At 56.5% G+C, this 57,671-nt stretch carries 42 protein-coding genes, 1 tRNA gene, 3 rRNA genes and 1 riboswitch (2 of these 47 only partly in view); of the genes, 31 read left to right on the top strand and 15 right to left on the bottom strand.

All coding sequences use genetic code 11. From position 1 onward, the window contains the following. The 10 genes from tuf to ACL2XG_RS15050 all read left to right on the top strand — a co-directional run. Positions 1-1,157, top strand: partial view of an elongation factor Tu gene (tuf, locus tag ACL2XG_RS15095; RefSeq protein ID WP_410012673.1) — the 3' portion only. Its footprint begins 28 nt before the window's first position; the window shows 1,157 of its 1,185 coding nt (coding positions 29-1,185); the start codon falls outside the window, past its left edge; its stop codon occupies positions 1,155-1,157. 267 nt (positions 1,158-1,424) lie between these two features. Beyond that, positions 1,425-1,808, top strand: a complete 384-nt coding sequence (gene secE / locus ACL2XG_RS15090; protein WP_410012672.1) for a preprotein translocase subunit SecE — start codon at positions 1,425-1,427, stop codon at positions 1,806-1,808. A 1-nt stretch (position 1,809) separates the two neighbouring features. Next, positions 1,810-2,355: a transcription termination/antitermination protein NusG gene (nusG, locus tag ACL2XG_RS15085; protein ID WP_410012671.1), complete on the top strand. Its 546-nt coding sequence runs from the start codon at positions 1,810-1,812 to the stop codon at positions 2,353-2,355. A 154-nt stretch (positions 2,356-2,509) separates the two neighbouring features. Continuing rightward, the gene (gene rplK, locus ACL2XG_RS15080; RefSeq protein WP_162368658.1) at positions 2,510-2,938 is read left to right on the top strand and encodes a 50S ribosomal protein L11; all 429 of its coding nucleotides are present in this window, start codon (positions 2,510-2,512) and stop codon (positions 2,936-2,938) included. Between the two features lie 3 nt (positions 2,939-2,941). Further along, a complete protein-coding gene (gene rplA / locus ACL2XG_RS15075; RefSeq protein ID WP_162368657.1) occupies positions 2,942-3,646 on the top strand; it encodes a 50S ribosomal protein L1 in 705 nt (234 codons plus the stop codon). Between the two features lie 428 nt (positions 3,647-4,074). Beyond that, positions 4,075-4,572: a 50S ribosomal protein L10 gene (gene rplJ / locus ACL2XG_RS15070; RefSeq protein WP_162368656.1), complete on the top strand. Its 498-nt coding sequence runs from the start codon at positions 4,075-4,077 to the stop codon at positions 4,570-4,572. Positions 4,573-4,638: 66 nt separating this feature from the next. Further along, positions 4,639-5,004: a 50S ribosomal protein L7/L12 gene (rplL, locus tag ACL2XG_RS15065; protein WP_410012670.1), complete on the top strand. Its 366-nt coding sequence runs from the start codon at positions 4,639-4,641 to the stop codon at positions 5,002-5,004. 323 nt (positions 5,005-5,327) lie between these two features. Then, the gene (gene rpoB / locus ACL2XG_RS15060) at positions 5,328-9,356 is read left to right on the top strand and encodes a DNA-directed RNA polymerase subunit beta (RefSeq protein WP_410012669.1); all 4,029 of its coding nucleotides are present in this window, start codon (positions 5,328-5,330) and stop codon (positions 9,354-9,356) included. A 140-nt stretch (positions 9,357-9,496) separates the two neighbouring features. Next, positions 9,497-13,720 (top strand): DNA-directed RNA polymerase subunit beta', encoded by a 4,224-nt coding sequence (gene rpoC / locus ACL2XG_RS15055; protein WP_410012668.1) that lies wholly within the window; start codon positions 9,497-9,499, stop codon positions 13,718-13,720. Between the two features lie 592 nt (positions 13,721-14,312). Next, complete coding sequence (locus tag ACL2XG_RS15050) at positions 14,313-17,765, top strand: inverse autotransporter beta domain-containing protein (RefSeq protein ID WP_413721818.1); 3,453 nt, start codon at positions 14,313-14,315, stop codon at positions 17,763-17,765. Between the two features lie 118 nt (positions 17,766-17,883). Here ACL2XG_RS15050 and thiH read toward each other — a convergent pair whose 3' ends face one another. The 7 genes from thiH to rsd all read right to left on the bottom strand — a co-directional run bounded on the left by thiH (position 17,884) and on the right by rsd (position 24,113). Beyond that, positions 17,884-19,020, bottom strand: a complete 1,137-nt coding sequence (thiH, locus tag ACL2XG_RS15045; protein ID WP_410012666.1) for a 2-iminoacetate synthase ThiH — start codon at positions 19,018-19,020, stop codon at positions 17,884-17,886. Continuing rightward, positions 19,020-19,805 carry a thiazole synthase gene (locus ACL2XG_RS15040; RefSeq protein WP_413721819.1) on the bottom strand — a complete coding sequence of 262 codons (786 nt, stop codon included), beginning with the start codon at positions 19,803-19,805 and terminating at the stop codon, positions 19,020-19,022. The genes thiH and ACL2XG_RS15040 overlap by 1 nt, the downstream gene beginning before the upstream one ends. 2 nt (positions 19,806-19,807) lie before the next feature. Further along, the gene (thiS, locus tag ACL2XG_RS15035) at positions 19,808-20,008 is read right to left on the bottom strand and encodes a sulfur carrier protein ThiS (protein WP_410012664.1); all 201 of its coding nucleotides are present in this window, start codon (positions 20,006-20,008) and stop codon (positions 19,808-19,810) included. Next, positions 20,005-20,772, bottom strand: a complete 768-nt coding sequence (locus ACL2XG_RS15030; protein ID WP_413721820.1) for a HesA/MoeB/ThiF family protein — start codon at positions 20,770-20,772, stop codon at positions 20,005-20,007. The genes thiS and ACL2XG_RS15030 overlap by 4 nt, the downstream gene beginning before the upstream one ends. Then, positions 20,765-21,415 (bottom strand): thiamine phosphate synthase, encoded by a 651-nt coding sequence (gene thiE, locus ACL2XG_RS15025; RefSeq protein ID WP_413721821.1) that lies wholly within the window; start codon positions 21,413-21,415, stop codon positions 20,765-20,767. Before thiE ends, ACL2XG_RS15030 begins: the two co-directional genes overlap by 8 nt. Next, positions 21,412-23,334 (bottom strand): phosphomethylpyrimidine synthase ThiC, encoded by a 1,923-nt coding sequence (gene thiC, locus ACL2XG_RS15020; protein ID WP_413721822.1) that lies wholly within the window; start codon positions 23,332-23,334, stop codon positions 21,412-21,414. Before thiC ends, thiE begins: the two co-directional genes overlap by 4 nt. Before the next feature lie 99 nt (positions 23,335-23,433). Beyond that, a riboswitch (TPP riboswitch) is annotated at positions 23,434-23,547 on the bottom strand. Positions 23,548-23,591: 44 nt separating this feature from the next. Further along, entirely contained in the window at positions 23,592-24,113 is a 522-nt protein-coding gene (rsd, locus tag ACL2XG_RS15015; RefSeq protein WP_410012660.1) for a sigma D regulator, read from the bottom strand. A gap of 92 nt (positions 24,114-24,205) precedes the next feature. Here rsd and nudC point away from each other — a divergent pair, with 92 nt between their 5' ends. From nudC to ACL2XG_RS14985, 6 genes are all read left to right on the top strand, one after another. After that, positions 24,206-25,009 (top strand): NAD(+) diphosphatase, encoded by an 804-nt coding sequence (nudC, locus tag ACL2XG_RS15010; protein ID WP_410012659.1) that lies wholly within the window; start codon positions 24,206-24,208, stop codon positions 25,007-25,009. Positions 25,010-25,026: 17 nt separating this feature from the next. Then, on the top strand, positions 25,027-26,091 hold the full coding sequence (gene hemE / locus ACL2XG_RS15005; RefSeq protein WP_410012658.1) for a uroporphyrinogen decarboxylase: 1,065 nt from the start codon (positions 25,027-25,029) through the stop codon (positions 26,089-26,091). A 26-nt stretch (positions 26,092-26,117) separates the two neighbouring features. Next, positions 26,118-26,813 carry a deoxyribonuclease V gene (gene nfi, locus ACL2XG_RS15000; RefSeq protein WP_413721823.1) on the top strand — a complete coding sequence of 232 codons (696 nt, stop codon included), beginning with the start codon at positions 26,118-26,120 and terminating at the stop codon, positions 26,811-26,813. Between the two features lie 58 nt (positions 26,814-26,871). Continuing rightward, a complete protein-coding gene (locus ACL2XG_RS14995) occupies positions 26,872-27,462 on the top strand; it encodes a YjaG family protein (protein ID WP_413721824.1) in 591 nt (196 codons plus the stop codon). Between the two features lie 190 nt (positions 27,463-27,652). Next, the gene (hupA, locus tag ACL2XG_RS14990; protein WP_162368642.1) at positions 27,653-27,925 is read left to right on the top strand and encodes a nucleoid-associated protein HU-alpha; all 273 of its coding nucleotides are present in this window, start codon (positions 27,653-27,655) and stop codon (positions 27,923-27,925) included. Positions 27,926-27,965: 40 nt separating this feature from the next. After that, positions 27,966-28,637 carry a DUF1481 domain-containing protein gene (locus tag ACL2XG_RS14985; protein ID WP_410012655.1) on the top strand — a complete coding sequence of 224 codons (672 nt, stop codon included), beginning with the start codon at positions 27,966-27,968 and terminating at the stop codon, positions 28,635-28,637. Between the two features lie 81 nt (positions 28,638-28,718). Here the strand turns inward: ACL2XG_RS14985 and purD are convergent, their stop codons facing one another. Further along, positions 28,719-30,002, bottom strand: a complete 1,284-nt coding sequence (gene purD, locus ACL2XG_RS14980; protein WP_410012654.1) for a phosphoribosylamine--glycine ligase — start codon at positions 30,000-30,002, stop codon at positions 28,719-28,721. 15 nt (positions 30,003-30,017) lie between these two features. After that, on the bottom strand, positions 30,018-31,607 hold the full coding sequence (purH, locus tag ACL2XG_RS14975) for a bifunctional phosphoribosylaminoimidazolecarboxamide formyltransferase/IMP cyclohydrolase (RefSeq protein WP_410012653.1): 1,590 nt from the start codon (positions 31,605-31,607) through the stop codon (positions 30,018-30,020). A 560-nt stretch (positions 31,608-32,167) separates the two neighbouring features. Here purH and ACL2XG_RS14970 point away from each other — a divergent pair. From ACL2XG_RS14970 to rrf, 4 genes are all read left to right on the top strand, one after another. Next, positions 32,168-33,710 (top strand): 16S ribosomal RNA (locus tag ACL2XG_RS14970). A gap of 113 nt (positions 33,711-33,823) precedes the next feature. Further along, positions 33,824-33,899 (top strand) — tRNA-Glu (locus ACL2XG_RS14965). 346 nt (positions 33,900-34,245) lie between these two features. Then, positions 34,246-37,238: ribosomal RNA gene (locus tag ACL2XG_RS14960) — 23S ribosomal RNA — on the top strand. A gap of 126 nt (positions 37,239-37,364) precedes the next feature. Then, positions 37,365-37,480 (top strand): 5S ribosomal RNA (gene rrf, locus ACL2XG_RS14955). The 16S, 23S and 5S rRNA genes sit together here with 1 tRNA gene alongside, the layout of an rRNA operon. Positions 37,481-38,057: 577 nt before the next feature. Here rrf and ACL2XG_RS14950 read toward each other — a convergent pair. Genes ACL2XG_RS14950 through ACL2XG_RS14940 form a run of 3 tightly spaced genes read right to left on the bottom strand, consistent with a single transcriptional unit; the run spans position 38,058 to position 41,764 of the window. Beyond that, positions 38,058-39,767: a M28 family peptidase gene (locus ACL2XG_RS14950; protein WP_413721825.1), complete on the bottom strand. Its 1,710-nt coding sequence runs from the start codon at positions 39,765-39,767 to the stop codon at positions 38,058-38,060. Beyond that, positions 39,754-40,557 (bottom strand): transporter substrate-binding domain-containing protein, encoded by an 804-nt coding sequence (locus tag ACL2XG_RS14945; protein WP_413721826.1) that lies wholly within the window; start codon positions 40,555-40,557, stop codon positions 39,754-39,756. Before ACL2XG_RS14945 ends, ACL2XG_RS14950 begins: the two co-directional genes overlap by 14 nt. A 1-nt stretch (position 40,558) precedes the next feature. Further along, positions 40,559-41,764 carry a M20 family metallopeptidase gene (locus tag ACL2XG_RS14940; protein WP_413721827.1) on the bottom strand — a complete coding sequence of 402 codons (1,206 nt, stop codon included), beginning with the start codon at positions 41,762-41,764 and terminating at the stop codon, positions 40,559-40,561. Positions 41,765-41,925: 161 nt separating this feature from the next. Here ACL2XG_RS14940 and ACL2XG_RS14935 point away from each other — a divergent pair, with 161 nt between their 5' ends. Together ACL2XG_RS14935 and metA are read left to right on the top strand one after the other, a co-directional pair. Next, positions 41,926-42,795, top strand: a complete 870-nt coding sequence (locus ACL2XG_RS14935; protein WP_413721828.1) for a LysR family transcriptional regulator — start codon at positions 41,926-41,928, stop codon at positions 42,793-42,795. 161 nt (positions 42,796-42,956) lie between these two features. Then, positions 42,957-43,886, top strand: a complete 930-nt coding sequence (gene metA / locus ACL2XG_RS14930; RefSeq protein ID WP_410012646.1) for a homoserine O-acetyltransferase MetA — start codon at positions 42,957-42,959, stop codon at positions 43,884-43,886. Here metA and edd read toward each other — a convergent pair. Both edd and gntK read right to left on the bottom strand, forming a co-directional pair. Then, positions 43,883-45,694, bottom strand: coding sequence for a phosphogluconate dehydratase (gene edd, locus ACL2XG_RS14925; protein WP_413721829.1), 1,812 nt, complete (start codon positions 45,692-45,694; stop codon positions 43,883-43,885). The two genes, metA and edd, sit on opposite strands and share 4 nt — an antisense overlap. 293 nt (positions 45,695-45,987) lie before the next feature. Beyond that, positions 45,988-46,539 carry a gluconokinase gene (gntK, locus tag ACL2XG_RS14920; protein WP_413721830.1) on the bottom strand — a complete coding sequence of 184 codons (552 nt, stop codon included), beginning with the start codon at positions 46,537-46,539 and terminating at the stop codon, positions 45,988-45,990. A gap of 293 nt (positions 46,540-46,832) precedes the next feature. Between gntK and metH the strand changes: the two genes are divergently transcribed. Together metH and ACL2XG_RS14910 are read left to right on the top strand one after the other, a co-directional pair. Continuing rightward, positions 46,833-50,519 carry a methionine synthase gene (gene metH, locus ACL2XG_RS14915; protein WP_413721831.1) on the top strand — a complete coding sequence of 1,229 codons (3,687 nt, stop codon included), beginning with the start codon at positions 46,833-46,835 and terminating at the stop codon, positions 50,517-50,519. 641 nt (positions 50,520-51,160) lie between these two features. Next, positions 51,161-51,487, top strand: coding sequence for a Dabb family protein (locus ACL2XG_RS14910; protein ID WP_410012642.1), 327 nt, complete (start codon positions 51,161-51,163; stop codon positions 51,485-51,487). A gap of 13 nt (positions 51,488-51,500) precedes the next feature. Here the strand turns inward: ACL2XG_RS14910 and ACL2XG_RS14905 are convergent, their stop codons facing one another. Next, entirely contained in the window at positions 51,501-52,241 is a 741-nt protein-coding gene (locus ACL2XG_RS14905) for a UTRA domain-containing protein (protein ID WP_410012641.1), read from the bottom strand. 195 nt (positions 52,242-52,436) lie between these two features. Here ACL2XG_RS14905 and ACL2XG_RS14900 point away from each other — a divergent pair, with 195 nt between their 5' ends. The 7 genes in view from ACL2XG_RS14900 to ACL2XG_RS14870 are tightly spaced (at most 33 nt apart) and all read left to right on the top strand, a layout consistent with a single transcriptional unit that may run on beyond the window. Further along, entirely contained in the window at positions 52,437-53,498 is a 1,062-nt protein-coding gene (locus ACL2XG_RS14900) for an ABC transporter substrate-binding protein (RefSeq protein ID WP_413721832.1), read from the top strand. Between the two features lie 10 nt (positions 53,499-53,508). Further along, positions 53,509-54,306, top strand: a complete 798-nt coding sequence (locus tag ACL2XG_RS14895; protein WP_410012639.1) for an alkaline phosphatase family protein — start codon at positions 53,509-53,511, stop codon at positions 54,304-54,306. Beyond that, entirely contained in the window at positions 54,303-55,142 is an 840-nt protein-coding gene (locus ACL2XG_RS14890; protein ID WP_413721833.1) for an ABC transporter permease, read from the top strand. Before ACL2XG_RS14895 ends, ACL2XG_RS14890 begins: the two co-directional genes overlap by 4 nt. A gap of 33 nt (positions 55,143-55,175) precedes the next feature. Next, positions 55,176-55,961: an ABC transporter permease gene (locus tag ACL2XG_RS14885; protein ID WP_410012637.1), complete on the top strand. Its 786-nt coding sequence runs from the start codon at positions 55,176-55,178 to the stop codon at positions 55,959-55,961. A 2-nt stretch (positions 55,962-55,963) separates the two neighbouring features. Further along, positions 55,964-56,956, top strand: coding sequence for an ABC transporter ATP-binding protein (locus tag ACL2XG_RS14880; RefSeq protein WP_413721834.1), 993 nt, complete (start codon positions 55,964-55,966; stop codon positions 56,954-56,956). After that, a complete protein-coding gene (locus tag ACL2XG_RS14875) occupies positions 56,953-57,603 on the top strand; it encodes an HAD family hydrolase (RefSeq protein ID WP_410012635.1) in 651 nt (216 codons plus the stop codon). The genes ACL2XG_RS14880 and ACL2XG_RS14875 overlap by 4 nt, the downstream gene beginning before the upstream one ends. Before the next feature lie 30 nt (positions 57,604-57,633). Next, positions 57,634-57,671, top strand: the 5' end (the start) of a protein-coding gene (locus tag ACL2XG_RS14870) for a Na/Pi cotransporter family protein (protein ID WP_410012634.1). It continues 1,624 nt past the right edge of the window; only the first 38 of its 1,662 coding nucleotides appear in the window; it begins with the start codon at positions 57,634-57,636; its stop codon lies beyond the right edge, outside the window.

Genomic DNA, 57,671 nt, shown 5'->3' with positions numbered 1-57,671 from the left:
AACCACACGTTAACGTCGGTACTATCGGCCACGTTGACCATGGTAAAACGACCCTGACCGCCGCCATCACTACCGTGCTGGCCAAAGCTTACGGCGGCAGCGCCCGTGCTTTCGATCAGATTGACAACGCGCCGGAAGAAAAAGCCCGTGGTATCACCATCAACACGTCCCACGTTGAATACGACACCCCGGCCCGCCACTACGCGCACGTAGACTGCCCGGGACACGCCGACTATGTGAAAAACATGATCACCGGCGCCGCCCAGATGGATGGCGCCATCCTGGTGGTTGCCGCAACCGACGGCCCGATGCCGCAGACCCGCGAACACATCCTGCTGGGCCGCCAGGTAGGTGTTCCTTACATCATCGTCTTCATGAACAAATGCGACATGGTCGATGACGAAGAGCTGCTGGAACTGGTTGAAATGGAAGTGCGCGAACTGCTGTCCCAGTACGACTTCCCAGGCGACGACACCCCGGTAATCCGTGGTTCCGCGCTCAAAGCGCTGGAAGGCGACGAAGCCTGGACCTCTAAAATCCTGGAACTGGCCGAAGCCCTGGATTCCTACATCCCGGAACCGGAACGCGCAATCGACAAACCGTTCCTGCTGCCCATCGAAGACGTCTTCTCCATCTCCGGCCGCGGCACCGTGGTAACCGGTCGTGTGGAACGCGGCATCGTTAAAGTGGGCGAAGAAGTTGAAATCGTCGGCATCAAGGATACCGTCAAGACCACCTGTACCGGCGTTGAAATGTTCCGCAAACTGCTGGACGAAGGCCGTGCCGGTGAAAACGTCGGCGTCCTGCTGCGCGGCACCAAGCGTGACGACGTGGAACGCGGCCAGGTACTGGCTAAACCGGGCTCCATTAAACCGCATACCCAGTTCGAATCCGAAGTCTACATCCTGTCCAAGGATGAAGGCGGCCGTCATACGCCGTTCTTCAAAGGCTACCGTCCTCAGTTCTACTTCCGTACCACTGACGTGACCGGTACCATCGAACTGCCGGAAGGCGTGGAAATGGTTATGCCTGGCGACAACATCAAGATGATTGTTAACCTGATTGCCCCGATCGCCATGGACGACGGTCTGCGTTTCGCTATCCGCGAAGGCGGCCGTACCGTTGGCGCCGGCGTGGTTGCCAAGGTTATCGCGTAAGACTGGCGTATAAGTCTTCGAAAGATGTTGAATAACATTTGACGTAGCGCGCAGTAAAAGGGCATCATTTGATGCCTTTTTTCTACGCTGTGACAGAGAACCTATCTCATCAGCGATTTTACGTCATAATCATTGGTGAGATGGGCTCTTCATCAGCGGCGTGAAGCTTCGAAGTTTTGTTGCTTTTAAAGAGCACTCTTCGCTTGGTAGCCTCGCCCTCTGCGGGGCTAAGTTGTTTGTGTGAATCCTACGTGACAGGTTTTTTTTATGAGTGCGAATACCGAAGCTCAAGGAAGCGGGCGTAGCCTGGAAGTGGTAAAGTGGGCAGCGGTCGCTGTACTGCTGGTGGTTGCGATCGTCGGTAATTATTATTATCGTGATTTTAGCTTACCCCTGCGAGCGCTGGCTGTCGTACTGATTATCGCCATTGCAGGCGGTATTGCCCTGATGACAGTGAAAGGCAAATCGACCGTCGCGTTTGCCCGTGAAGCGCGTACCGAAGTACGCAAAGTGATATGGCCGACCCGCCAGGAAACGTTGCACACCACGTTAATCGTCGCCGCGGTGACCGCCGTGATGTCACTGATCCTGTGGGGACTGGATGGTATTCTGGTCCGTCTGGTATCGTTTATTACTGGCCTGAGGTTCTAAGATGTCCGAAGCTCCGAAGAAACGTTGGTACGTCGTCCAGGCGTTTTCCGGTTTTGAAGGTCGCGTATCGCAGTCTCTACGCGAACATATTAAATTGCACAATATGGAAGAGCTGTTTGGCGAAGTCATGGTGCCAACGGAAGAAGTCGTCGAAATCCGCGGCGGTCAGCGCCGCAAGAGCGAACGCAAATTCTTCCCGGGCTATGTGCTGGTACAAATGGTGATGAATGACGCCAGCTGGCATTTAGTGCGCAGCGTGCCCCGCGTGATGGGGTTTATCGGCGGCACTTCCGATCGCCCGGCGCCTATCAGCGATAAAGAAGTGGATGCGATCATGAATCGCCTCCAGCAAGTGGGTGACAAGCCGCGGCCGAAGACGCTGTTCGAACCCGGCGAACTGGTGCGCGTCAACGACGGTCCGTTTGCCGATTTCAACGGCGTGGTGGAAGAAGTCGACTACGAAAAAAGCCGCCTGAAAGTGTCGGTGTCGATTTTCGGTCGCGCCACTCCGGTCGAGCTGGACTTCGGCCAGGTTGAGAAGGGCTGATAGCCGACCCCCTATCGATAATGATTAATGCTTGCTCAAGGCGCGAAATTGAACTAGAATTTCGCGCCTTTCGTTTTTATGTGCCCACGGGCATGTAATAGCTTATACACTGGGGAGCCTTAACCGGCGCTATCACCCGCTAGAGGAAATTCAAATGGCCAAGAAAGTACAAGCCTATGTAAAACTGCAGGTTGCAGCAGGCATGGCGAATCCAAGTCCGCCGGTCGGCCCAGCGCTGGGTCAGCAGGGCGTTAACATCATGGAATTCTGTAAAGCCTTCAATGCCAAGACTGAAAGCATTGAAAAAGGTCTGCCAATCCCGGTTGTTATCACCGTTTACTCCGACCGCTCTTTCACCTTCGTTACCAAAACCCCGCCGGCTGCCGTGCTGCTCAAGAAAGCCGCAGGCGTGAAGTCTGGTTCTGGTAAGCCGAACAAAGAAAAAGTCGGTAAAGTAACGCACGCCCAGGTTCGCGAAATCGCGGAAACCAAAGCGGCGGATATGACGGGTGCCGATGTGGAAGCGATGTCCCGCTCCATTGAAGGTACTGCTCGTTCCATGGGCCTGGTAGTGGAGGATTAAGAAATGGCTAAACTGACCAAGCGCATGCGTGTAATCCGCGACAAAGTTGATTCCACTAAGCAATATGACATCAACGAAGCCGTTGCGTTGCTCAAGGAACTGGCTACCGCCAAGTTCGTTGAAAGCATCGACGTTGCCGTAAACCTCGGGATTGATGCCCGTAAGTCCGATCAAAACGTTCGTGGCGCCACCGTCCTGCCTAACGGCACCGGCCGTACCGTACGTGTAGCCGTCTTCACCCAGGGCGCCAACGTCGAAGCTGCCAAGGCAGCCGGCGCGGACCTGGTCGGTATGGATGACCTGGCCGATCAGATCAAAAAAGGCGAATTCAACTTTGACGTTGTTATCGCTTCCCCGGATGCCATGCGCGTCGTGGGCCAGCTGGGCCAGATCCTCGGGCCGCGCGGCCTGATGCCTAACCCGAAAGTGGGTACCGTTACCCCGAACGTCGCCGAAGCGGTTAAAAACGCCAAAGCCGGTCAGGTTCGTTATCGCAACGACAAAAACGGTATTATCCACACCACCATCGGTAAAGTGGACTTCGATACTGACAAATTGAGAGAAAACCTGGAATCCCTGCTGGTTGCGCTGAAAAAAGCCAAACCGACACAGGCCAAAGGCGTGTACATCAAGAAAATCAGCCTCTCCACCACCATGGGCGCAGGTCTGGCTATCGATCAAAGCGGTCTGGCAACGGTTGTTGCATAATTACCCCTTTGACTTGGGCGAAAGATTTGTCTAGAATCTAACGCCCATTGTTTCGTCATTGGCCGTTGTTTAGCCTGGACGAAAAAAAACAAGATTTTCGGTTGGAGCTTGGCCTTATCCAAGCCTCCGTCCAAGACCGCAGGTGCATATTACCTAAACTATTTCGAGGTGCAGGAAGGCGGCAACCAAGCGATCGCCAGTGGCTTACTTACGTAAGGGGCTGGAGTGAATGCGGGCAGCCAAGGCATTCGCAGTATGAAATAGAGCGGGTAAAATGCTTAATCGTCCTGCGTAGACGGTGACAGAAGCTGAATAACATATTCGTTTGCTGGATTCTGCTCACCGTGTTTAGCCGCTTATCGCCATTGTGGCGTTAAGCTAGTGAGTGTCGGGTGCTTTTCCCCGGCTAAATCCAGGAGCACAAGCTAATGGCATTAAACCTTCAAGACAAACAAGCGATTGTTGCTGAAGTCAGCGAAGTAGCCAAAGGCGCGCTGTCTGCTGTCGTTGCGGATTCTCGCGGCGTTACAGTAGGTAAAATGACTGAACTGCGTAAAGCAGGTCGTGAAGCCGGCGTATACATGCGTGTTGTTCGCAACACCTTGCTGCGTCGCGTCGTAGAAGGCACTCCTTTCGAATGCCTGAAAGACACGTTTGTCGGTCCGACCCTGATTGCATTTTCTCACGAACATCCGGGCGCTGCCGCTCGCCTGTTCAAGGCTTTTGCCAAGGAAAATGCCAAATTTGAGGTTAAAGCAGCAGCCTTTGAAGGCGAAGTTATCACGGCGGCCAATATCGATCGCCTGGCAACTCTGCCGACTTACGATGAAGCAATCTCACGCCTGATGTCGGCCATGAAAGAAGCCTCTGCAGGCAAATTGGTCCGTACACTGGCTGCACTGCGCGATCAGAAAGAAGCGGCTTAATTGGCCAACCCTTTCGGTTGTTATTGCGAACGTATAAACACTTTCTGAATTTTAGGAACTATTGTTATGTCTATCACTAAAGAACAAATTCTGGACGCAGTTGCAGAAATGTCCGTCATGGACGTCGTTGAACTGATCTCCATGATGGAAACCAAATTCGGCGTTTCCGCTGCTACCGCTGTTGCAGCTGCTGCCGGCCCGGCTGAAGTCGTTGAAGAAAAAACCGAGTTCGACGTTGTCCTGACCGCTATCGGCGGCAACAAGGTATCGGTTATCAAAGCCGTCCGTGCTGCTACCGGCCTGGGCCTGAAAGAAGCCAAGGATCTGGTTGAATCTGCTCCGGCAACCATGAAAGAAGGCGTGAACAAAGACGACGCCGAAGCACTGAAGAAAGCCCTGGAAGAAGCTGGTGCTTCTGTTGAGGTTAAGTAAGACCTCCCAGGTTGCAGCCTGAACCTAGGCTGATGGCTGGTGACTTTTTGGTCACCAGCCTTTTTGCGCTGTAGGGCGTCAGTGGGGTTTGACACGATTTAACCACTGGCCAACCCCAATATCTTTCTCTATCGACGACTTAATATATTGCACCTCCTGTCGAGCCTCCCTGGTTTAGCAAAGTGCGACGAAATGGTTTAAGAGTGATAGAAACAGGTATTGCGGAAGGGGAATTTTCTTTCCGAACGAGAGAAATTGTGTTGCATGACCTGTCCTTCTTGGGCGGACAGAGTGGGTCACTGATCAGCGAGCTGAGGAACCCTATGGTTTACTCCTATACCGAAAAAAAACGCATTCGTAAGGATTTTGGGAAACGTCCCCAAGTGTTGGACATCCCATATCTCCTTTCCATACAGCTTGACTCGTTCCAGAAGTTTATCGAGCAAGATCCGGAAGGGCAGTACGGACTAGAAGCAGCATTCCGTTCTGTGTTCCCCATCCAAAGCTACAGCGGCAATTCGGAACTGCAATACGTCAGTTACCGTCTGGGCGAGCCTGTATTTGATGTCAAAGAGTGCCAGATTCGTGGAGTCACCTTCTCCGCACCGCTGCGTGTAAAACTGCGCCTCGTGATTTACGAGCGTGAAGCACCGGAAGGCACGGTTAAAGATATCAAGGAACAGGAAGTCTACATGGGCGAAATTCCGCTCATGACCGATAACGGGACGTTTGTTATCAACGGGACCGAGCGTGTTATCGTCTCCCAGTTGCATCGTAGCCCCGGCGTATTCTTTGACAGCGATAAGGGCAAGACGCATTCGTCCGGTAAAGTGCTGTATAACGCACGTATCATCCCTTACCGCGGTTCCTGGCTGGATTTTGAATTCGACCCCAAAGACAACCTGTTCGTACGTATCGACCGTCGGCGCAAGCTGCCCGCGACTATCGTACTGCGCGCGCTTAACTTCACCACCGCGCAGATTCTCGATACGTTCTTTGACAAAGTCATTTATGAAATTCACGACAATAAACTGCAGATGGAACTGGTTCCTGAGCGTTTACGTGGTGAAACCGCTTCGTTTGATATCGAAGCCAACGGTACCGTCTATGTCGAAAAAGGCCGCCGTATTACCGCGCGTCATATTCGCCTGCTGGAAAAAGACGGCATCGATAAAATCCAGGTACCGGTTGAGTACATTATCGGTAAAGTGGTGGTCAAGGATTACATCGACGAAAATACCGGTGAAATCATTTGTCCGGCCAATATGGAACTGACGCTGGACCTGCTGGCGAAACTGAGCCAGGCGGGACATAAGCGTATCGAAACGCTGTTTACCAACGATCTGGACCATGGCTCGTATATCTCCGAGACCCTGCGCGTCGACCCGACCAGCGATCGCCTGAGCGCGCTGGTTGAAATCTACCGCATGATGCGTCCCGGCGAGCCGCCGACCCGCGAAGCGGCTGAAAACCTGTTCGAAAACCTGTTCTTCTCGGAAGATCGTTACGATCTGTCCGCGGTTGGCCGCATGAAGTTCAACCGGTCGCTGCTGCGTGAGGAAATCGAAGGCTCGGGCATCCTGAGCAAGCTCGACATCATTGAAGTGATGAAGAAGCTTATCGACATCCGTAACGGTAAAGGCGAAGTCGATGATATCGACCACCTGGGCAACCGTCGTATCCGTTCCGTGGGCGAAATGGCGGAAAACCAATTCCGCGTCGGACTGGTGCGCGTCGAGCGTGCGGTGAAAGAACGTCTGTCCCTGGGCGATCTGGATACGCTGATGCCGCAGGATATGATCAACGCCAAGCCGATTTCGGCCGCGGTGAAGGAGTTCTTTGGTTCCAGCCAACTGTCGCAATTTATGGACCAGAACAACCCGCTGTCGGAAATTACCCATAAACGCCGTATTTCCGCGTTGGGCCCAGGCGGCTTGACCCGTGAACGCGCCGGTTTCGAAGTACGTGACGTGCATCCGACCCATTACGGCCGGGTATGTCCCATCGAAACGCCGGAAGGCCCGAACATCGGTCTGATCAACTCCCTGTCCGTCTATGCGCAGACCAATGAATATGGCTTCCTTGAGACGCCGTACCGCCGGGTGCGTGAAGATGTGGTCACCGATGAGATCCACTACCTGTCCGCGATTGAAGAAGGCAACTTCGTTATTGCCCAGGCCAATACCAATCTCGACGAAGAAGGCCATTTCGTCGATGATTTGATCACGTGCCGCAGCAAAGGCGAATCGAGCCTGTTCACCCGCGACCAGGTCGACTATATGGACGTCTCGACCCAGCAGATCGTCTCGGTGGGCGCGTCGTTGATTCCCTTCCTGGAACACGATGACGCCAACCGCGCCCTGATGGGTGCGAACATGCAACGCCAGGCCGTGCCGACCCTGCGCGCCGACAAGCCACTGGTAGGCACCGGCATGGAACGCGCCGTGGCCGTTGACTCCGGCGTAACCGCCGTGGCCAAGCGTGGCGGGACCATCCAGTATGTTGATGCGTCGCGTATCGTGATTAACGTTAACCCGGACGAAATGGTGGCCGGCGAAGCGGGTATCGATATCTACAACCTGACTAAATATACCCGTTCCAACCAGAACACCTGCATCAGCCAGATGCCGTGCGTGTCCTTGGGCGAACCGGTAGAACGCGGCGATGTGCTGGCCGATGGCCCGTCCACCGATTTGGGTGAACTGGCATTGGGCCAGAATATGCGCGTGGCGTTCATGCCGTGGAACGGCTACAACTTCGAAGACTCCATTTTGGTCTCCGAACGCGTGGTGCAGGAAGATCGCTTTACCACCATCCATATTCAGGAATTGGCCTGCGTGTCGCGCGACACCAAGCTGGGGCCTGAGGAAATCACCGCCGACATCCCGAACGTGGGTGAAGCTGCGCTTTCCAAGCTGGATGAGTCCGGTATCGTGTATATCGGTGCCGAAGTGACCGGCGGCGATATCCTGGTGGGTAAGGTTACGCCGAAGGGCGAGACCCAGCTGACTCCGGAAGAAAAACTGCTGCGCGCCATCTTCGGCGAAAAAGCCTCCGACGTGAAAGATTCGTCGCTGCGCGTGCCTAACGGCGTTTCCGGTACGGTTATCGATGTGCAGGTGTTTACCCGCGACGGCGTGGAAAAAGACAAACGCGCGCTGGAAATCGAAGAAATGCAGCTTAAGCAGGTCAAGAAAGACCTGACCGAAGAGCTGCAGATTTTTGAAGCCGGCCTGTTTGCCCGTATCCATGACGTGCTGGTTTCCGGCGGCATCGAAGACGAAAAACTGTCCAAGCTGACCCGCGAACGCTGGCTGGAACTGGGTCTGACCGATGAAGACAAGCAGAATCAGCTTGAGCAACTGGCGGAACAGTACGACGAACTGAAAACCGTGTTCGAGAAGAAGCTGGAAGCGAAACGCCGCAAGATCACCCAGGGCGATGATCTGGCGCCGGGCGTGCTGAAAATCGTTAAGGTTTACCTGGCGGTGAAACGTCAGATCCAACCGGGCGATAAGATGGCCGGCCGTCACGGTAACAAGGGTGTTATTTCCAAGATCAACCCGATCGAGGATATGCCTTACGATGAAAACGGCGTCCCCGTGGATATCGTTCTGAACCCGCTGGGCGTACCGTCGCGTATGAACATCGGCCAGATCCTGGAAACCCATTTGGGCATGGCTGCCAAAGGCATCGGCGACAAGATTAACGCCATGCTTAAACGCCAGGAAGACGTGTCCAAGCTGCGCGAGTTTATCCAGAAAGCCTACGATCTGGGTGATGATGTGCGCCAGAAAGTGGATTTGACTACCTTCACGGATGACGAAGTGTTCCGTTTGGCTGAAAACCTGAAGAAGGGCATGCCCATCGCGACACCGGTGTTTGACGGCGCCAAGGAAAAAGAAATCAAGGAACTGCTGCAGTTGGGCGGCTTGCCGACCTCCGGCCAGATCACCTTGTTTGACGGCCGTACCGGTGAACAGTTCGAACGGCAGGTTACCGTGGGTTATATGTACATGCTGAAACTCAACCATTTGGTTGATGACAAGATGCATGCCCGTTCCACCGGTTCCTACAGCCTGGTTACCCAACAGCCGTTGGGTGGTAAGGCGCAGTTCGGCGGTCAACGCTTCGGTGAGATGGAAGTGTGGGCGCTGGAAGCCTATGGCGCCGCGTACACCCTGCAGGAAATGCTGACAGTTAAGTCGGATGATGTTAACGGTCGTACCAAGATGTACAAAAACATCGTGGATGGCAATCATACGATGGAGCCAGGCATGCCGGAGTCCTTCAACGTGTTGCTGAAGGAAATCCGCTCTCTGGGCATCAACATCGAGCTGGAAGAAGAGTAATTCACCCCCTATGGCTTTCAGCCAGCGCACCTGCGGCTTGAAAGACGATGGGGGATCAGCTTGGGTGCGTTCGCACCGGTAATAAGGGCGCCTGAGCGTTTCAGGCGCCTAACAGGTCTAACTCCGACAGGAGCCAATCCGTGAAAGATTTGCTTAAGTTTCTGAAAGCACAAACCAAGACCGAAGAGTTTGATGCGATCAAAATAGCTCTGGCCTCGCCAGATATGATCCGTTCCTGGTCGTTCGGCGAAGTCAAGAAGCCGGAAACCATTAACTACCGTACGTTTAAACCTGAACGTGACGGGCTTTTCTGCGCGCGAATCTTCGGGCCGGTAAAAGATTACGAGTGCTTGTGCGGTAAGTACAAGCGCCTGAAACACCGTGGCGTTATCTGTGAAAAATGCGGCGTTGAAGTCACTCAGACCAAAGTGCGTCGCGAACGCATGGGTCATATTGAGCTGGCCTCCCCGACCGCGCATATCTGGTTCCTGAAATCGCTGCCGTCCCGTATCGGCCTGCTGCTGGATATGCCGCTGCGTGATATCGAACGCGTGCTGTACTTCGAATCCTATGTGGTGGTCGAAGGCGGCATGACCAATCTGGAGCGTCGTCAGATCCTGACTGAAGAGCAGTATCTGGACGCGCTGGAAGAGTTCGGTGATGAATTCGACGCCAAGATGGGCGCCGAAGCGATCCAGGCCTTGCTGAAAAACATGGATCTGGAAGCGGAATGCGAAACGCTGCGTGAAGAGTTGAATGAAACCAACTCCGAAACCAAACGTAAAAAGCTGACCAAGCGTATCAAGCTGCTGGAAGCCTTTGTCCAGTCCGGCAACAAGCCGGAGTGGATGATCCTGACGGTGCTGCCGGTACTGCCGCCAGACCTGCGTCCGCTGGTGCCGTTGGACGGCGGTCGTTTCGCGACCTCCGATCTGAACGATTTGTACCGCCGCGTGATCAACCGTAACAACCGTTTGAAACGTCTGCTGGATCTGGCCGCGCCGGATATCATCGTGCGTAATGAAAAACGCATGCTGCAGGAAGCGGTGGATGCGCTGTTGGATAACGGCCGTCGCGGCCGGGCCATTACCGGCTCCAACAAGCGTCCGCTGAAATCCCTGGCCGACATGATCAAGGGCAAGCAGGGTCGTTTCCGTCAGAACCTGCTCGGCAAGCGCGTGGACTACTCCGGTCGTTCCGTGATTACCGTAGGCCCGTACCTGCGTCTGCATCAGTGCGGCCTGCCGAAAAAAATGGCGCTTGAACTGTTCAAACCCTTCATTTACGGCAAGCTGGAACTGCGTGGCCTCGCGACCACCATTAAAGCAGCCAAGAAGATGGTTGAACGTGAGGAAGCCGTTGTTTGGGATATCCTGGATGAAGTCATCCGCGAACACCCGGTACTGCTGAACCGTGCGCCAACCCTGCACCGTTTGGGTATCCAGGCGTTTGAACCGGTACTGATTGAAGGTAAGGCCATCCAGCTGCATCCGTTGGTTTGCGCGGCATACAATGCCGACTTCGACGGTGACCAGATGGCCGTGCACGTGCCGCTGACGCTGGAAGCACAGCTCGAAGCGCGCGCGCTGATGATGTCCACCAATAACATCCTGTCGCCGGCCAACGGCGAGCCTATCATCGTTCCGTCCCAGGACGTGGTATTGGGTCTGTATTACATGACCCGCGACCGTGTGAACGGTAAAGGCGAAGGCATGGTATTGACCGGGCCGAAGGAAGCCGAACGCATCTATCGCGGCGGCATTGCCGAGCTGCATGCGCGCGTTAAGGTGCGTATCACCGAGCATGCCAAGAACGAAGAAGGCGAATGGGTAGAGAACACCCACATCGTGGATACGACCGTCGGTCGCGCCATTCTGTGGATGATCGTGCCCAAGGGCCTGCCGTTTGCGCTGGTTAACCAGGCGCTGGGTAAAAAAGCCATCTCCAAGATGCTTAATACCTGTTACCGCGTGCTGGGCCTGAAGCCGACCGTTATCTTTGCCGACCAGATCATGTATACCGGTTTTGCCTACGCCGCCCGTTCGGGCTCGTCGGTAGGTATCGACGATATGGTTATCCCGGATAAGAAAGCGGGCATCATTGAAGAAGCCGAAGCCGAAGTGGCCGAAATCCAGGAGCAGTTCCAGTCTGGTTTGGTGACCGCGGGCGAACGCTACAACAAGGTGATCGATATCTGGGCCGCGGCCAACGAACGCGTTGCCAAGGCGATGATGGACAACCTGTCCACCGAAGCGGTGATTAACCGTGACGGCGTGGAAGAGCGCCAGGTTTCCTTCAACAGCATCTTTATGATGGCCGACTCCGGCGCCCGTGGTTCGGCGGCGCAGATTCGCCAGCTGGCGGGTATGCGTGGCCTGATGGCCAAGCCTGACGGCTCCATCATCGAAACGCCGATCACCGCGAACTTCCGTGAAGGCCTGAACGTGCTTCAGTACTTCATCTCGACCCATGGTGCTCGTAAAGGCTTGGCGGATACCGCGTTGAAGACCGCGAACTCCGGTTACCTGACCCGTCGCCTGGTCGACGTGGCGCAGGATCTGGTGGTGACTGAAGACGATTGCGGTACGCATGCCGGCGTGACCATGACCCCGGTCATCGAGGGTGGCGATGTTAAGGAACCGCTGCGTGAACGTGTATTGGGCCGTGTTACGGCTGAAGATGTTCTCAAGCCGGGTACCGCCGACATTCTGATGCCGCGCAATACGCTGCTGAACGAACAATGGTGTGACATCCTGGAAGAAAATTCCGTGGATATCATCAAGGTGCGTTCGGTCGTCACCTGCGAAACCGACTTCGGCGTGTGCGCCAATTGCTACGGCCGCGATCTGGCCCGCGGGCATCTGGTCAACAAAGGTGAGGCTATCGGCGTTATCGCCGCGCAGTCCATCGGCGAACCGGGCACCCAGCTGACCATGCGTACGTTCCATATCGGTGGCGCCGCCTCGCGTAACGCCGCCGAATCCAGCATTCAGGTGAAAAACAAGGGTACCATCCGCTTGAACAACGCCAAGTTCGTTGTCAATGGCGTGGGTAAACTGGTTATCACGTCGCGTAACACCGAACTGAAGCTGATCGACGAATTCGGCCGTACCAAGGAAAGCTATAAAGTGCCTTACGGTGCTGTTATGGCCAAGGGCGACGGTTCCGAAGTCCTGGGCGGCGAAACGGTTGCCAACTGGGATCCGCATACCATGCCTGTGATCACCGAAGTGAGCGGCTTTATGCGCTTCACCGACATGATCGACGGCCAGACCATTACCCGCCAGACCGACGAACTTACCGGTTTGTCTTCTATCGTGGTATTGGATACGGCGGAACGTACCGGTGGCGGTAAAGACCTGCGCCCGGCGCTGAAAATCGTCGATGCCAATGGCAATGACGTGCTGATCCCCGGTACCGATATGCCGGCGCAGTACTTCCTGCCGGGTAAAACCATCGTCCAGCTGGAAGATGGCTTGGCTATCACCGGCGGCGACACCCTGGCGCGTTTGCCGCAGGAATCGAGCGGTACCAAGGATATCACCGGTGGTCTGCCGCGTGTAGCCGACCTGTTCGAAGCCCGTCGTCCGAAAGAGCCGGCCATCCTGGCTGAAATCAGCGGTATCGTTTCTTTCGGTAAAGAAACCAAGGGCAAACGCCGCCTGGTCATTTCGCCGATCGATGGCAGCGATGCCTACGAGGAGATGATACCGAAATGGCGCCAGCTCAACGTGTTCGAAGGCGAACGCGTGGAACGCGGCGACGTGATTTCCGACGGACCGGAATCACCGCATGACATCCTGCGTCTGCGTGGTGTCCATGCCGTGACCCGTTACATCGTCAACGAAGTCCAGGATGTTTACCGTCTGCAGGGCGTTAAGATTAACGATAAACATATCGAAGTTATCGTTCGTCAGATGCTGCGCAAAGCAACCATCGTTAACGCCGGCGGCACCGACTTCCTGGAAGGCGAACAGGCTGAATACTCACGCGTCAAGATTGCCAACCGCCAGCTGGATGCGGACGGCAAGATTGAAATGACGTTTAGCCGCGATCTGCTGGGTATCACTAAAGCCTCGTTGGCCACGGAGTCCTTTATCTCCGCGGCCTCGTTCCAGGAGACAACGCGCGTGCTTACCGAAGCCGCCGTTGCCGGGAAACGCGATGAACTGCGCGGCCTGAAGGAAAACGTCATCGTCGGCCGGCTGATCCCAGCCGGTACCGGCTATGCCTACCATCAGGATCGCGCGCGCCGTCGCGCCTTGGGCGAAGTGCCGGTAGTACCGTCGGTCACCGCTGATGAAGCGTCCGCCAACATGGCGGAACTGCTTAACGCCGGTCTGGGTGGCAATAACGATAAATAATCGTTAATCCTTCCCCCTGACGTCCTATAAAACCGCCCTGACCGGGCGGTTTTTTTTTGCCTGGGTTTGAGTCATAGATTGAAGTTATTGGTATGAATTATATTAATGGTGACTAACTTAAATAGTGTTCTCTTTCAGAATACGAGTTTCTGGTAATTTAAATATCCGCCTTAATAATTCCCCTGAAATACATCATAATCTCATCAAGATGTTTTTATTTTTCCTGCAGATAATGTAATTAAAATAATTAATTTTCCAAAAAATATTAAGCTGCATTAACGACATAAGATAAGGAGAATTATGCATCGTTATTATAAATAAATTAAAAAGGAATTAGTGAAGCCATATCTGAATAATCACTATCCATGTAATAGCGCGCCCTGACGATTAATAGGAAAAATTCATGCCAGGAAAGCCCTCATACCCTACATCCGATCCTAAGAAATGTTCAGTCACCCGTACACCCGCCGACAACCGGCGTTTCCCATTATGGCGGCCCGTCGCCTGGATGGTCATTGCCGCGCAGGCCGTGTTCCCACTCAGTATAGCATCTGCTCCAGCGACAGCCTTAGGACAACCGGAGTCCGCCGCGGTGGAGAATAAGATTGCCGTCCATGCGCTGTCGGCGGGGAATATGCTGTCAGAACAACCAAGCGATAAAGCGGCGCTCAATATGGCGCGTTCGGCGCTGGTAAGCGGGGCGGGCCATTATGCCAAAGACTGGTTTGATCAATTCGGCACCGTGCGGTTACAGCTCAATCTCAATGAGCGATTCAAACTGGACAATAGCGCGCTCGATCTCTTGGTGCCGTTATATGAAAACCAGGATGCTATGGTATTCATCCAAGGGGGCATACGCAATAACGATCACCGTAATACCGGTAATATCGGCGGCGGCGTGCGGACTTTTTACGGCGATTGGATGTACGGAGTGAATACTTTTTATGATAATGACTTTACCGGAAGAAATCGCCGGGCCGGGATCGGCGCGGAAGCCTGGACCCATTACCTGAAATTATCGGCCAACAGCTATTTTCGCTTGAGCAGTTGGCGCCAATCGCGGGATTTCGCGGATTATAACGAACGACCGGCCAATGGTTATGACCTGCGTGCCGAGGCTTTTCTGCCGTCGCATCCGCAATTGGGCGGCAAGCTGATGTATGAAAGCTATCGCGGCGACGAGGTGGCGTTATTTGGCAAAAACAATCGGCAAAGGGATCCCTATGCGTTTACCTTGGGGCTTAATTATACGCCGTTTCCGCTATTGACCCTAGGCGGTGAGCATCGCCAGGGTAAGAGCGGGCAGCATGATTCCCGTATCAACCTGCAAATCAATTACCGCCTGGGGGATTCGTGGCTTGACCAGGTGGACCCATCCGCCGTTGCGGCCGGGCGAACCCTGGCAGGTAGCCGTTATGATCTGGTGGAGCGCAATAATCATATCGTGCTGGACTATCAAAAGCAGGATGCTATCCGCCTGCTGATGCCGGAGCGATTGAACGGGAATTCCGGCCAACAGCTCACCATCACCGCCCAGGTTACCGCTACCCATGCCCTGGACCGCGTGGAGTGGAATGCTGCGGAATTGATCGCCGCCGGCGGTTCCATCACGCAATCGGCGCCCCATATCCTGGCGGTGACCCTGCCGTCCTATCTGCCCGCCGGCACGACAAATCGTTATACCATTGGTGCAACGGCCCATGATAAAAAAGGCAACGCTTCAAGCCCCGCCTATACCCAGCTTACGGTGACCGGTCTGGGCATCAGCCTGGCGTCGACGTCCACGACGGCAACGCCGGACAGGTTACCGGCGGATGGTGTTTCAACCAGCCTGCTATCAATCAGTCTTAGGGATGAAAGCCATCAGCCGTTGAGTGGAATGGCGGAGGCGCTGACGTTGGATATTACATTTGAACGCGGGGACGGCCAGGCTTTCGCCGCGGCAAGCGCCGGCGTAACCGGCGCCGCGCCGGTGGTGGGTGATATCAGTGAAACCGCCGCCGGCGTCTATTCGGCCACCCTGGCCGCCGGCAGCGATACCGGACGGACAGTCATTACGCCGATGATTCACGGACAAGCGTTGCAGCCAATCAGCGTTGTCTTGCTGTCGTTGGATCTGGATCATAGCCGATCGGGGCTTGATATCAGTCGCGACAATATTCTTGCCGACGGCGCCGAACAGGCTACGGTCGTCTTCAGCGCCAGGGATGGCGCCGGCAATGCCCTCACCGGCCTCGGTCCGCGCTTAGTGTTTGCTATGACGGCATTAGAGGGCGCCGTTTTGACCGAGATAGAGGAAGATAACGGTAGCTATAGCAGCGCTTTAAAGGGCACTCAACCGGGGACGGTGACCATTACGCCGGTTGTGGACGGCGTGAAGAGGGACGCCTTGGCGAAAACCGTCAGCCTGCGCGCGGCCCAGGCATACGAAGGCCACTCTGATTTCAGCGTGGGCGAAGATACGCTTACGGTGGGCGATGCCTTCACTGTCTTGCGCTTTATCGCCAAGGACAAGGACGGCAAGCTTGTCACGGCGCTGGGCGAGCGTTTGAAATTTATCGCTTTGCCGTCAGCGGGGATCTCGATTTCAGACATGGTGGAAACCGACGGGCATTATACCGCCCGGCTGAGCGGTATCGTGGCGGGCAGTATCGATATCGCGCCGTCAATCGACGGCCAGCAATTAAGCAACTTGGTGAAAGTGATAACCTTGACGCCAGGCCCGTTCAGCGAGCTTCATTCCGTATTTAGCATCAGCGGGGACCCGCTTAAAGCCAATGATGAAGATAGCGTAGAGCTTAAGCTGATACCGCGGGATGAATATGGCAACCTGACCAAAACAGTAGGCAATATTGATTTTCATCCTTCATCGTTAACGGGTTTCAGACAAGAAAATGCGCGGTTTGATGGTGAGGGGGCCTATGTCGCCCGATTGTTCGGCTCCGTACCGGGACACTATACGATAACGCCGTCGGTTGGAGGCGATCGCATGGCGAGCCTGAGTAAGCCCATCACCCTGATCGCCTTGGCGGTGGATGCAGCCGAATCCGCCTTTGCAATCGATAAGGATACGCTGACGGCGGATAACACCGAGACCGCTACGCTGACCTTTAGCGCCAGGGATACGAGCGGCCGGGCAGTAGCCGGATTGGGCGCCCGGCTTGCTTTCAGCGCTTCGCCGGGAGATAACGTGACCCTCTCGCCTCTTAGCGAGAGTGATGGCACGTATACCGCCACCGTGCGGGGTACTAAACCCGGCATAGTCAGGGTCGCGCCCAAAGTGGACGGCGTCGAAATCAGCGAAATGGTAAAAGAGCTGAATTTCACTCCTGATAGCATTGAGTTAAAAGTCACAGTGGACAAGGCGCAGGCGCAAGCCGGCGAGCAGATTATGTTGACGGTGGACGCGACCTTGGGAGACGGTTCGCCGGCAGGCGATGTGCTCATCAATATCCATTCCCTTGGCGCCGTCAATCGGCAAAACAGGTCGGAAAGTGCCACGCTGTTGATTAACGATGCGCCAAAATATGAAGGCAGAGTGGCGATGGCGACGGGTAAAATCAGCATTCCGTTAACCGACCCCGTGGGGAAGGGGGTTAAAACCACTATTGAGGTTGTCGCACCCGGGGGGAAAAGTGTGACGCAAGACGTTATCTTTACCGTAGCCACCAGCCCGAACGTTCCGGCCGCCAATTATTATGGTCATATGGTAGAGTCCATCGGCGGTATCCAGCGCCCCAGGCTTACCTCAGAACTCACCGGCGGCTACAGCGAGAGTTTTAATCATGAAAATTGGGCAGTGGCGAGTTATTCACTGGCAAGCTCACACTGTAGATTGCCGTCCTTTACTTCTCTGCAGGCAGCCTATAGCACAATGCGCACGAGTGGATGGCCCTTATCCCCCGGCGGCTTTATTTGGTCTGGTACGGCATCCCCAATTGTTTTAGCCGGCCCGGCCGTCGAAGCTCTCAACAAACAGAACGGACTGAAATTGCTCATGGGGATATCAGGCGAGAACGCGGGATTTGTGGTGTGCGCCGATTAAAAATGTTCCGCTGCCCGGAGTAATCTAGGCTGGCGCTGATTAAGGCATACTTATCGGCGGGACTGATGATTGTCCCGCCGATAAATCAGATTAAAATCCTCGAAGTGCTCATCATCGTTTATTTAACCAGCGTCGGCGACCTGCCCAGATAATTGTCCCAATCCTTCCATACCGGTTGCAACCCGGCCTTTGTTACCATCCGCGCCACGGCCTGCGGCGAGCGGTTATCATGCGGCTCGAACTGCTCCAGCTCCGGCCGGCCGCCGGCATAACCGCCCGGTTGGGTCTTGGACCCGGCGCTGAGGCTGTTCACCATGATGGGCACCGCGTGATCGCGAAACCAGGGCGATTCCCGGGTGGACAACGACAGCTCTACGTCAGGGGCCAATAACCGGAAGGCGCACATCACTTGCAACAGCTGTGATTCATTCATCAGGGACGCAGGCGTAATGCCTCCGGCGCAGGGGCGCAGGCGCGGGAAAGAAAGCGAATAGCGGCTTTGCCAGTAGGTCTTTTGCAGATACAGCAAATGCTCGGCCACCATATAGCAGTCTGTGCGCCAGTTATCCGACAATCCTATCAGCGCCCCCAGGCCAATCTTGTCGATTCCGGCCCGCGCCAGCCGATCCGGCGTTTCCAGCCGCCAGGCAAAATCCATTTTTTGCCCGCGCAGATGATGTTTTTGATAGGTTGGCTCATGGTAGGTTTCCTGATAAACCATCACCCCATCCAGGCCGAGGGTTTTCAACTCGGCGTAATCTTCCTGGGATAATGGCTGTACTTCCATCATCAGCGCGCTGAAATACCGGCGGATCAACGGCACGTAACGGCGGAAATAGTCCATGCCCACCTTGGTCTTATGCTCGCCGGTGACCAGCAGCAGATTATCAAAACCCATCGCCCGGATGGCCTCGCATTCCTGGATGATTTCCTGCTCATCCAGCGTCTTGCGTTTCAGGTGATTGCTCATGGAAAAACCGCAATAGGTACAATCATTGGCGCACAGGTTGGAAAGATAGAGCGGCAGATAAAACCCCACCACATTGCCGAAACGCTGGCGGGTCAGTTGCTGGGCACGCTGCGCCATGGGTTCAAGATAAGGCAGCGCCGCCGGTGACAGCAGCGCCATGAAATCCTGCCGGTCCAGGCGCGGGGCATTCAGCGCCCGCTCCACGTCGCGCGCGGTCTTGGCGTGGATTTGCAGTCCGGCGTCGTCCCAGCCGAGCCGGCGCCAGTGGTCAAGAAAAGATGTCATCAGGCCACCCCCTCTTCCTGGGGATGGCGCAAAAATCCGGTTAGCGGGCTGGTGGCGCTGGCCTGGGTTAGCGTGGCGGCAAGCCCGGCCTCGCGCGCCAGGGCGCCGGCTTCCAGCGCCAGCCTGAACGCGCCGGCCATGGCCACCGGGTTGCGGGCCACGGCGATGGCGGTATTGACCAGTACCGCGTCGGCGCCCATTTCCAGCGCTTCCAGGGCCTGGCTGGGGGCGCCGATACCGGCGTCCACCACCACCGGCACGCCCGACTGTTCAATGATAATGCGCAGGAAATCGCGGGTGATCAAACCCTGATTGGAGCCGATCGGCGAACCTAGCGGCATCACCGCCGCACAGCCGGCCTCCTCCAGACGGCGGCATAATACCGGATCCGCGCCGCAGTAGGGCAAGACCACAAAACCTTCGCGCACCAGCTGTTCGGCCGCTTTCAACGTTTCGACCGCATCGGGCAGCAGGTATTTCATATCCGGATGGATTTCCAGTTTTATCCAGCGGGTGCCCAGCGCCTCGCGCGCCAGGCGGGCGGCGAACACCGCCTCCTCGGCGGTTTTTGCGCCTGAGGTATTGGGCAGTAACTTTACCCCTGCCTGGCGCAGGGCGGGCAGGATGGCGTCATTACCGCCGCGCAGGTCCACCCGGCGCATCGCCAGGGTGACCAATTGGCTGCCGGACGCGGCGATGGCTTGCCGCATTAATTCCGCGGTGGCGAATTTACCGGTGCCGGTAAACAGCCGGGACGTAAAAGTGGTATCGGCAATGGTTAACATGGTCAGCCTCCGGCAATGGCCTGGAAAAGTAAGATATCGTCGCCCTCGTTTACCGGCTGTTGGGCCCACCGGCTACGGGGAATAATGGTTTGATTGACCGCCAGCGCGCTGCCCTCGGGCGGGTGGCCGAGCAGCTCCAGCATGTCCAGCAGCGAGGGCGTGCCTGAAAGCGCGACGGGGGTATCGTTAAGGGTAATGTTCATAGCGCCTCTTCCCGCTGAACCGCCGCGGCGCACACCGGACAGCCGGCCGCGCGGGACAGGCGCAGGGTGCGCCAGTTCATCGACTTGCCGTCGAACAGCCGCAGCTGGCCGTCCAGCGTAGACGGCATGCCGCACAGGATTTTGATCGTCTCCAGGGCCTGCATGGCGCCCATGATGCCGACCAACGGCCCGAGCACGCCCGCGGTGCGGCAATTACGCCGCGGCTCGACGGCGTCGGGAAACAGGCAGGCATAACAGCCGTGCCGGTAGGGCGGCCGCAGCACCAGCAACTGACCGCTGAACCCCACCGCGCTGGCGCTGACCAGGGTTTTCCCCCGGCGGATACAGGCGGCATTGATGTCGTGACGGGTCTGCATATTATCACTGCAGTCCAGTACCATATCGGCCAGCGCCACCGCCTGATCGAGGTCATCCCCGGCCAGGCGCCGGCTCAGCGCGACATAATGGCCCAGGGGATTAAGCGCCTGCAGCTGCCGTAGCGCCGCCGCCGCCTTGGGCCGGGCGATATCCCCGGTGCGATAAAGGATTTGGCGCTGGAGATTGCTCACGTCCAGTTTATCGTCGTCGGCCAGCAGCAGCGTGCCGACCCCGGCGGCGGCAAGATAGAGCGCCGCCGGCGAACCCAGGCCGCCCAGTCCGGCGATCAGCACGGTTGCTGCGCTCAGATGCTCCTGGCCTCCGGGGCCTATCTCCTCCAGCAGCAATTGGCGGCTGTAGCGCAAAAAAGCCTGGTCGCTAAGCATTGCGCACCTCCCGGCCTTCGATTTTCCGCAATAACGTGGCGGTCGCCTGCCGCCAGTCGGCGGCCTTGGTGATGGCGCTGACCACCGCGATGCTGCCGACGCCGCAGCGCAGCACGTCGTCCACCCGATCGATACCAATACCGCCGATGGCCACGGTGGAGATGCCGGGCATGCCGGCCACCAGGCGTTTCAGTTCCGCCAGGCCCTGCGGCTGTGACGGCATGGCTTTGGTCTGGGTAGGGAAGATATGGCCGAGCGCGATATAGGATGGCTGTAGCGCCAAAGCGCGGGCCAGTTCGCTATCGTCGTGGGTGGAAAGACCGAGTCGCAATCCGGCGCGCTGGATGACGGCCAAATCCGCCGTAGCCAAATCCTCTTGTCCCAGGTGCACGCCATAGGCGCCGTGTTTAACCGCCAGCCGCCAATAATCGTTGATGAAAATCCGGGCGCGGTATTTCCGTCCCAGCAAAATCGCGGCCTCGATATCCGGTTCGACCCGGTCTTCCGGCTGGTCCTTGATGCGCAACTGCAGCGTGGCGACGCCGGCGTCCAGCAGCCGGACCAGCCATGCCAGCGAATCCACTACCGGATAGAGCCCGAGCCTGGGCTCGGTCGCCGCAAAGGGCGCGTCGGGCGCGATCATTTCGCCACCCCCGTATCCTCAGGCGCAAGATAGATTTCCCCGCCGCTGGCGCGAAACGCCGACGACATCTCCGCCATGCCGCTTTCCCGTACCTCAATCGCCTGGGCGGCGGCATAATCCCTGACCTCCTGGGAGATTTTCATCGAGCAGAATTTCGGACCGCACATGGAGCAAAAATGGGCTACTTTGCCGGATTCCTGCGGCAGCGTTTCATCGTGATAGGCGCGGGCGGTGGCCGGATCCAGGGCCAGATTAAACTGGTCCTCCCAACGGAATTCAAAGCGTGCCTTGGACATGGCGTTATCGCGTATTTGCGCCCCGGGATGGCCTTTGGCCAGATCGGCGGCGTGAGCGGCGATTTTATAGGTAATAAGCCCCTGCTTAACATCTTCTTTGTTCGGCAGGCCCAGATGCTCTTTCGGCGTGACGTAGCACAGCATCGCACAGCCGAACCAGCCGATAAGCGCGGCGCCGATGCCGGAGGTAAAATGGTCGTAACCCGGCGCGATATCGGTGGTCAGCGGCCCCAGGGTATAAAACGGCGCTTCGTGGCAATGCTCCAGCTGTTCGGTCATGTTGCGCCGGATCATCTGCATGGGAACATGGCCAGGGCCTTCGATCATCACCTGCACGTCGTACTCCCAGGCAACTTTGGTCAATTCGCCCAGGGTATAGAGTTCGGCAAACTGCGCTTCGTCGTTGGCATCATGGATGGAGCCGGGACGCAGGCCGTCCCCGAGGGATAATGAGACGTCGTAGTCGGCGCAAATCTGGCAAATATCGCGAAAATGCTCATAGAGGAAGCTTTCCTGGTGATGCGACAGGCACCATTTGGCCATAATGGATCCGCCGCGCGACACGATGCCGGTCAACCGTTTGGCGGTCATCGGCACGTAACGCAACAGCACGCCGGCATGGATGGTAAAATAGTCCACGCCCTGTTCCGCCTGCTCGAGCAAGGTGTCGCGAAAGCATTCCCAGGTCAGGTTTTCCGCCACGCCGTTGACTTTTTCCAGCGCCTGGTAGATGGGCACCGTGCCGATGGGCACCGGACTGTTGCGCAGGATCCACTCGCGGGTTTCATGGATATAGCGGCCGGTGGACAGGTCCATCACCGTATCCGCTCCCCAACGGGTCGCCCAGACCAGCTTCTCGACCTCTTCCTCAATGGATGAACTGACGGCCGAGTTGCCGATATTGGCGTTGACCTTGACCAGGAAATTGCGGCCGATAATCATCGGCTCCGACTCCGGATGGTTGATATTGGCGGGGATAATGGCACGACCGTCGGCCACTTCCCGGCGCACGAACTCCGGGGTAATATCCGGCGGCAAATGCGCGCCGAAGCTCTGGCCGGGATGCTGTTGCAGCAATACGTCGCCGCGGATGCGTTCGCGGCCCATATTTTCCCGCAGGGCGATAAACTCCATTTCCGGCGTAATGACGCCGGCGCGGGCATAATGCAATTGCGTGACGCGCCGGCCGGGTTTGGCGCGCCGCGGCGTATGGCTGGGGGCGAAACGAACCTCATCCAGGCCCTCGTCGGCCCGGCGTTCGCCGGTATAACGCGAGCTTAGGCTGTTCAACGCCTCGCTGTCCCCGCGCTGTTCAATCCAGCCCGAACGCAGGCGGTGAAGGCCGGCGCGCACGTCTATCTCTGTCGCCGGATCGCCATAGGGTCCGGCGGTGTCGTATACCGGCACCGGCTCGTTTTCTTCGTAGCGCGGCGTTTTGCCGTTGCCGCCGATAAGCGTGGGGCTAAGCGCGATCTCCCGCATCGGCACCCGGATGTCGGCGCTGTTGCCCTGGAGATAAATACGCCGGGAGTTGGGGAAGGCTTCGCCTTTCAGACGATGGATGAATTCCTGCGCCTGGGCGCGCTGCTCACGGCGGGAAGGGGTGGTTTTGGATAACGACATAGCAATTCCTCACAATAAACGGGAAAATTGCTTGTCAGGAGCGCTACGGGAGTAATGAGGCCGGGCTTTGAATTTAGAAAAATAGACTATAAATCAAAGCGTTGCTTTACTCTTGTTCCCTTCGCAGGTATTAACCCGATCAGGTTCCGCGGATCCCGAATTAACGGTCTCAGCCTGGCGTAATGTACGCGCTAGGCACTCCGACAAGATATAGCGGCCCGTGAAGGACCGGTTACGACTTACTGCTTACCGCAAAATTACGCCAGACGCGATACGTCCGGATTATTGGCGGCCGGCACCGAGGCCAGGTAGTCCGCTTTATATTCCAGCGCCTGCTGGATCAGTTTGTCCTCCAGGGCAAAACGCGTGGCCAGGGCCTCGCCCACGCCGGAAAGCGCCTGTTGGAACTCCATACAGTTATCATGATCGATGGCCGTTTCCAATTGGCTATCATAAAATGCCATGATTTGTTTGGTATTTTCCTGCAACGCCGGATACAACTGGGTACTGATGATTCTTTTGCTGCTGCTGGTATCGTCCGCGTCCTGAACGATACGATCGTAGATATGGAAATGGCCGGCGGAAAGGTAGTCCACCAGTTTATGGCAAAAGTCGTCCAGCGCGTTTTCGTCCAGGGGAGTATGCTTTTCTTTATTGGGCTTAAGACCGATGAGATGGTAATACGCAATGAGCAACTTCCTGCGGGCCAGTATCCACTGATCGATCAGTTCGTTACTGCCGCCAACGCGTTGAGCCAGAATGTCCAGCTGGTTTAGCATGATTGACTCCGATGTAATAAAGTAACGCTGCGTTACTCATCAATTAAAGCTAATTTCTAGCTTGCCAGTGAATAAGAGGTAGTGCAACTAAAATGGAACAAGAACTCAACGGTAGCGAAAATGGCTGGTGGATCGTCAGCCAGGACAGCAAATTGTGGTTACCCAAGGGGGAACTGCCATTTGGAACGGCATCGGCCTGGTCACTTCAAGGATTGACAGCGACGCTTATCGGCGAATGGGAGGGGTCGCCCGCCTGGCTGGTACGCCACGCCATGCCCCGGGATATGGGCTCGGTGCGCCAGATCATCGATAGCGACCCAGGCTTGTTCCAACTGGCGGGCCGGGGCGTGCAACTGGCGGAGTTTTATCGTTCCCATCGCTATTGCGGCTACTGCGGCCATGAGATGCGCGTCAGTAACCGGGAATGGGCCTGCCTGTGCGATCATTGCCATGAACGGTATTATCCGCAAATCGCGCCCTGTATTATCGTGGCGATCCGCCGCGGCGACGATATCCTGCTGGCCCAGCATACCCGCCATCGCGGCGGCATTTACACGGTGCTGGCCGGTTTTGCCGAGGTGGGGGAAACCCTGGAGCAGACCGTGGCCCGCGAGGTCATGGAGGAGACGCGGATTAAGGTGAAAAACGTCCGTTATGTCACCTCGCAGCCCTGGCCTTTCCCGCATTCGCTGATGATGGCGTTTATGGCGGAGTACGCCGGCGGCGAAATCACCCCCGATCATAATGAAATCCTTGATGCCGGCTGGTACCGTTATGACGCGCTGCCCCTGCTGCCGCCGCCCGGCACCGTGGCCAGGCGCTTAATTGAGGACACGGTCGCGCTCTGCCGCGCCGATCGGGAAAATGACGGCCCGCATGCTACACTCCATTCATAACTGCAAGGGAATCCTGTATGCATGAACTGAAGAACGACCGCTATCTGCGCGCCCTGCTGCGCCAGCCTGTTGATGTCACGCCCGTATGGATGATGCGCCAGGCCGGGCGTTATCTGCCGGAATATAAAGCCACCCGCGCCGAGGCCGGTGATTTTATGTCACTGTGCAGGAATGCCGAACTGGCCTGTGAAGTGACCTTGCAGCCGTTGCGTCGTTTTCCGCTTGATGCCGCGATCCTGTTTTCGGATATCCTGACGGTTCCCGACGCCATGGGACTGGAATTGTATTTTGAACAGGGGGAGGGGCCGTGCTTTGCCCGTCCGATTACCTGTAAAGCCGACGTGGAGCAGTTGCCGATACCGGATCCGGAGGTGGAGCTGGGGTATGTGATGGACGCCGTACGTACCATCCGGCGCAACCTGCGCGGAGAAGTGCCGCTGATTGGCTTCTCCGGCAGTCCCTGGACCCTGGCCACCTATATGGTTGAAGGCGGCACCAGCAAAGTCTTCACTAAAATCAAACAAATGATGTACGCCGAGCCGCAGACGCTGCATTTATTGCTCGATAAGCTGGCGGCGAGCGTAACGCTGTACCTGAACGCCCAGATTCGCGCCGGGGCGCAGTCGGTGATGATCTTTGATACCTGGGGCGGCGTGCTGACCGGCAGCGGCTATCTTGAGTTTTCCCTTGATTACATGCAAAAAATCATCGACGGCCTGCAGCGGGAGCATGAAGGCCGCCGGGTGCCGGTAACGCTGTTTACCAAAGGCGGAGGCCAATGGCTTGAAGCCATGGCGCAAACCGGTTGCGATGCGCTGGGCCTGGACTGGAGCACCGATATTCAGGCGGCGCGCCGTCGCGTGGGCGATAAGGTCGCGCTGCAGGGCAATATGGATCCTTCGGTGTTGTACGCGCCGCCGGCGCGTATTGAACAGGAAGTGGAGTCCATTCTGGCCGGTTTCGGCCGGGGTGAGGGGCATGTCTGCAATCTGGGGCACGGTATCCATCAGGACGTGCCGCCGGCACATGCGGGCATTTTTGTTGAGGCGGTGCATCGCCTGTCGCGCCCCTATCATCTGTAAAGACTGGTGAAAAAGGTGGAAAAAACATGGATATAACAGCATTGCGCGCCGAGCAGGTCGCCACCGCCAGTAGGGTCATACGCCATGACGATTTCGCTTTTTCCACGCCCGCGATAATCGCCGGCGCCGATGTGGGGTTCGAACAGGGGGGCGACGTTACCCGCGCGGCTATCGCGCTGCTGCGTTTTCCGTCGCTGGAGCTTATCGAATACCGCATTGCCCGTGTAACGACCACCATGCCTTATATTCCGGGTTTTTTGTCGTTTCGCGAGTATCCCGCCCTGCTGGCCGCCTGGGAACAGCTGAATCAGCGGCCGGATTTGCTGTTCGTCGATGGCCATGGTATTTCCCACCCGCGCCGTCTGGGCGTCGCCAGCCATTTTGGCCTGTTGGTCGACCAGCCGACTATCGGCGTGGCTAAGCGCCGGCTGTGCGGCCGGTTTGAGCCCTTGAGCGATGAGGCGGGCGCCAGGGCGCCGCTGATGGATAAAGGCGAACAGCTTGCCTGGGTATGGCGCAGCAAGATCCGCTGCAATCCTTTATTCATCTCCACCGGCCATCGCGTCGGCATGGACACTGCCCTGTATTGGGTACAACAATGCATGCGCGGCTACCGCTTGCCGGAGCCTACCCGCTGGGCGGATGCGGTGGCCTCTAATCGCACCGCGTTTAAACAGTGGGAGCAGGGGCGCGGCGAACCGGACTTTTTCGACCTGGAATAGGGTAACCGGCTAATTTCAGGTACACTGCGACGCAGATTAAGAGTAATGGAATAGCGCGATGTTACGTAACCCGATACATTTACGTCTGGAAAAGCAGGAAGCCTGGCAGCACGTCATTTTTATGGCGTCGCTGTGTGAACGGATGTACCCCAATTATCAACTGTTCTGCGTACAGACCGGCTTTGGCGACCCTGCCGTCTACCGGCGTATTCTCGACCTGGTTTGGGAGACACAGGTTGTTAAAGATGCTAAGGTCAATTTTGATTTACAATTGGAAAAGCTGGAAGAATGCATTCCCGCAGCGGATGATTACGATTTTTACGGCGTTTATCCGGCGATTGATGCCTGTGTGGCCCTGAGTGAATTATTGCACTCGCGGCTGAGCGGTGAAACGCTGGAGCATGCCGTCACCGTCAGCGAAACCTCTATCCGCACCGTGGCCATGCTGGAAATGACCCATGCGGAGCGGGAAATGACCGAAGAGGAGCTGAATGCCCTGCCCTCGATTGAAGAGGAATGGGACATTCAGTGGGAAATTTTTCGCCTGTTAGCTAATTGTGAAAACCGCGACGTAGAATTGATCAAAGGGCTGCGCGCAGACCTGCGCGAAGCCGGAATTAGCAATATTGGAATAATTTTACAGCAATAAGGCAATAAAACGTGATTTAAGACCTGTTTTGCCATGTCTTAATACTTCACATCTGCACCCCGTCTGGTCTACATTTGGGGGGGCATAAAAAAAGTGGCTATCGGTGCGTGTTTGCAGGAGAGTGCCGTATTCCGGCTTATCCGTCGTACTCGATGCTTAGCAAGCGATAAACACACTGTAAGGATAACATATGAACAAGACTCAACTGATTGATGTAATTGCTGATAAGGCCGATCTTTCGAAGGCGCAGGCGAAGTCGGCTCTGGAATCCACTTTGGCAGCAATTACCGAGTCTCTTAAAGAGGGTGATGCAGTACAATTGGTTGGTTTCGGTACTTTCAAAATTAATCATCGCAACGAACGCACTGGCCGTAATCCTCAGACCGGTAAAGAAATCAAAATCGCCGCGGCCAATGTTCCGGCATTTGTTTCTGGCAAGGCTCTGAAAGACGCTGTTAAGTAACCACCGTGTGTTGGTGAAAAGATTAAGCATAGGGGCAACCGTGCCCCTTTTGTTTTTGCGCCGGTGCGGTTGGCTCGGGCTGCTGGCCTGTCTCCTCACGGCATGCGGTTCGCATTCCAAGGCGCCGCCTGCGTTCACCGCCAGCGGTTATGTCGCCGATCGGGGCGCCATGCGCTTATGGCGTAAAGACGACGCGGCACAGCAAACGGTCAATATCGTCAGCGTCTACAGCCCCTATCAGGGCGAAAATACCATCATTACCCGCTATCAATTCCTCCATGACGACGTGCGCCAGATTAACCGGACGCAAAACGGCGCACATCCGCAAACCGTGCAAATCCGCTTTGACGATCAGGGTAATCCCAGCTATATGCAGCGTCAGCGCGATGGGCTGCGTGAAAAACTCAGTGATGACGAACTGGCGTTGTATCAGTTTGAAGCCAGGCGACTGCTGGATGTCAGCAGCACGCTACGTGCCGGACAGGTAAAGCTGATGCAGGGGATATGGCGCGACGGCGTGATAGCCACCTGCGACGGCAAAACGGCGCGGCCTGATTTTGACCAGCGCTCGGCCTCGTGGATTGCGGCGCGCGCCCAACATTCCACCGGACAACTGGGCATCGCCTGGCTGGAGGCACCGGAAGGGACGCAGCTGTTACTGGTCGCCAATGAAGACTTCTGCCACTGGCAACCTAAAAAAAGCGAGTTGTAGTCACCCGCCTGCAAGCCAACATCGACAGGGCGCCGCGCATTGCCCAACGTCATGAATGCGCGACACCAGATGATGACAGGATTATTGCTCGCGTTGGATCGCGCGATAGCCGATATCCGACCGGCAGAAACTGTCCTGCCAGCGAATAGACTTCGCCGCGCGATAGGCCCTGGCCTGAGCATCCGCCACCGTTTCGCCCAGCGCGGTAACGCACAAAACCCGCCCTCCCTGCGTCAGTACCTTACCGTCCGCCAGACAGGTGCCGGCATGAAAGACTTTTTCGCCTGCTGTCTCAGCCGTCGGCAGGCCGCTGATTTCGTCCCCGGTGCGGTAATCCCCCGGATAGCCGCCGGCGGCCAGGACCACACCCAGGGCCGGTCGTTCATCCCATAACGAGCTTTCCCGATCCAGATGCCCTTCGGTGGCCGCCAGGCACAGCGCCACCAGATCGGAACGCATGCGCAGCATGATGGGCTGGGTTTCCGGATCGCCGAAGCGGCAGTTAAATTCAATCACCTTTGGCTGGCCATCAGCGTTGATCATCAGTCCGGCATATAAAAAGCCGGTATAGATATTCCCTTCCGACGCCATGCCGCGCACCGTCGGCCAGATAACCTGATCCATAACACGCTGGTGGATTTCATCCGTAACCACCGGGGCGGGGGAATATGCCCCCATGCCGCCCGTGTTGGGACCGGTATCGCCGTCGCCGACCCGTTTATGGTCCTGGCTGGTGGCCATCGGCACGACATGATCGCCGTCCACCATCACGATAAAGCTGGCTTCCTCGCCTTCCAGGAATTCCTCCACCACGATGCGGTGCCCGGCATCGCCGAAGGCGTTACCGGCCAGCATATCCTCAATGGCCGCTTCCGCTTGCGCAAGCGTCATAGCCACGATCACGCCTTTGCCGGCGGCCAGGCCGTCCGCTTTGATAACAATGGGCGCGCCTTTGCTGCGCACGTAGGCCAGCGCCTGGTCGATATCGGTAAAGTTACCGTATTCCGCGCTGGGGATATGGTGGCGGGCCAGGAAATCCTTGGTAAACGCCTTCGAGCCTTCCAACTGCGCCGCCGCTTTGGTCGGGCCGAATACCGGCAGGCCGGCTGAGCGGAACGCATCCACCACGCCCATCACCAGCGGCGCTTCGGGGCCGACGATGGTCAGGCCGATGGCGTGGCTTTGGGCGAAGGCGACCAGCGCCGGGATATCGGTCGGGCCGATGTCGACGTTTTCAAGCGCCGGTTCGAGGGCGGTGCCGGCATTGCCGGGCGCTACATAGACTTTATCCGCCAGCGGCGATTGGGCGGCCTTCCAGGCCAGGGCATGCTCGCGGCCGCCGTTCCCGATAATTAAGATATTCATTGGTCGCTCCTGGGCTTAGTGGCGGAAATGACGCATATCGGTAAAGATCATGGCGATGCCATGTTCGTTGGCCGCGGCAATGACTTCGTCATCGCGAATGGAACCGCCGGGCTGGATCACGCAGCTGATGCCGACCGCCGCCGCCGCGTCAATTCCGTCGCGAAACGGGAAAAACGCATCGGAGGCCATGGCCGAGCCGCGCACGTCCAGCCCTTCGTCCGCCGCCTTGATGCCGGCGATTTTCGCCGAATAAACGCGGCTCATCTGGCCCGCCCCGATACCAATGGTCATGTTATCGCGGGCATAAACGATGGCGTTGGATTTAACGAATTTAGCCACTTTCCAGCAAAAAAGCGCGTCGCGCAGCTCGCTTGCGGTCGGCCGGCGTTCGGTGACGATGCGCAGATCCGCCTCGCCGACCATGCCTAAGTCGCGATCCTGTACCAACAGGCCGCCGTTAACCCGCTTGAAGTCCAGCGCCGGCACCCGGGACGACCAGACGCCGCTGGCCAGTACCCGGACATTTTGCTTGGCGGCAAGGATGGCCAGGGCGTCGTCGTTAACGGACGGCGCGATAATCACTTCCACGAACTGGCGGCTGATAATGGCTTGCGCGGCGGCGGCGTCAAGAGGGCGGTTAAAGGCGATAATGCCGCCAAACGCCGAGGTGGGATCGGTTTTATAGGCGCGCTCATATGCCTCGAGCAACGCGCCGCCGGTGGCAACGCCGCAAGGATTGGCATGCTTGACAATCACGCAGGCCGGCTCGGCGAATTCCTTTACGCACTCCAGGGCGGCGTCGGTATCGGCGATATTGTTATAGGATAGCGCCTTGCCCTGCAACTGCCGCGCGGTGGCGACCGAGGCTTCCCGCACCGGCTCTTCTATATAGAAGGCGGCCAGCTGATGGCTGTTTTCTCCGTAGCGCATATCCTGTTTTTTGATAAAGTTCAGGTTAAGGGTGCGTGGGAAACGTCCGGCGGGTACGGTGGTATCGCCGTGATAGGCCGGTACCTGGCTGCCGAAGTAGTTGGCGATCATGCTGTCGTAGGCGGCGGTATGCTCAAAGGCCTTGATGGCCAGATCAAAACGGGTCGCCAGCGTCAGCGAGCCGTTATGCGCATCCAGCTCGGCAATGATCCCGGCGTAATCGCCGCTGTTAACCACGATCGCCACGTCTTTATGATTCTTGGCGGCGGAGCGCACCATGGTAGGCCCGCCGATATCGATATTCTCCACCGCTTCCTCGCGGGTACAGCCTTCACGCGCCACTGTGCTGGCAAACGGATAAAGATTAACCACCACCATATCGATGGGGTCGATATGGTGCTGTTGCATAATTGCATCGTCCTGGCCGCGTCGCCCCAGAATGCCGCCATGGACCTTGGGATGCAGGGTTTTCACCCGTCCATCCATCATTTCTGGAAAACCGGTGTAATCGGAAACCTCGGTCACCGGCAGCCCTGCCTCCGCCAGCAGCCGCGCGGTGCCGCCGGTGGAGAGCAGCGTGATGCCGCGTTGCGATAATGACTGAGCGAATTCTACGATACCGGCTTTGTCAGACACACTGAGCAAGGCGCGGCGAACAGGACGTGGTTGTTGCATGGTCAATTTATCCCTTGATTGGATAGCTTTAATAAAAAACTGGTATCAAGCGGCGGTTTTTTACTGAAAAAAGCCGCCGCTTGATAAAATACGCGAGCCGATAAAATTTGCGTGAATTGTAGCGAAAACGATTGCGCGATGCTCGGCAATTTTTGCCTGCGGCAATCATCTGTGGATAAGTTTGTGCAAAAGAGGGTATAAACCCCGGTATTGCTGTGGAATGCAGCAAACAGTTCGGATTGGGCAAATTAGCTGTTGCGGCTTCGGTTGAAATCCCTATAATGCGCCTCCATCGACCGGCACCGTGCAGCACATCGCAGGGTAGCGGAAACGAGTCAGAAGACAGGCCGAACGGGCTTGACACTGAAAGAGGAAAGCGTAACATACGCCACCTCGCGCCAGACTGATTACAGCGGCGCACTGCTCTTTAACAATTTATCAGACAATCTGTGTGGGCACTCACAAGACCGTATCGAAACACAAAATACCAAGTCTTGAAGAGTGAACAAACAGTTAATTCATAAGATTAACAGTATGACAATCTTTGAGCATCAAGCTTTTAATTGAAGAGTTTGATCATGGCTCAGATTGAACGCTGGCGGCAGGCCTAACACATGCAAGTCGAGCGGCAGCGGAAAGTAGCTTGCTACTTTGCCGGCGAGCGGCGGACGGGTGAGTAATGTCTGGGGATCTGCCTGATGGTGGGGGATAACTACTGGAAACGGTAGCTAATACCGCATAACGTCGCAAGACCAAAGTGGGGGACCTTCGGGCCTCACGCCATCGGATGAACCCAGATGGGATTAGCTAGTAGGTGAGGTAATGGCTCACCTAGGCGACGATCCCTAGCTGGTCTGAGAGGATGACCAGCCACACTGGAACTGAGACACGGTCCAGACTCCTACGGGAGGCAGCAGTGGGGAATATTGCACAATGGGCGCAAGCCTGATGCAGCCATGCCGCGTGTGTGAAGAAGGCCTTCGGGTTGTAAAGCACTTTCAGCGGGGAGGAAGGCGATAAGGTTAATAACCTTGTTGATTGACGTTACCCGCAGAAGAAGCACCGGCTAACTCCGTGCCAGCAGCCGCGGTAATACGGAGGGTGCGAGCGTTAATCGGAATTACTGGGCGTAAAGCGTACGCAGGCGGTCTGTTAAGTCAGATGTGAAATCCCCGGGCTTAACCCGGGAACTGCATTTGAAACTGGCAGGCTAGAGTCTCGTAGAGGGGGGTAGAATTCCAGGTGTAGCGGTGAAATGCGTAGAGATCTGGAGGAATACCGGTGGCGAAGGCGGCCCCCTGGACGAAGACTGACGCTCAGGTACGAAAGCGTGGGGAGCAAACAGGATTAGATACCCTGGTAGTCCACGCTGTAAACGATGTCGATTTGAAGGTTGTGGCCTTGAGCCGTGGCTTTCGGAGCTAACGCGTTAAATCGACCGCCTGGGGAGTACGGCCGCAAGGTTAAAACTCAAATGAATTGACGGGGGCCCGCACAAGCGGTGGAGCATGTGGTTTAATTCGATGCAACGCGAAGAACCTTACCTACTCTTGACATCCAGAGAAGTTTGCAGAGATGCGAATGTGCCTTCGGGAACTCTGAGACAGGTGCTGCATGGCTGTCGTCAGCTCGTGTTGTGAAATGTTGGGTTAAGTCCCGCAACGAGCGCAACCCTTATCCTTTGTTGCCAGCACGTAATGGTGGGAACTCAAAGGAGACTGCCGGTGACAAACCGGAGGAAGGTGGGGATGACGTCAAGTCATCATGGCCCTTACGAGTAGGGCTACACACGTGCTACAATGGCGCATACAAAGAGAAGCGAACTCGCGAGAGTAAGCGGACCTCACAAAGTGCGTCGTAGTCCGGATTGGAGTCTGCAACTCGACTCCATGAAGTCGGAATCGCTAGTAATCGTGGATCAGAATGCCACGGTGAATACGTTCCCGGGCCTTGTACACACCGCCCGTCACACCATGGGAGTGGGTTGCAAAAGAAGTAGGTAGCTTAACCTTCGGGAGGGCGCTTACCACTTTGTGATTCATGACTGGGGTGAAGTCGTAACAAGGTAACCGTAGGGGAACCTGCGGTTGGATCACCTCCTTACCGAAATAGATACTAATTGTGTAGTGTCCACACAGATTGTCTGATAACTGTAATGAGCAAACAGCTCGTATGGTTTTTTTTGCGAAGCAGCACTGCTTCGTGATCCTATCTTTGTCCCCTTCGTCTAGTGGCCTAGGACACTGCCCTTTCACGGCGGTAACAGGGGTTCGAACCCCCTAGGGGACGCCATATCCCGCTGTCTATTTCAGAGCACACTCTTATGAGTATGCTGCGAAATACATGCTCTTTAACAATCCGGAACAAGCTGAAAATTTGAAAAAAAACATGCTGAGCAAAATCAGTATGCGATTCTCTCAAAGCAAGCAAACCTAATGATTGCCGTGTCGATGGCAATCTCTGTAGCCCAGGCGAGGGTTTACTCTCACCAGGGTGAGACTGTGCGAACAGTGTCAGGGCAAGGCGCACGGCGCGCAGCCAGCGGAGTGGACTCAATGTCCATGAGCATGGCGAGCACCGCGCAACGATGCCATGGCAGTGTGCAGCCAGTCGCAACACAGACACTTTAGGGTTGTGAGGTTAAGTGAATAAGCGTACACGGTGGATGCCTAGGCAGTCAGAGGCGATGAAGGACGTGCTAATCCGCGAAATGCGCCGGTGAGCTGATATGAAGCGCTATCAGCCGGCGATGTCCGAATGGGGAAACCCAGTGCAATTCGTTGCACTATCATTACGTGAATCCATAGCGTATTGAGGCGAACCGGGGGAACTGAAACATCTCAGTACCCCGAGGAAAAGAAATCAACCGAGATTCCCCTAGTAGCGGCGAGCGAACGGGGAACAGCCCAGAGTCACCATCAGCATTTGCATCAGGAGAACGGTCTGGAAAGTCCGGCAACACAGGGTGATAGCCCCGTATCCGAAGGTGCAAGTGCTGTGAGCTCGATGAGTAGGGCGGGACACGTGATATCCTGTCTGAAGATGGGGGGACCATCCTCCAAGGCTAAATACTCCTGACTGACCGATAGTGAACCAGTACCGTGAGGGAAAGGCGAAAAGAACCCCGGCGAGGGGAGTGAAATAGAACCTGAAACCGTGTACGTACAAGCAGTGGGAGCCTTGATTTATCAGGGTGACTGCGTACCTTTTGTATAATGGGTCAGCGACTTATATTCTGTAGCAAGGTTAACCGAATAGGGGAGCCGTAGGGAAACCGAGTCTTAACTGGGCGTTAAGTTGCAGGGTATAGACCCGAAACCCGGTGATCTAGCCATGGGCAGGTTGAAGGTTGGGTAACACTAACTGGAGGACCGAACCGACTAATGTTGAAAAATTAGCGGATGACTTGTGGCTGGGGGTGAAAGGCCAATCAAACCGGGAGATAGCTGGTTCTCCCCGAAAGCTATTTAGGTAGCGCCTCGTGAATTCATCTTCGGGGGTAGAGCACTGTTTCGGCTAGGGGTCCACCCCGGATTACCAACCCGATGCAAACTGCGAATACCGAAGAATGTTACCACGGGAGACACACGGCGGGTGCTAACGTCCGTCGTGAAGAGGGAAACAACCCAGACCGCCAGCTAAGGTCCCAAAGTCATGGTTAAGTGGGAAACGATGTGGGAAGGCATAGACAGCCAGGATGTTGGCTTAGAAGCAGCCATCATTTAAAGAAAGCGTAATAGCTCACTGGTCGAGTCGGCCTGCGCGGAAGATGTAACGGGGCTAAACCATGCACCGAAGCTGCGGCAGCGGACATATCACTTAAGACAATTGTACGGAAAACGATTGACGGAGCGCAGCGACGTCAATGCGTTCATCACGTCGAGTTGACTTAAGGATATGTCCGTTGGGTAGGGGAGCGTTCTGTAAGCCTGCGAAGGTGGCCTGTGAGGGCTGCTGGAGGTATCAGAAGTGCGAATGCTGACATAAGTAACGATAAAGCGGGTGAAAAGCCCGCTCGCCGGAAGACCAAGGGTTCCTGTCCAACGTTAATCGGGGCAGGGTGAGTCGACCCCTAAGGCGAGGCCGAAAGGCGTAGTCGATGGGAAACAGGTTAATATTCCTGTACTGGGTGTGACTGCGAAGGGGGGACGGAGAAAGCTAGGTTCGCCGGGCGACGGTTGTCCCGGTTTAAGCGTGAAGGTGGAAAAAGCAGGTAAATCCGCTTTTTCATTCAACACTGAGGCGTGATAACGAGCCACTACGGTGGTGAAGGAATTGATGCTACGCTTCCAGGAAAAGCCTCTAAGCTCCAGGTCACATCGAATCGTACCCCAAACCGACACAGGTGGTCAGGTAGAGAATACCAAGGCGCTTGAGAGAACTCGGGTGAAGGAACTAGGCAAAATGGTGCCGTAACTTCGGGAGAAGGCACGCTGGCATTAGGTGGAGGGACTTGCTCCCCGAGCTGAAGCCAGTCGCAGATACCAGCTGGCTGCAACTGTTTATTAAAAACACAGCACTGTGCAAACACGAAAGTGGACGTATACGGTGTGACGCCTGCCCGGTGCCGGAAGGTTAATTGATGGGGTTATCCGTAAGGAGAAGCTCTTGATCGAAGCCCCGGTAAACGGCGGCCGTAACTATAACGGTCCTAAGGTAGCGAAATTCCTTGTCGGGTAAGTTCCGACCTGCACGAATGGCGTAATGATGGCCAGGCTGTCTCCACCCGAGACTCAGTGAAATTGAACTCGCTGTGAAGATGCAGTGTACCCGCGGCAAGACGGAAAGACCCCGTGAACCTTTACTATAGCTTGACACTGAACATTGAGCCTTGATGTGTAGGATAGGTGGGAGGCTTTGAAGTGTGGACGCCAGTCTGCATGGAGCCAACCTTGAAATACCACCCTTTAATGTTTGATGTTCTAACTCCGGCCCGTAATCCGGGTCGAGGACAGTGTCTGGTGGGTAGTTTGACTGGGGCGGTCTCCTCCTAAAGAGTAACGGAGGAGCACGAAGGTTAGCTAATCACGGTCGGACATCGTGAGGTTAGTGCAAAGGCATAAGCTAGCTTGACTGCGAGAGTGACGGCTCGAGCAGGTGCGAAAGCAGGTCTTAGTGATCCGGTGGTTCTGAATGGAAGGGCCATCGCTCAACGGATAAAAGGTACTCCGGGGATAACAGGCTGATACCGCCCAAGAGTTCATATCGACGGCGGTGTTTGGCACCTCGATGTCGGCTCATCACATCCTGGGGCTGAAGTAGGTCCCAAGGGTATGGCTGTTCGCCATTTAAAGTGGTACGCGAGCTGGGTTTAGAACGTCGTGAGACAGTTCGGTCCCTATCTGCCGTGGGCGTTGGAAGATTGAGAGGGGCTGCTCCTAGTACGAGAGGACCGGAGTGGACGCACCACTGGTGTTCGGGTTGTCATGCCAATGGCATTGCCCGGTAGCTACGTGCGGAAGAGATAACCGCTGAAAGCATCTAAGCGGGAAACTTGCCTCGAGATGAGTCTTCCCTGTGGCTTTAAGCCACCTGAAGGGACGTTAAAGACGATGACGTTGATAGGTCGGGTGTGTAAGCGCAGCGATGCGTTGAGCTAACCGATACTAATGACCCGTGAGGCTTAACCTTACAACACCTAAAGTGTTTGACGCGAAGAGAGCGTTGCCCCGAGGGGTGGCGAGAGAATTTTCAGCGAAGTTCCGGATAAAGGCCGATGGTCATCAGTAACAGGATGACGGTTGGTAAACGAATTTGCCTGGCGGCACTAGCGCGGTGGTCCCACCTGACCCCATGCCGAACTCAGCAGTGAAACGCCGTAGCGCCGATGGTAGTGTGGGGTCTCCCCATGCGAGAGTAGGGAACTGCCAGGCATCCAATTGACGAAGCCCTCTGTGTAAACAGAGGGCTTTTTCATGTCCGTAACCCTGGCGGTTCGCTACTCGAGTAAGAGAGTAGGACCACCGGCAACGCCGGTGGAACGGAGCCGCAGGCGACGGCCCGCAGGGTGCCTGACGCAGTCAGGCATCAACTGCCAGGCATCCAATTGACGAAGCCCTCTGTGTAAACAGAGGGCTTTTTCATGTCCGTAACCCTGGCGGTTCGCTACTCGAGTAAGAGAGTAGGACCACCGGCAACGCCGGTGGAACGGAGCCGCAGGCGACGGCCCGCAGGGTGGCCGCCGCAGGCGGACATCAACTGCCAGGCATCCAATTGACGAAGCCCTCAAAGAAAACAGAGGGCTTTTTCATGTCCGTAACCCTGGCGGTTCGCTGCCCGGGCGCGAGAGTCGGACCCCCGGCAACGCCGGTGGAACGGAGCCGCAGGCGACGGCCCGCAGGGTGCCTGACGCAGTCAGGCATCCACTGCCAGGCATCCCATTGACGAAGCCCTCAAAGAAAACAGAGGGCTTTTTCATGTCCGTAACCCTGGCGGTTCGCTACCCGGGCGCTATGGCCGATCCCGCGATAATGCCGTACGCAGGACTTGCGCGCTGCGCTCCAGCAGATCCAGCGCCCGATCCCGCTGGCGATGGAACTGGGTGGTCATCATCAAAAAGGTTTCAGGCGTGGCCTGGGCGGCCTGATCTTTAAGGATCCGCAGCCCGGGAAATGCGCCGCCGTGATAACTCAGGTCGTAATGAAAATCATCGACCGAGCTATAGCGCAGGCGGTGCCATAAGGCCAGCACCTTGATTATTGCCGGCTGCCATGCCTGAGTATCGTATTGCCAACATGCTACCACCCGCTGCAAATCGTCCCGCAGACCCACCATGGCGTCAAGCGCCGGACTCAGGTCAAACGCCGGATCCAGCTGATCTTGCAACGCCGCCATTTCTTTATACAGCCGATCCCGATAGCCCAGCGGATCCAGCGGCAACGCCGTAGCGGTTAGAAGCTCCGCCAGCCAGTAACCATGGATCCGGCTGTCACGCCATAAAATAGCCAGATCGACCTTATCATAGGTATCCGCTTCGGTATGCCACCACCAGCCGCCGCCGCTGCCCGGCGACAGCGTATTCTTATTTACCGGCTCTTCGCGCAGGGCGAAATGCAGCGGCAAACCGCTGCCCCAAAAAGACTGGTCGCCTCCTTTGCCCAACGGCGTAATGCGTTGTGCCGCACTACCGGTTACCCGACGCACCGCGCGGTTAAGGAAATCAGGCTGTTCGGCCCCACTGGCGTTGATCACTACCTGCAATGCTTCCCTACAGCCGGGGGAATCAACGTTAATATGCGCCACGCAATGTTGAGCCAACGGATGACGAAACCGGTCGGCATACCAGGTCGACCCCCCATAGCGGGCATTGGAATGGCCCGGCCACCAGGCAATTCGCAGACCCCGTGTTAATTCGTGGCGATGCTGATGAAAATGAACGGCCATCGCCAGACATAACGCATTGCCGGTGGCATTATCGGTAACGCCTTCATGCCAGGAATCATAATGGGAAGATAACAGGACAAACTCGGGACATTCTCCCGCTATCTCCACCACCGGCAGGCTGCATGTGGAAACCGTCACCTGCAGCTCGGTGCGCAGACGCGCGGTAAGCGGGGCGGGGTGCCGTTGATAAAGCGCCAGCAGCTCGCGCCCCTGCTGCTGGTTGATCGAGATGACCGGCAGGCGCGGATAACGATGGCGATCGTCGGGCACCGGGGTGCCCCAGATCGGCCCGACGGTTTCCTCATGCAACGCCGTTTCGCCCGACCACCAGATATGGATGAGACCCAACGCGCCGGCGGCATCAAGCCGCTGTACATAATCTTCAAAACCCTGATCGGCAATGACAATCTTACCTTTCACCTGGGCGGACCATTGCGCCATCTGATTATCCGGTATCGGGTCCGTGGAGCGCGCGTCGTAAAACAGCGCAGCGTCCACGCCCAGCGGGCAACTGGCCGAGAAAGAGCGAGTCTTGGCCGCGCAGCGCCATGCCGGGTAGTCCGGCAGTTGCAGACTGCCGGAAAGGGGATTGCTTAACAACAATGAACATTGCTCAATGCGCGGCGACAGGCCATGACGGCTCAGCACCTCTGCCAGATAGCCGGCCGAGCGTTCGGCGTCGTCGCTGCCGGATAACCGGTGCAACTGCGAGAACTGCCGCAACAGGCTGTCCATCAGCGGCAATAGCGTCCCTGCGTGCGGCTCAGTGACTGGCATCGGCCTGCTCCGGTTGATGAACCGACAAATCGATATCACCAAAGTACTGCTGTTTGATCTTTTCCCACGTGCCGTCGGCCTTGATTTTAGCCAAACCTTCGTTTAGCAATGCCCTGATCTTTTCGTCATCTTTGCGAAAACCATAGGCCGAACCGATGCTGAAGAGTTTATCATCGCGTACTTCGGGTCCGGTCAGGGCGAAATCCTTGCCTTCGGGTTTATTCAGGAAACCATAGGTGACCGCTACCGCCGGGCTTAATGCGCCGTCCAGCCGTCCCGCCGCCAAATCCTGATAAATCATATCCTGATCGGCGTAAGGGACGATATCGATGCCCTTGGCGGCCCAGAACTGGTTGGCATACATCTCCTGGATGGTGCCCTGCTGGACGGCGATATGCTTGCCCTGCAGCGATGCCACGTCCGGCTGCAGGTTGCTGCCCTTGCGCGCCACCAGCCGGGTGGGGATATGGTAAACGAAATCACTGAAGTCGATGGCTTTCCTGCGTTTTTCGGTCGCTCCCAGCGGCGAAATAACATCGACTTTTTTAGCCAGCAGCGAGGGAATCTCCGCGTCAAAGCTACTGACCACGAATTGACATTGCACCGCCATTGCCCGGCAGACGGCATGGGTAATATCGATTTCAAAGCCCCGCGGCGTACCGTCCGCTTCCCGGTACTGAAACGGGGGATAGGTCAGATCGGCGCCGATACGCACCGTTTCACCGGCCGCCTGTGCCGCCGTTGCGCCCATAACCATGCCGAGTAACGCGAGTACCCCTCTGTTTTTCATTTTATTCCTCCTGCCCGGCCTGGTTGGCGAGCTTCCAGCGCGAAAATTCATCTCTTACCGCCTGCAATAGCGAGCGATCCTGATTCAGGTCAAAGGCGGTCATCGCCAGCGCCTTGGCGGCCTGCAGCATGCCGTCCAGGCCGGCGGGCGAAGCCGCCGCCTGGGCAAACTCAGGGGTATGCGGGAAAACGTCGCCAATGCGGATATAAGGATGGATGGCCGCGGTGACCTGGCTGACATTACCGATATCGGACGAGCCGATACCACCGGTTACCGGCGGATCGAACACGTCGATGTCCAACAGCTCAAGGTTGCGTTGAAAACCCATGGCCAGGGCCAGGTTGTTGTTGCGTTCGGCATAGGTCAGGCCCGGCTCGATTTCCAGCCTGGCGCCGCTTATCGCGGCGGCGCCTTGCGCTGCGGCGAACACTTTATCCCGCACCAGCCGCAACCCGTTAACCGTCGCCGCGCGCATCAGGAATTTTGCCTCGGCATAGGCCGGCACGATATTAGTGGCGCTGCCGCCATCGGTAATAATCCCATGTACCCGCACATCGTCGGTGAAGAACTGGCGCAGGGCATTAATGCCGACAAACGTATGGATGACCGCGTCCAGGGCGCTAATGCCTTTCTGCGGTGCCGACGAGGCATGCGCCGCCTTGCCGTAAAATTTAAATACCGCATCCACGCACGCCAGTCCGCCGCGCACCACCATGGTTTTCTCGCGCGGGTGGACCATCATCACCGCATCCACTGCATCGAATATGCCCAGATCGGCGAGAATGATTTTACCGCCGCCTTCTTCTTCCGCCGGGGTACCGATCACCAGCAGGCGCCCGCCTAATTCAGGGCAGGCGGCCTTTAACGCCAGCGCGGCGCCCACCGCGGCGGTGCCGATAAGATTATGGCCGCAGGCATGCCCCAGTTCTGGCAGCGCGTCGTATTCCGCAAGCAGCGCCACCACCGGTCCGGGTTTGCCGCTGTCAAAAGTGGCGCGAAAGGCGGTAGGAAGGCCGCCCAGCGGTTGTTCAATGACAAAACCCGCGCTCCTCAGTGGCGCGATCAGCGCGGCGGCGGACTGCGTTTCGTTAAAGCTCAGCTCCGGATTGCCATGGATCTGCAACGCCAGCTGTTCTAACTGCGCAGCCATGTCATCAACAGCATAAATAATTTTATTCTTTTGCTCGCTTATGGTGCCAATCGCCATGGTGTCTCCCTGTTTTGGTGCGTTTTCAGCGCAGCATCAATATCTTATACCGCAGATATAGGCGATTTTCCCTGCTAAGCCCAATCGAGCGTTTTTATGACTTGCATCCTTAAGCCAAAAAATATTTTATAGTGGAAGATAATTTCCCATGGACACCGGCCGTGAATGAAAAAGACTGGCTCATTATCCGGGCCGTTTACCAGCATAAAAATATCACCCGCGCCGCGGAACAGTTATATACCTCCCAGCCCGCGCTGAGTTATCGCTTAAAACAAATCGAGCGCAAACTGGCGATCCAGTTATTTGACGAGAACAGCAAAGGCCTGGCGTTCAGCGCGCAGGGGGAATTTCTGGCCAGCCATGCCGATAAGGTGCTTAGGGACATGCAGCAGTTAAAAATCAACCTGCATAGCCTGGATGAGCAACAGCAAGGGGAGATCCGCATCGGGGTGTCGAGTAATTATGCCGCCTACCGCCTGCCCGCCTTGCTGGAACGTTTTCGCCGGCAATATCCCGGCGTCAGCATTAGCCTTACCAGTGGTTACAGCGAAGAAATTTTCCAGCGCCTGCAACGGGATGAGATTCATCTGGCGCTGGTGAAAGATGATTTTAACTGGAAAGAGGGCAAACGGCTGATCGATGAGGATTGTTATTACCTGATAAGCCAGCATGAGCTTAATTTCAGCCTGCTGCCTCATTTGCCACAGATTAAAATTAATCATGGGCCGCATATTACCCAACTGATTGAGCGCTGGTGGAATGCCAATTTTTCGCTGGCGCCGCGTATCGCCATGACAGTGGACAAACTGGAGGTTTGCCTGGCCATGGTGAACCATGGCTTAGGTTACGCCATTATCTCCAGCTATTTGCCGTTGCCGGATTCGCTGTTCCGTCTACCCATCACTGTGGACGGCCAGGCGGTTAAGAACAGAACCTGGCTGCTTCACCGTCACGCCTGCGATACCTCCGCCCTGACGCTGCCCTTTATCCAGATGCTGGCCGATGCCGCGGGCCTGCCCCCCGTCCGGTAATAATCAGCGGTTCGACAAGCTGGAAATAATAAAGAAAATGTTTCGCTAAAGATGAAACATTTTCAACTAATGGTTGAACACTCGACATCATTTACTAAAAACGCTATCGTGGGCATCTGGATGTCTAAACGTTTATACGTATGCTTTGAGGTTCTATAGTTATGCCGATTCGGGTTCTTGATGAGTTGCCAGCAGTGAATTTCCTGCGTAACGAAAACGTGTTTGTTATGACCACTTCCCGCGCGCGCACCCAGGAAATACGTCCGCTAAAGGTGCTGATCCTTAATCTGATGCCGAAAAAAATCGAGACGGAAAATCAGTTCCTGAGACTGCTGTCCAACTCGCCGTTGCAAATTGATATTCAGCTGTTGCGTATTGACAATCATGAGTCGAAAAACACCCCGGCGGAACACCTCAACACCTTTTACTGTGATTTTGAGGATATCCAGGATGAAAACTACGATGGTCTGGTGGTGACCGGCGCGCCGCTGGGGCTGGTGGACTTTCAGGATGTGATTTTCTGGCCGCAGATAGACCGGGTGTTGCAATGGGCTAAAGGACATGTCACCTCGACCCTGTTCGTCTGTTGGGCGGTACAGGCGGCGCTGAATATTTTATACGACATTCCCAAAATGACCCGGCGGGAGAAGCTGGCCGGCGTATATCAGCATAACACCCTTAAGCCGCATGCCTTGCTGACCCGGGGGTTTGACGAGACGTTTCTGGCGCCGCATTCCCGCTATGCCGACTTCCCCTCCGACGTTATCCGTCAATATACCGACCTGGAGATCCTGGCGGAATCGGAGCAAACCGGCGCCTATCTATTCGCCAGTCCCGATAAACGCCTGGCCTTCGTCACCGGTCATCCGGAATACGACGCCTTAACCCTGGCCGGCGAATATCATCGCGATCTGGCGGCCGGCCTGAATCCCGCCATCCCGGTTAACTATTTCCCGGATAATAATCCAGACCTGCCGCCCAGGGCCAGCTGGCGCAGCCATGGGCATTTATTGTTCGCCAACTGGCTGAACTACTACGTTTACCAGATTACGCCATACGATCTGAAAAAAATGAATCCCACCCTGGATTAAAAGGGAATGCAGCTCGCACCCTGTTCCGCGCCGGAGAGTTGCCCGCGCAGCGCGCCGAACAGTTCGCGGCCGCAGCCGATATGCTCCGCGCTTAAATCAGGCTGCGCCACGATCCGCCGCGCCAGTTCGTCGGTGTCCACCAGCAACGACAGCTCGCCGGTAACGCCGTTCACCCGCACCCGATCGCCCGTCTGGATTTTCGCCAGCAATCCGCCGTTATAGGCCTCCGGCGTGACATGGATGGCCGCCGGCACCTTGCCTGACGCGCCGGATAAGCGTCCGTCGGTGACCAGGGCGACCTTGTAGCCGCGATCCAGCAGCACGCCCAGCGGCGGCATCAGTTTATGCAGCTCCGGCATGCCGTTGGCGCGCGGTCCCTGGTAGCGCACCACGATCACGCAGTCTTTGTTCAATTCGCCGGCATCAAAGGCCGGACCCACGTCATGCTGGCTTTCAAACACCATCGCCGGCCCCTCGATAACCTGGTTGGCCACGGGTACGGCTGAGGTTTTCATCACCGCGCGCCCCAGATTGCCGTCCAGCACCTTGGTGCCGCCGTGATGTTCAAACGGATTATCGATGCTGGCTATCACCTTGGGATCGAGCGAGATTTCGGTGCTTTCGCGCCAGGCCAGCACTCCTTGATCCAGCCAGGGTTCCATGGTGTAACGGCTTAAACCGAAACCGGCGACGGTATTGACCTCTTCATTCAGCAGGCCGCCTTTTAGCAATTCGCGTATCACAAGCTGGACGCCGCCGGCATCGTGGAATTGATTAATATCCGCCGGTCCGTTGGGGTAAATCCGCGACAGCAACGGCACGACGTCCGACAATTCGGAGAAGTCGTCCCAGTTAATGATAATGCCGGCGGCGCGGGCCATGGCGACCAAATGCATGGTGTGGTTGGTGGAACCGCCGGTGGTCAGCAGGGCGATAATGCCGTTGACGATCACCTTCTCGTCCACCAGCCGGCCAATCGGCAGATAGTTGCCGCTGTTTTCCGTCAGGCGCGTAACCTGTACGGCGGCGGCATCGGTCAGGGCCCCGCGCAGCGGGGTATTGGGCTGGATAAACGATGAGCCGGGTAAATGCAGGCCCATCATTTCCATGACCATCTGGTTGGAGTTGGCGGTGCCGTAAAAGGTGCAGGTGCCGGCGCTGTGATATGACGCCGCTTCGGCATCCAGCATGGCCGCGCGGTCTATCTTGCCCTCGGCGTAGAGCTGGCGTACGCGTACTTTTTCTTTATTCGGCAAACCGCTGGCCATCGGTCCGGCGGGGACGAATACCGCCGGCAGATGTCCAAAGGACAGCGCCGCCATCACCAGCCCGGGGACGATCTTGTCGCAAATCCCGAGGTATAAGGCGCCGTCGAACATATTATGGGATAAACCAATGGCGGCGGACATGGCGATGATCTCCCGGCTCATCAGCGACAGCTCCATGCCGTCCTGTCCCTGGGTCACGCCGTCGCACATCGCCGGTACCCCGGCGGCTACCTGGCCTACCGCGCCGACGCTGTGCAGGGCGTCCTTCAGGCGTTGCGGGTAATGCTCGTAAGGCTGGTGGGCGGACAGCATATCGTTGTATGAATTGATAATGGCGATATCATTGCGGGTCATGCTTTTCAGCGCCAGCTTATCATCGGGCTGGCAGGCGGCGAAGCCGTGGGCCAGGTTGCCGCAGGCCAGCTGCGACCGGTGAACCGTTTTGACGCGTGCGGCGTCGATGCGCGCCAGATAAGCGGTGCGGGTGGGTAAAGAACGGTCGATAACGCGTTGCGTCACCCGGGCTACGGTAGGATTCATATCTGCCTCACACTTAAGATTGAATGGTCAAGCCTGGCTCTTGCCGTCGGCGGAGCCTGGCTCAACAACGGAATTGGTGTCCCAGCCGCCGGACAAACCGTCGAATCGCTTTTTTTATAATGACAACCTATTGGTAGCGAAGCGGCCTGCCGGCTATTACAGCGATATTGTGAAATTGAATCGTTTCAGCTAAAAAAGCTTAAACAGCCGGATGCGCCCTCTGGAGATTACCGGCCGGGTATGACAATGATTATCCCTGGCATAACAAGCATAGTTGCTGTGCCGATCGCTGCTTAAGCGCGCGGGAGGTCAGCCGCCGTTGCCCCGATCTGTTCCTTGATGCAGCGCAGGGCATCGTTGATGACCCCGTCCACCGGCTGGTTGATATCCACCACCAGGACGTCCTTTTCATCGGCGCCCGGTTCTTCCAGGGTATCGAATTGAGTGACCAGCATTTGGGTCTTGAAGAAATGACCTTTGCGCGCTTTCATCCGGGCTTCTATCACATCGAATTCGCCCTTGAGATACAGGAAGGACAGGTTGGCGTTGCCTTCCCGCAGCCGATCGCGATAATGTTTTTTCAGCGCCGAACAGACGATAATGGAAATGGCGTTGGTACGTTGCATCGCAAACGCGGCATCATTGATTGCCGCCAGCCAGGGCGCGCGATCGTCGTCGTTAAGCGCCTGTCCCGCCGCCATTTTGTTGATGTTGGCGCGCGGATGCAAAAAATCGCCGTCAAGGAACGCGGCCGATAGCTCACGGGCCAGGGCGTTGGCCACCACGGACTTGCCGCTGCCTGAAACGCCCATTAAAACGAAGATATGGTTAGCTGTTGTTGTCATCGTAAGGCTCCGTGGCCAGAAAAGAGTGTAGTGATGTTACCGGTAACATTATCCCGATTTTTGCTGCGGTTTCCAGATGCTTTGTCGTTTTTTCGCGCTAATTGTGATCTGCTTCAAATTAAAAATGTAATCTGAAACATTCTTTTTACATCGCACAGCATCGTTTCGGGCCGGACCGGTGGGATTTGAAAAAGTCTCATGCGCCTTCGGCGTCGATTGCCTGTAATTTATGCTAGGATGTTCTGCCTGTTTTGGCTTCATAAAAGATGATTTTTTCAGCGGTGGATGGGGTAATGGTGAACAATCGAGTGGACGGACTGCGCAGGCAATTAGCACAGCGCATCATGGTGCTGGACGGTGGCATGGGCACCATGATCCAGAGTTACCGGCTTGAGGAAGAGGACTACCGGGGGGCGCGTTTCGCCGACTGGCCGAGCGATCTGAAAGGCAATAACGATCTGCTGGTGCTGAGCAAGCCCGAGGTGATTGCCGCTATCCATCACGACTATCTGGCCGCGGGCGCCGATATCCTTGAGACCAACACCTTTAACTCTACCGCCATCGCCATGGCCGACTACCATATGGAGTCGCTGGTCAGCGAGCTGAATACCGAGGCCGCCCGGCTGGCCCGGCGCAGCGCGGACGAATGGACGGCGCGCACGCCGGAGAAACCCCGCTATGTGGCCGGCGTCCTCGGCCCCACCAACCGCACCGCCTCCATTTCGCCGGACGTTAACGATCCGGCGTTCCGCAACGTCAGTTTTGATCAGTTAGTGAGCGCTTACCGTGAGGCGGTTCACGCTCTGGTGACGGGCGGCGTGGACTTGATTATGGTGGAAACCATTTTCGATACCCTTAACGCCAAGGCCGCGATATTCGCCATCGAAACCGAATTCGAGGCCATGGGCGTACAGTTGCCGGTGATGATTTCCGGCACTATTACCGATGCCTCGGGCCGCACCCTTTCCGGCCAGACCACCGAGGCCTTCTATAATTCCCTGCGCCACGTCAAGCCCCTGTCCTTTGGCCTGAACTGCGCCTTAGGCCCCGATGAGCTGCGCCAGTATGTGGCCGAGCTGTCGCGCATTGCCGATTGTTATGTCAGCGCCCATCCCAACGCCGGATTGCCGAACGCCTTTGGCGAATACGATCTCGGCCCGGATGAAATGGCCGGGCAGATCAAGGAATGGGCCGTTTCCGGTTTCCTGAATATCGTCGGCGGCTGCTGCGGCACCACGCCCGCGCATATCGCCGCCATGGCGCGCGCCGTCGAGGGCATAGCGCCGCGCGTCCTGCCGGAGCGGCCCATTGCCTGCCGTCTGGCTGGCCTGGAACCGCTGAATATCGCCAAGGATACGCTGTTCGTCAACGTGGGCGAGCGCACCAACGTTACCGGTTCGGCGCGCTTCAAGCGCCTGATCAAAGAAGAAAAATATAATGAGGCGCTGGCGGTGGCGTTGCAGCAGGTGGAAAGCGGCGCGCAGATTATTGATATCAACATGGATGAAGGCATGCTGGATTCCGCCGCCGCCATGGTGCGTTTTCTGCATTTGATCGCCGGCGAACCGGATATATCCCGGGTGCCGATTATGATCGATTCGTCGAAATGGGACGTCATCGAGCAGGGGCTGAAGTGCATCCAGGGCAAGGGCATCGTTAATTCCATCTCAATGAAGGAAGGCGAGGACGCTTTTATCCACCATGCCCGTTTGGTGCGCCGTTACGGCGCCGCGGTCGTAGTGATGGCGTTTGATGAAGAGGGCCAGGCGGATACCCGGCAGCGCAAGATAGACATTTGCCGCCGCGCTTACCGCATCCTGACCGAAACCGTGGGTTTCCCGCCGGAAGATATTATCTTCGACCCCAATATTTTTGCCATCGCCACAGGGATTGAAGAACACAATAACTATGCCCAGGACTTTATCGGCGCCTGTGCCGATATCAAGGCCGAGCTGCCCCATGCGCTGATTTCCGGCGGGGTATCCAACGTGTCGTTTTCGTTTCGCGGCAACGAGCCGGTACGCGAGGCCATACACGCGGTGTTCCTTTATTACGCCATCAAGAACGGCCTGGATATGGGGATCGTCAACGCCGGCCAGCTGGCCATCTATGACGACCTGTCCGATGAGCTGCGCGAGGCGGTAGAGGACGTGGTGCTCAACCGGCGCGCCGACGGCACCGAAAGACTCCTGGATCTGGCGGAGAAATACCGCGTTGGCAAAAACGACGACGATACGAAACAACAGCAGGCGGAATGGCGCGGCTGGCCGGTCAATAAACGGCTGGAGTACGCGCTGGTAAAAGGCATTACCGAATACATCGAAGCGGATACCGAAGAATCGCGGCAACAGGCGGCGCGGCCCATTGAGGTGATTGAAGGGCCGCTGATGGTCGGCATGAACGTGGTGGGCGACCTGTTCGGCGCCGGGAAGATGTTCCTGCCGCAGGTGGTCAAGTCGGCGCGGGTCATGAAGCAGGCGGTTGCCTATCTGGAACCCTTTATCAAGGCGGGAAAAGAAAAGCAAAAGGCGGCCGGCAAGATTCTGCTGGCGACGGTGAAAGGCGATGTGCATGATATCGGCAAAAATATCGTCGGCGTGGTGCTGCAATGCAATAACTACGAAATCATCGACCTGGGCGTGATGGTCTCGATGGATAAGATCCTGAAAGCGGCGCGGGAATTCAACGTGGATATTATCGGCCTGTCGGGCTTGATCACGCCCTCGCTCGATGAGATGGTCAACGTCGCCAAAGAGATGGAACGCCAGGGATTTACCCTGCCGTTGCTGATTGGCGGCGCCACCACCTCGAAGGCGCACACCGCGGTTAAAATCGAGAAAAACTACAGCGGGCCGACGGTGTATGTGCAGAATGCCTCGCGCAGCGTGGGGGTGGTGTCGGCCCTGCTGTCGGACGAGCAGCGGGATGAATTTATAGTGCGTACCCGTAAGGAGTATGACACGGTGCGCATCCAGCATGGCCGCAAAAAGCCCCGTACGCCGCCGGTCTCGCTGCAGGCCGCGCGCGATAACGACCTGGCCATCGATTGGGATAGCTATATTCCCCCGGTGGCCCATCGCCTGGGCATTCAGTCCGTCAGCGCCTCTATCGAGACATTGCGCAACTATATTGACTGGACGCCGTTTTTTATGACCTGGTCGCTGGCGGGTAAATACCCCCGCATCCTGGAGGATGAAGTGGTCGGCGCTGAGGCGAAACGCGTGTTTGACGACGCCAATGCCCTGCTGGACCAGCTTTCCGCGCAAAAATCCCTTAACCCGCGCGGGGTGGTGGGTATTTTTCCCGCCAACCGGGTGGGCGACGACATCGAAATCTATCGCGATGAAAGCCGGCGCGAAATTTTGGTGGTCAGCCATCATCTGCGTCAGCAGACGGAGAAAAGCGAATTCGCCAATTATTGCCTGGCGGATTTTGTGGCGCCGAAAGACAGTGGCAAGGCGGACTACCTGGGCGCGTTCGCCGTCACCGGCGGTCTGGAGGAAGATGCGCTGGCGGCGGCCTTTGACGCCCAACAGGACGATTATAATAAAATCATGGTCAAAGCCCTTTGCGACCGTCTGGCCGAAGCCTTTGCCGAATATCTCCATGAGCGGGTGCGTAAAGTCTACTGGGGCTACGCGCCCAACGAGAACCTGAGCAATGACGAATTGATTCGGGAAAACTACCAGGGCATCCGCCCGGCGCCCGGCTATCCGGCCTGTCCCGACCACACCGAGAAAGCGGCTATCTGGCAATTGCTGAATGTGGACGACACCGCCGGGATGCGCCTGACGGAGTCCTATGCCATGTGGCCCGGCGCGTCGGTCTCCGGCTGGTATTTCAGCCATCCCGACAGTAAATATTATGCCGTGGCGCAGATCCAGCGGGATCAGGTGGAAGATTATGCCCGGCGTAAAAATATGCCTATCGCTGAAGTTGAACGCTGGCTGGCGCCGAACCTGGGCTACGATGCGGACTGATCGGTCACAGATGTCACAGCGGTAAAATAGCGGGGCGGCCCGGCGTTGACGCGCCGCGCTGCTTCATTGTGCTTTCCCCATTCCCCCCGCGCGGTTTCATAAGAAAAAAATATCGATATGCTTAATATTGAATCTATTAGCAATATTCAATTTTTGTTTTAAATGATTTAACGCTAATTAATTATAGCTAATAATATAATTATTTTACCTATTGGGATGGACGGGTTAAATTTAATCGTACTCAAGGACAAGCTGAGAAAGAAAAGTTTTATATTATTTTAATTATATTAATTTTTTTTAAAATACTTAGAGCCACTTTCCGCTGGCAACGCAAGGATGAGTGTAATCAATCCCTATTATTGAGGCAACTCTGTGGACACCCTTCATGAAAAGGCACCCTGGCGTACAGGACCGCGCGCACAGACGGGATGGCGGACTTAGCATGACAAAATAATAAGCGGTAAGAGGGTAACTGATGAATCAACATGAACAAAAAATATTTCTGACGACGCTGGTGGCGGCCTTCAGATCGACACATCGTTATATGAAGCGCAATTATCCTTATGGCAAGAGCGGGGCGAAAAGCCCTCCTTCCCCCTGAAAGGCGGCGTGCTTCAAGGGATGAAAAATCGGAGAGAAAGATGATTGAACATAATGTTCTGTTCCGGTTCAGGCCGGCATTGGCGCCGGCGGAGATCCAGCAGGTCGCCGCGACGCTGCTGGCGATGGATCGGTATATTCCCGGCATCCTGAAGGCATCGTGGCATGACAATGCCAGCCGGGAACAACGGGATAAGGGCTTCAGGCATCTGCTCCGGCTTTTTTTTGCCGACAGCGCAGCCCTGGACCAGTACCTGGCCCATCGCCATCATCTTTACGTGTGTGAAAATATCCTGTTCCCGGTACTGGCGGACGGCGCGGGGTCCGTGCTGGTGTTTGATCTGTGGGGACATGAAAACGCATTGTGAATGACCCCCGGCGCTACTGCGCCTCTACGTCGATATGCAGGGTATCGTAGCGCCAGTACTCCAGGTCGCAGTCAATAATGCGGCCATACTGATCGCGATTGATACGGGTAATAAACAGCGCCGGGCTGTTATCCGCCAATTTCAGCGCCTGCGACGCCGCCTGCGGAAAGGTGGTGGGCAGCATGGCGAAACGTACTTTGCCGTAACGGATGCCATACTGGTTGGCATACAGTTCCGTAAGCGAGGATGTCAGATCCTCATGCAAAATCGCCGGGAAATACGCCGGATTCAGATAATGTTCCACGTAAAGCACCGCACGCCCGTCAATGCGCCTGACCCGGCGTATGCAATATACCCGTGAACCGGACGGCAAGGCCAAATGCGCGCATATCGCCGCCGGCGTCGTCATTTCGCTGGCATCCAATACCTCGGTGGCGGGTTTACGCCCCTGCTCGCGCACCATGGCATGGAAATGGCTGCGCGTCAGCGGGTTATAGATAATACGCGGCGGGCTGACAAACCAGCCGCGGCGTTCCTCGCGGTAAATCAGCCCCTGGGCTTCCAACTGCCCCAACGCTTCCCGCAGGGTAATGCGGGTCGTGGCAAATTGTTCGCTTAGCATCCTCTCGGCGGGCAAGCGATCGTTGTGCGTCAAGTCCCCTTGTGCAATCCAGCCGGCGATCGCCTGGCAAATCGCGGTAACGGTTTTTTGCCGGGACAGGCTGGCGCTGAAAGAAGCGCCATTATGCAGCATTTTTTTTACCGGCCTGCCTGTTCATAGTGCACATTTTTCTGCCTTTGCGGATGGGGTGGTAAAACCATAACAAAAAATCGGCTAAAAGAATTACTGACATCAAATATTCATCTTACTTCGGTAGATTGGCTTGGTTCTTGCTGGACTAGACCAGTAGAGTTCGTCACCTTCATTCCTTCACCCGGAGCATCATTTATGAAACTTCTGTTCGCTTCTGTGTTAACCACCGCCATCCTGATGGCAAGCCCGGCCGGTTTCGCCGCGCCCGCGGATGTCGCGGCCCTGGAGAAAGCGGCGCGCCAGGAAGGCGAGGTCAATAGTGTCGGCATGCCTGACAGCTGGGCAAACTGGAAGGATACCTGGGCGGATCTGGCCGGCAAATACGGCCTGAAGCATAGCGATACCGATATGAGTTCAGCGCAGGAGATCGCCAAATTCCTGGCTGAGAAAGGCAACGCCAGCGCGGATATCGGCGATGTGGGATCGTCCTTTGGGCCGGTGGCGGTACAAAAAGGCGTAACGCTGCCTTACAAACCCAGTACCTGGGATCAGGTTCCCGACTGGGCAAAGGACAAAGACGGCCATTGGGCGCTGGCGTATACCGGCACCATCGCTTTTATCGTGAACAAGCAAACGGTAAAAGAAACGCCGCATAGCTGGGCCGATTTGCTGAAAGGCGATTATAAGGTGACCGTCGGCGATGTCAGTACCGCGGCGCAAGCGACCAACGGCGTGCTGGCGGCGAGCTATGCCATGGGCGGCGATGAAAAGAATCTGAAGCCGGGCCTGGAATTTTTTGCCAAGCTGGCCAAGGCGGGACGCCTGGGACTGAACAACCCGACTATAGCGTCGCTGGAAAAAGGCGAAGTGGATGTGGGCATCGTCTGGGATTTCAACGGCCTTAATTACCGCGACACCATCGACAAGACCCGTTTTGATGTATTGATCCCCTCCGATGGCTCCATTACCTCCGGCTATACCACGATTATAAATAAATATGCCAAACATCCCAATGCGGCCAAGTTTGCGCGCGAATATATTTTTTCCGATGCCGGACAGATCAACCTGGCCCGGGGCTATGCCCGCCCGATCCGCGTGGAAAAGCTGACGCTGCCGGATGACGTGAAAGCCAAGCTGCTGCCTATCGAACAGTATAAAAACGCCCATCCCATCGCCGATCCGGTTGCCTGGGAAAAGAGCGCCAAGGAACTGCCGCGCCTGTGGCAGGAGAATGTCATGATGGTCATGCCGCAGTAAAGGAGGCGTGATGAAAACCCTGCTGGTGATACTGGACGGACTAAGCTATCCGGTGGCCTACGACGCCATGGGATATCTGCACGCTGAGTGCGCGGCGGGGCATGGATGCCTCTATCAACTGGACTGCGAGCTGCCGTCATTATCGCGACCGCTCTATGAGTGTATCCTTACCGGCGTGCCGCCGGTGGCGAGCGGCGTCGTGCATAATAACGTGGTGAGGCTTTCGCATCATCGCAGCATTTTTCATTTTGCCCGCGCCGCCGGCCTTACCACCGCGGCGGCGGCCTATTATTGGGTGAGCGAACTGTATAACCGCGCCCCCTTCGATGCCGTGCGCGATCGCCATACCGTCGCGCCGGAGGCGGCTATCCAGTACGGGCATTTTTATCATGCGGACCATTATCCCGACTCCCATCTGTTTGAAGATGCGGAAAGCCTGCGCCAGCGCCACCAACCGGATTTCCTGCTGCTTCATCCCATGAATATCGACGACGCGGGCCATCGCTTCGGCCTGTCGTCGCCGCAATACCGTAATATGGCCCGCACCGCGGACGGCCTGTTGTCGCAATATATGCCCGCGTGGCTGGCAGCCGGTTATCAGGTGATCGTCACGGCGGATCACGGCATGAACGACGATCGCAGCCATGGCGGCATCCTGCCCGAAGAGCGCCAGGTGCCGTTATTTGTGTTCGGCGCGGCTTTTAGCCAGGCGCCCGCCGCGCCGCGCCAGACGGAACTGTGCGGCACCCTTTGCAGCCTGCTGGGGGTTGAACACGATCGGCCGGCCTGCGCGGAGCTGTTGAAATGAAGGCCAAATGGCTGGCGGTATTGGTCATGCTGCCTTTTGCGCTGGTGTTCTGTGCTTTCCAAATCGCGCCGCTGGCGTGGATGGCGGTGCATAGCTTCAACAGCGACATCGAAGGCTGGGGGATGGATAACTATCGGCAAATCCTCGGCTCGCCGTTTTACCGGCAGGCGATCTACTTCTCCCTGCAAATCACCTTCTGGTCCAGCGTATTCGGGTTGCTGATCGCCCTGGTGGGCAGTTACTCGCTGCGCCAGCTCGGGGTGTCGCGCCTGCGCACCGCCGTGATGTCCTTTACCAATATGACCAGCAATTTTACCGGCGTCCCGCTGGCGTTCGCTTTTGTCATCCTGCTGGGCACCAACGGCTGCGTCACGCTTATTCTGCGCCGTTATGGCTGGCTCGGGGACTTCAGCATCTATTCCAAAACCGGCCTGATGGTGCTGTACACCTACTTCCAGATCCCGCTCGGGGTGCTGTTGCTGTATCCGGCCTTTGACGGCCTGCGCGAGGACTGGCGCGAATCCGCCGCGTTGCTGGGCGCGGGCAAGGTGCGTTACTGGCGGCATATCGGCCTGCCGGTGCTGGCGCCGGCCCTGCTGGGCACCTTTGTTATCCTGTTGGCTAACGCCCTGGGCGCCTACGCCACGATTTTTGCCCTGACCAGCGGCAATTTCAACGTTATCCCGATCCGTATCGCCGCCCTGGTGGCGGGCGATCTGGAACTTGACCCGAATATGGCCAGCGCGCTGGGCATGTTCCTGGTATTGCTGATGGTGTTTATCACCCTGGTTCATCGCTGGGTGATGCGCAGGAGCTATACCCATGTACGATCCTGATAAGTTAGTTGGCGGCAAAACGGGAGGGGGTTGATGACGCGTGCTGAAAACATTTATCACCGCGCCGTGGTCGCGGTGCTGCTGTTTATCCTGCTGCTGCCTTTGGTGGCGACGCTGGTTTACGCTTTTTCCAGCCAGTGGGGGTCGACGGTGTTGCCGGAAGGGTTCACCTTAAAATGGATGGCCCAGCTCTGGCAGGATCCGCGTTTCCTGACGGCGCTGTGGCATTCGCTGCTGATTTGTTTCGGCGCGCTGGCCCTTGCCGTTGTACTGGTATTGCCATTAATGTTTGTGATTGCTTACTATTTTCCGCAGCTCGATGCCCTGATGAATATTCTGATCCTGCTGCCGTTCGCCGTGCCGCCGGTGGTGTCGTCGGTGGGCCTGCTGCAGCTGTATTCCGACGGTCCGCTGGCCATGACCGGCACGCCGTGGATTTTAATCGGCTGTTATTTCACCATCGCGCTGCCGTTTATCTATCGGGCGATCACCAACAATATGCAGGCCATCCACCTGCGTGATTTGATGGATGCCGCCCAATTGCTCGGCGCCAGTACCTGGCGGGCGGCGCTGCTGGTGGTGCTGCCCAACCTGCGCAAGGGCTGCATGATTGCCGTATTGCTGTCGTTCTCGTTCCTTATCGGCGAGTTTGTCTTTGCCAACCTGCTGGTGGGCAACCGTTTCGAGACGCTGCAGGTCTATCTTTATAATAGCCGCAACGGCAGCGGTCATTTCACCAGCGCCCTGGTGATCTCCTATTTCCTGGTGGTATTGCTGCTGACGCTAGTGGCGAATTCCGTGAATAAGGGCAAGGAATAATCATGTCTTATCTGGCGGTAAAACAGCTTAATAAACATTATGGTCCGACCCAGGTGTTCGAAAATATCGATTTCGATGCTGCGGAAGGCGAATTTGTTACCCTGCTCGGGCCGAGCGGCTGCGGCAAGTCTACCCTGTTGCGTTGCCTGGCGGGCCTGACGCCGGTGGACAGTGGGCAAATCTTGTTGCAAGGCGCGGATTTAGTGCCGTTATCGCCCCAGGACCGCGGTATCGGCATGGTATTCCAGAGCTATGCGTTGTTCCCGAATATGACGGTCACCGGCAACGTGGCCTTTGGCCTGAAAATGCAAAAGCTGGCGGCGACCGAGATCACGCGCCGCGTCAACGAGGTGCTGGAACTGGTGGAACTGCATGAGTTCGCCCACCGGTATCCGCATCAGCTCTCCGGCGGCCAATGCCAGCGGGTGGCCCTGGCGCGTTCGCTCGTCACCCGCCCCCGGCTGCTGCTGCTGGATGAGCCGCTATCGGCCCTGGATGCCCGCATCCGCAAGCATTTGCGCGACCAAATCCGGCGTATTCAGCAAGAACTGCGGCTGACCGCCATTTTTGTTACGCACGATCAGGAAGAAGCGCTGACCTTATCCGACCGCGTGGTGCTGATGAATAAAGGTAAAATCGTGCAAAACGGCAGCGCCGAAACGCTTTATACCCAGCCGGTGGACGCCTTTGCCGCCGGGTTTATCGGCAGTTATAACCTGTTAAGCCCGGATCAAGCCGCGCTGTTGACCGGGCGCGGCTGGCGGGGCCGGGTCGCCGTGCGGCCCGAGTCTATTATGCTGTTGCCGGCCGGGCAGGGCATTAGCGCGCGCGTCGACGGCCACAGCCTGTTGGGTAATGTGATCCGTTATCGCGTGTCGGCGCAGGGGGTCGAACTGCTGGTGGATGTGTTGAACCGATCGGTGGCCGATCTGTACCCAAACGGCACGCCGGTTGGTCTACAGTTAGATATAACGACATTATGTGAGGTGGCATGAGCCTGGCGTTATTTGATTTGGATGACACACTGATTGATGGAGACTGCGCCAGCCTGTGGAGCCAGTACATGCTGACGCTGGGCTGGGCGCAACGCGACGGATTTGTGCAACGGGAACAGGCATTAATGCTACAGTACCGGCAGGGGACATTATCCATGGAAGAATATATGTCGTTTACCCTGGAGCCGCTGATCGGCCGTTCTACGGATGAAGTGGCGCAGTGCGTGGAGGCCTTTATCGACGAGGCGATCGTTCCCTGCATACGTGAGCCCGCCCGGCGCTGTATCGCCGAACATCAACGCCGCGGGGATCGGAACGTTATTATTTCGGCGTCCGGCGAACATTTGGTGACGCCGATTGCGCGCCGCTTCGGCGTCGCTGAAACCTTGTCGATACAACTTGAAGTTTATGACGATTCTTATACCGGTAAAACCTGTGGCGTATTAACTTATCGGGAGGGGAAAGTGTCCAGGCTGCTGGACCTGATCGAGGGCAAGGAGTCAATGTTGGCGCAGGCCAGCTTTTATTCCGACTCGTGTAATGACCTGCCGTTATTAAGTCAGGTGGGTTATCCTTATGCCGTTAATCCCGACGGTATCCTGCTTCGGCATGCACAACAGGCTGGATGGCCGGTTTTGCAATGGTAAACAGTGGGTCATCAAGGAGTTGTAAGAAGCGTGTTAACATTGTTGCATCTGCTTTCCGCGGTAGCGCT

This window comes from Sodalis sp. RH24, assembly GCF_047324145.1.
Taxonomy (GTDB): Bacteria; Pseudomonadota; Gammaproteobacteria; order Enterobacterales; family Enterobacteriaceae; genus Acerihabitans.
The sequence above is the reverse complement of the archived record's forward strand: the minus strand, read 5'-3'. Positions and strand labels throughout refer to the sequence as shown.

Excerpts from the sequence above, each read along its gene's own strand:
- secE (WP_410012672.1), top strand. The coding sequence starts at position 1,425 with ATGAGTGCGAATACCGAAGCTCAAGGAAGCGGGCGTAGCCTGGAAGTG.
- nusG (WP_410012671.1), top strand. The coding sequence starts at position 1,810 with ATGTCCGAAGCTCCGAAGAAACGTTGGTACGTCGTCCAGGCGTTTTCC.
- rplK (WP_162368658.1), top strand. The coding sequence starts at position 2,510 with ATGGCCAAGAAAGTACAAGCCTATGTAAAACTGCAGGTTGCAGCAGGC.
- rplA (WP_162368657.1), top strand. The coding sequence starts at position 2,942 with ATGGCTAAACTGACCAAGCGCATGCGTGTAATCCGCGACAAAGTTGAT.
- rplJ (WP_162368656.1), top strand. The coding sequence starts at position 4,075 with ATGGCATTAAACCTTCAAGACAAACAAGCGATTGTTGCTGAAGTCAGC.
- rplL (WP_410012670.1), top strand. The coding sequence starts at position 4,639 with ATGTCTATCACTAAAGAACAAATTCTGGACGCAGTTGCAGAAATGTCC.
- rpoB (WP_410012669.1), top strand. The coding sequence starts at position 5,328 with ATGGTTTACTCCTATACCGAAAAAAAACGCATTCGTAAGGATTTTGGG.
- thiH (WP_410012666.1), bottom strand. The coding sequence starts at position 19,020 with ATGACATCTTTTCTTGACCACTGGCGCCGGCTCGGCTGGGACGACGCC.
- ACL2XG_RS15040 (WP_413721819.1), bottom strand. The coding sequence starts at position 19,805 with ATGTTAACCATTGCCGATACCACTTTTACGTCCCGGCTGTTTACCGGC.
- thiS (WP_410012664.1), bottom strand. The coding sequence starts at position 20,008 with ATGAACATTACCCTTAACGATACCCCCGTCGCGCTTTCAGGCACGCCC.
- ACL2XG_RS15030 (WP_413721820.1), bottom strand. The coding sequence starts at position 20,772 with ATGCTTAGCGACCAGGCTTTTTTGCGCTACAGCCGCCAATTGCTGCTG.
- thiE (WP_413721821.1), bottom strand. The coding sequence starts at position 21,415 with ATGATCGCGCCCGACGCGCCCTTTGCGGCGACCGAGCCCAGGCTCGGG.
- thiC (WP_413721822.1), bottom strand. The coding sequence starts at position 23,334 with ATGTCGTTATCCAAAACCACCCCTTCCCGCCGTGAGCAGCGCGCCCAG.
- rsd (WP_410012660.1), bottom strand. The coding sequence starts at position 24,113 with ATGCTAAACCAGCTGGACATTCTGGCTCAACGCGTTGGCGGCAGTAAC.
- nudC (WP_410012659.1), top strand. The coding sequence starts at position 24,206 with ATGGAACAAGAACTCAACGGTAGCGAAAATGGCTGGTGGATCGTCAGC.
- hemE (WP_410012658.1), top strand. The coding sequence starts at position 25,027 with ATGCATGAACTGAAGAACGACCGCTATCTGCGCGCCCTGCTGCGCCAG.
- nfi (WP_413721823.1), top strand. The coding sequence starts at position 26,118 with ATGGATATAACAGCATTGCGCGCCGAGCAGGTCGCCACCGCCAGTAGG.
- ACL2XG_RS14995 (WP_413721824.1), top strand. The coding sequence starts at position 26,872 with ATGTTACGTAACCCGATACATTTACGTCTGGAAAAGCAGGAAGCCTGG.
- hupA (WP_162368642.1), top strand. The coding sequence starts at position 27,653 with ATGAACAAGACTCAACTGATTGATGTAATTGCTGATAAGGCCGATCTT.
- purD (WP_410012654.1), bottom strand. The coding sequence starts at position 30,002 with ATGAATATCTTAATTATCGGGAACGGCGGCCGCGAGCATGCCCTGGCC.
- purH (WP_410012653.1), bottom strand. The coding sequence starts at position 31,607 with ATGCAACAACCACGTCCTGTTCGCCGCGCCTTGCTCAGTGTGTCTGAC.
- ACL2XG_RS14950 (WP_413721825.1), bottom strand. The coding sequence starts at position 39,767 with ATGCCAGTCACTGAGCCGCACGCAGGGACGCTATTGCCGCTGATGGAC.
- ACL2XG_RS14945 (WP_413721826.1), bottom strand. The coding sequence starts at position 40,557 with ATGAAAAACAGAGGGGTACTCGCGTTACTCGGCATGGTTATGGGCGCA.
- ACL2XG_RS14940 (WP_413721827.1), bottom strand. The coding sequence starts at position 41,764 with ATGGCGATTGGCACCATAAGCGAGCAAAAGAATAAAATTATTTATGCT.
- metA (WP_410012646.1), top strand. The coding sequence starts at position 42,957 with ATGCCGATTCGGGTTCTTGATGAGTTGCCAGCAGTGAATTTCCTGCGT.
- edd (WP_413721829.1), bottom strand. The coding sequence starts at position 45,694 with ATGAATCCTACCGTAGCCCGGGTGACGCAACGCGTTATCGACCGTTCT.
- gntK (WP_413721830.1), bottom strand. The coding sequence starts at position 46,539 with ATGACAACAACAGCTAACCATATCTTCGTTTTAATGGGCGTTTCAGGC.
- metH (WP_413721831.1), top strand. The coding sequence starts at position 46,833 with ATGGTGAACAATCGAGTGGACGGACTGCGCAGGCAATTAGCACAGCGC.
- ACL2XG_RS14910 (WP_410012642.1), top strand. The coding sequence starts at position 51,161 with ATGATTGAACATAATGTTCTGTTCCGGTTCAGGCCGGCATTGGCGCCG.
- ACL2XG_RS14905 (WP_410012641.1), bottom strand. The coding sequence starts at position 52,241 with ATGCTGCATAATGGCGCTTCTTTCAGCGCCAGCCTGTCCCGGCAAAAA.
- ACL2XG_RS14900 (WP_413721832.1), top strand. The coding sequence starts at position 52,437 with ATGAAACTTCTGTTCGCTTCTGTGTTAACCACCGCCATCCTGATGGCA.
- ACL2XG_RS14895 (WP_410012639.1), top strand. The coding sequence starts at position 53,509 with ATGAAAACCCTGCTGGTGATACTGGACGGACTAAGCTATCCGGTGGCC.
- ACL2XG_RS14890 (WP_413721833.1), top strand. The coding sequence starts at position 54,303 with ATGAAGGCCAAATGGCTGGCGGTATTGGTCATGCTGCCTTTTGCGCTG.
- ACL2XG_RS14885 (WP_410012637.1), top strand. The coding sequence starts at position 55,176 with ATGACGCGTGCTGAAAACATTTATCACCGCGCCGTGGTCGCGGTGCTG.
- ACL2XG_RS14880 (WP_413721834.1), top strand. The coding sequence starts at position 55,964 with ATGTCTTATCTGGCGGTAAAACAGCTTAATAAACATTATGGTCCGACC.
- ACL2XG_RS14875 (WP_410012635.1), top strand. The coding sequence starts at position 56,953 with ATGAGCCTGGCGTTATTTGATTTGGATGACACACTGATTGATGGAGAC.